This window comes from Acidimicrobiales bacterium, from assembly GCA_035533095.1.
Taxonomy (GTDB): domain Bacteria; phylum Actinomycetota; class Acidimicrobiia; order Acidimicrobiales; family Palsa-688; genus DATLUM01.
In genome coordinates, this window is record DATLUM010000054.1 from 57,672 (window position 1) to 113,057 (window position 55,386).

General features: G+C 66.8%; 63 protein-coding genes and 1 tRNA gene (2 of these 64 running past the window's edge). 29 read left to right on the top strand and 35 right to left on the bottom strand.

Going from position 1 to position 55,386, the window contains the following annotated elements; genetic code table 11:
- The 11 genes from metG to VNF71_06890 form a co-directional block, all read left to right on the top strand.
- Positions 1-1,333 carry the 3' portion of a methionine--tRNA ligase gene (gene metG, locus VNF71_06840; GenBank protein ID HVA74266.1) on the top strand. Its footprint begins 176 nt before the window's first position, so only the last 1,333 of its 1,509 coding nucleotides appear in the window; its start codon lies beyond the left edge, outside the window; its stop codon occupies positions 1,331-1,333.
- 5 nt (positions 1,334-1,338) lie between these two features.
- Positions 1,339-2,097, top strand: coding sequence for a TatD family hydrolase (locus tag VNF71_06845; protein HVA74267.1), 759 nt, complete (start codon positions 1,339-1,341; stop codon positions 2,095-2,097).
- Positions 2,094-2,942, top strand: coding sequence for a 16S rRNA (adenine(1518)-N(6)/adenine(1519)-N(6))-dimethyltransferase RsmA (gene rsmA / locus VNF71_06850; protein HVA74268.1), 849 nt, complete (start codon positions 2,094-2,096; stop codon positions 2,940-2,942). Before VNF71_06845 ends, rsmA begins: the two co-directional genes overlap by 4 nt.
- On the top strand, positions 2,935-3,675 hold the full coding sequence (locus tag VNF71_06855; GenBank protein ID HVA74269.1) for a 4-(cytidine 5'-diphospho)-2-C-methyl-D-erythritol kinase: 741 nt from the start codon (positions 2,935-2,937) through the stop codon (positions 3,673-3,675). Before rsmA ends, VNF71_06855 begins: the two co-directional genes overlap by 8 nt.
- Before the next feature lie 80 nt (positions 3,676-3,755).
- A complete protein-coding gene (locus VNF71_06860; protein ID HVA74270.1) occupies positions 3,756-5,429 on the top strand; it encodes an ABC transporter substrate-binding protein in 1,674 nt (557 codons plus the stop codon).
- A 9-nt stretch (positions 5,430-5,438) separates the two neighbouring features.
- The gene (locus VNF71_06865) at positions 5,439-6,389 is read left to right on the top strand and encodes an ABC transporter permease (GenBank protein HVA74271.1); all 951 of its coding nucleotides are present in this window, start codon (positions 5,439-5,441) and stop codon (positions 6,387-6,389) included.
- Positions 6,376-7,296 (top strand): ABC transporter permease, encoded by a 921-nt coding sequence (locus VNF71_06870; protein HVA74272.1) that lies wholly within the window; start codon positions 6,376-6,378, stop codon positions 7,294-7,296. The genes VNF71_06865 and VNF71_06870 overlap by 14 nt, the downstream gene beginning before the upstream one ends.
- Positions 7,293-8,345 carry an ABC transporter ATP-binding protein gene (locus VNF71_06875; GenBank protein ID HVA74273.1) on the top strand — a complete coding sequence of 351 codons (1,053 nt, stop codon included), beginning with the start codon at positions 7,293-7,295 and terminating at the stop codon, positions 8,343-8,345. The genes VNF71_06870 and VNF71_06875 overlap by 4 nt, the downstream gene beginning before the upstream one ends.
- A complete protein-coding gene (locus VNF71_06880; protein HVA74274.1) occupies positions 8,345-9,397 on the top strand; it encodes an oligopeptide/dipeptide ABC transporter ATP-binding protein in 1,053 nt (350 codons plus the stop codon). The genes VNF71_06875 and VNF71_06880 overlap by 1 nt, the downstream gene beginning before the upstream one ends.
- A gap of 12 nt (positions 9,398-9,409) precedes the next feature.
- Positions 9,410-9,508 carry an AURKAIP1/COX24 domain-containing protein gene (locus tag VNF71_06885; GenBank protein HVA74275.1) on the top strand — a complete coding sequence of 33 codons (99 nt, stop codon included), beginning with the start codon at positions 9,410-9,412 and terminating at the stop codon, positions 9,506-9,508.
- 44 nt (positions 9,509-9,552) lie between these two features.
- Complete coding sequence (locus VNF71_06890) at positions 9,553-9,975, top strand: PPOX class F420-dependent oxidoreductase (GenBank protein HVA74276.1); 423 nt, start codon at positions 9,553-9,555, stop codon at positions 9,973-9,975.
- 6 nt (positions 9,976-9,981) lie between these two features.
- Here the strand turns inward: VNF71_06890 and VNF71_06895 are convergent, their stop codons facing one another.
- Entirely contained in the window at positions 9,982-11,154 is a 1,173-nt protein-coding gene (locus VNF71_06895) for a Coenzyme F420 hydrogenase/dehydrogenase, beta subunit C-terminal domain (GenBank protein HVA74277.1), read from the bottom strand.
- A gap of 61 nt (positions 11,155-11,215) precedes the next feature.
- Here VNF71_06895 and VNF71_06900 point away from each other — a divergent pair, with 61 nt between their 5' ends.
- Complete coding sequence (locus VNF71_06900; protein ID HVA74278.1) at positions 11,216-12,412, top strand: MFS transporter; 1,197 nt, start codon at positions 11,216-11,218, stop codon at positions 12,410-12,412.
- Here VNF71_06900 and VNF71_06905 read toward each other — a convergent pair.
- Positions 12,329-12,877: a MarR family winged helix-turn-helix transcriptional regulator gene (locus VNF71_06905; protein HVA74279.1), complete on the bottom strand. Its 549-nt coding sequence runs from the start codon at positions 12,875-12,877 to the stop codon at positions 12,329-12,331. The genes VNF71_06900 and VNF71_06905 overlap by 84 nt on opposite strands.
- 85 nt (positions 12,878-12,962) lie before the next feature.
- Here VNF71_06905 and VNF71_06910 point away from each other — a divergent pair, with 85 nt between their 5' ends.
- Positions 12,963-13,517, top strand: a complete 555-nt coding sequence (locus tag VNF71_06910; GenBank protein HVA74280.1) for a YceI family protein — start codon at positions 12,963-12,965, stop codon at positions 13,515-13,517.
- A 48-nt stretch (positions 13,518-13,565) separates the two neighbouring features.
- On the opposite strand, the gene VNF71_06915 is transcribed toward VNF71_06910, so the two are convergent.
- The 7 genes from VNF71_06915 to VNF71_06945 all read right to left on the bottom strand — a co-directional run bounded on the left by VNF71_06915 (position 13,566) and on the right by VNF71_06945 (position 21,623).
- A complete protein-coding gene (locus VNF71_06915; protein HVA74281.1) occupies positions 13,566-14,426 on the bottom strand; it encodes a phytanoyl-CoA dioxygenase family protein in 861 nt (286 codons plus the stop codon).
- An 85-nt stretch (positions 14,427-14,511) separates the two neighbouring features.
- Complete coding sequence (locus VNF71_06920) at positions 14,512-15,231, bottom strand: hypothetical protein (protein HVA74282.1); 720 nt, start codon at positions 15,229-15,231, stop codon at positions 14,512-14,514.
- Positions 15,228-16,712 (bottom strand): choice-of-anchor P family protein, encoded by a 1,485-nt coding sequence (locus VNF71_06925; protein HVA74283.1) that lies wholly within the window; start codon positions 16,710-16,712, stop codon positions 15,228-15,230. The genes VNF71_06920 and VNF71_06925 overlap by 4 nt, the downstream gene beginning before the upstream one ends.
- Positions 16,713-16,743: 31 nt before the next feature.
- Entirely contained in the window at positions 16,744-17,454 is a 711-nt protein-coding gene (locus VNF71_06930) for an ABC transporter ATP-binding protein (GenBank protein HVA74284.1), read from the bottom strand.
- Positions 17,451-18,239 carry an ABC transporter ATP-binding protein gene (locus VNF71_06935; GenBank protein ID HVA74285.1) on the bottom strand — a complete coding sequence of 263 codons (789 nt, stop codon included), beginning with the start codon at positions 18,237-18,239 and terminating at the stop codon, positions 17,451-17,453. The genes VNF71_06930 and VNF71_06935 overlap by 4 nt, the downstream gene beginning before the upstream one ends.
- Positions 18,217-20,136, bottom strand: coding sequence for an ABC transporter permease (locus VNF71_06940; protein ID HVA74286.1), 1,920 nt, complete (start codon positions 20,134-20,136; stop codon positions 18,217-18,219). The genes VNF71_06935 and VNF71_06940 overlap by 23 nt, the downstream gene beginning before the upstream one ends.
- Before the next feature lie 8 nt (positions 20,137-20,144).
- Positions 20,145-21,623, bottom strand: coding sequence for an ABC transporter substrate-binding protein (locus tag VNF71_06945; GenBank protein HVA74287.1), 1,479 nt, complete (start codon positions 21,621-21,623; stop codon positions 20,145-20,147).
- A 189-nt stretch (positions 21,624-21,812) separates the two neighbouring features.
- On the opposite strand from VNF71_06945, the gene VNF71_06950 reads away from it, so the two are divergent.
- Positions 21,813-22,787 carry a hypothetical protein gene (locus VNF71_06950; protein ID HVA74288.1) on the top strand — a complete coding sequence of 325 codons (975 nt, stop codon included), beginning with the start codon at positions 21,813-21,815 and terminating at the stop codon, positions 22,785-22,787.
- 45 nt (positions 22,788-22,832) lie between these two features.
- On the opposite strand, the gene VNF71_06955 is transcribed toward VNF71_06950, so the two are convergent.
- From VNF71_06955 to VNF71_06985, 7 genes are all read right to left on the bottom strand, one after another.
- Positions 22,833-23,333: a hypothetical protein gene (locus VNF71_06955; GenBank protein HVA74289.1), complete on the bottom strand. Its 501-nt coding sequence runs from the start codon at positions 23,331-23,333 to the stop codon at positions 22,833-22,835.
- Positions 23,330-23,830: an ATP-binding protein gene (locus tag VNF71_06960; GenBank protein ID HVA74290.1), complete on the bottom strand. Its 501-nt coding sequence runs from the start codon at positions 23,828-23,830 to the stop codon at positions 23,330-23,332. The genes VNF71_06955 and VNF71_06960 overlap by 4 nt, the downstream gene beginning before the upstream one ends.
- A 400-nt stretch (positions 23,831-24,230) precedes the next feature.
- Positions 24,231-24,515: a hypothetical protein gene (locus tag VNF71_06965; GenBank protein HVA74291.1), complete on the bottom strand. Its 285-nt coding sequence runs from the start codon at positions 24,513-24,515 to the stop codon at positions 24,231-24,233.
- Between the two features lie 183 nt (positions 24,516-24,698).
- Positions 24,699-25,220 carry a GNAT family N-acetyltransferase gene (locus tag VNF71_06970; GenBank protein HVA74292.1) on the bottom strand — a complete coding sequence of 174 codons (522 nt, stop codon included), beginning with the start codon at positions 25,218-25,220 and terminating at the stop codon, positions 24,699-24,701.
- Complete coding sequence (locus VNF71_06975) at positions 25,195-25,320, bottom strand: hypothetical protein (GenBank protein ID HVA74293.1); 126 nt, start codon at positions 25,318-25,320, stop codon at positions 25,195-25,197. Before VNF71_06975 ends, VNF71_06970 begins: the two co-directional genes overlap by 26 nt.
- Before the next feature lie 345 nt (positions 25,321-25,665).
- Positions 25,666-25,944: a hypothetical protein gene (locus tag VNF71_06980; protein ID HVA74294.1), complete on the bottom strand. Its 279-nt coding sequence runs from the start codon at positions 25,942-25,944 to the stop codon at positions 25,666-25,668.
- A 660-nt stretch (positions 25,945-26,604) separates the two neighbouring features.
- Positions 26,605-26,802, bottom strand: a complete 198-nt coding sequence (locus VNF71_06985; GenBank protein HVA74295.1) for a hypothetical protein — start codon at positions 26,800-26,802, stop codon at positions 26,605-26,607.
- A 166-nt stretch (positions 26,803-26,968) separates the two neighbouring features.
- On the opposite strand from VNF71_06985, the gene VNF71_06990 reads away from it, so the two are divergent.
- The 4 genes from VNF71_06990 to VNF71_07005 are packed head-to-tail and all read left to right on the top strand — an operon-like array spanning position 26,969 to position 28,435.
- Entirely contained in the window at positions 26,969-27,307 is a 339-nt protein-coding gene (locus VNF71_06990) for a hypothetical protein (protein HVA74296.1), read from the top strand.
- Entirely contained in the window at positions 27,304-27,657 is a 354-nt protein-coding gene (locus VNF71_06995) for a hypothetical protein (GenBank protein HVA74297.1), read from the top strand. The genes VNF71_06990 and VNF71_06995 overlap by 4 nt, the downstream gene beginning before the upstream one ends.
- Positions 27,654-27,923 carry a hypothetical protein gene (locus tag VNF71_07000; protein ID HVA74298.1) on the top strand — a complete coding sequence of 90 codons (270 nt, stop codon included), beginning with the start codon at positions 27,654-27,656 and terminating at the stop codon, positions 27,921-27,923. The genes VNF71_06995 and VNF71_07000 overlap by 4 nt, the downstream gene beginning before the upstream one ends.
- Positions 27,920-28,435: a hypothetical protein gene (locus VNF71_07005; protein ID HVA74299.1), complete on the top strand. Its 516-nt coding sequence runs from the start codon at positions 27,920-27,922 to the stop codon at positions 28,433-28,435. Before VNF71_07000 ends, VNF71_07005 begins: the two co-directional genes overlap by 4 nt.
- 167 nt (positions 28,436-28,602) lie before the next feature.
- Here VNF71_07005 and VNF71_07010 read toward each other — a convergent pair whose 3' ends face one another.
- The 13 genes from VNF71_07010 to VNF71_07070 all read right to left on the bottom strand — a co-directional run bounded on the left by VNF71_07010 (position 28,603) and on the right by VNF71_07070 (position 36,576).
- The gene (locus tag VNF71_07010) at positions 28,603-29,394 is read right to left on the bottom strand and encodes a hypothetical protein (protein HVA74300.1); all 792 of its coding nucleotides are present in this window, start codon (positions 29,392-29,394) and stop codon (positions 28,603-28,605) included.
- A 3-nt stretch (positions 29,395-29,397) separates the two neighbouring features.
- On the bottom strand, positions 29,398-29,664 hold the full coding sequence (locus VNF71_07015; protein ID HVA74301.1) for a hypothetical protein: 267 nt from the start codon (positions 29,662-29,664) through the stop codon (positions 29,398-29,400).
- Entirely contained in the window at positions 29,661-30,320 is a 660-nt protein-coding gene (locus VNF71_07020) for a hypothetical protein (protein HVA74302.1), read from the bottom strand. Before VNF71_07020 ends, VNF71_07015 begins: the two co-directional genes overlap by 4 nt.
- The gene (locus VNF71_07025) at positions 30,317-31,246 is read right to left on the bottom strand and encodes a terminase family protein (protein ID HVA74303.1); all 930 of its coding nucleotides are present in this window, start codon (positions 31,244-31,246) and stop codon (positions 30,317-30,319) included. The genes VNF71_07020 and VNF71_07025 overlap by 4 nt, the downstream gene beginning before the upstream one ends.
- Positions 31,243-31,743 (bottom strand): hypothetical protein, encoded by a 501-nt coding sequence (locus VNF71_07030; GenBank protein ID HVA74304.1) that lies wholly within the window; start codon positions 31,741-31,743, stop codon positions 31,243-31,245. Before VNF71_07030 ends, VNF71_07025 begins: the two co-directional genes overlap by 4 nt.
- 27 nt (positions 31,744-31,770) lie before the next feature.
- Positions 31,771-32,169, bottom strand: a complete 399-nt coding sequence (locus tag VNF71_07035) for a single-stranded DNA-binding protein (GenBank protein ID HVA74305.1) — start codon at positions 32,167-32,169, stop codon at positions 31,771-31,773.
- Entirely contained in the window at positions 32,166-32,705 is a 540-nt protein-coding gene (locus VNF71_07040) for a hypothetical protein (GenBank protein ID HVA74306.1), read from the bottom strand. The genes VNF71_07035 and VNF71_07040 overlap by 4 nt, the downstream gene beginning before the upstream one ends.
- Positions 32,705-33,136, bottom strand: a complete 432-nt coding sequence (locus VNF71_07045) for a hypothetical protein (GenBank protein ID HVA74307.1) — start codon at positions 33,134-33,136, stop codon at positions 32,705-32,707. Before VNF71_07045 ends, VNF71_07040 begins: the two co-directional genes overlap by 1 nt.
- The gene (locus VNF71_07050; GenBank protein ID HVA74308.1) at positions 33,136-33,546 is read right to left on the bottom strand and encodes a hypothetical protein; all 411 of its coding nucleotides are present in this window, start codon (positions 33,544-33,546) and stop codon (positions 33,136-33,138) included. Before VNF71_07050 ends, VNF71_07045 begins: the two co-directional genes overlap by 1 nt.
- A gap of 927 nt (positions 33,547-34,473) precedes the next feature.
- Complete coding sequence (locus VNF71_07055) at positions 34,474-35,769, bottom strand: AAA family ATPase (protein ID HVA74309.1); 1,296 nt, start codon at positions 35,767-35,769, stop codon at positions 34,474-34,476.
- On the bottom strand, positions 35,766-36,215 hold the full coding sequence (locus VNF71_07060; GenBank protein ID HVA74310.1) for a hypothetical protein: 450 nt from the start codon (positions 36,213-36,215) through the stop codon (positions 35,766-35,768). The genes VNF71_07055 and VNF71_07060 overlap by 4 nt, the downstream gene beginning before the upstream one ends.
- On the bottom strand, positions 36,215-36,394 hold the full coding sequence (locus VNF71_07065) for a hypothetical protein (GenBank protein ID HVA74311.1): 180 nt from the start codon (positions 36,392-36,394) through the stop codon (positions 36,215-36,217). The genes VNF71_07060 and VNF71_07065 overlap by 1 nt, the downstream gene beginning before the upstream one ends.
- Entirely contained in the window at positions 36,391-36,576 is a 186-nt protein-coding gene (locus VNF71_07070; GenBank protein HVA74312.1) for a helix-turn-helix domain-containing protein, read from the bottom strand. The genes VNF71_07065 and VNF71_07070 overlap by 4 nt, the downstream gene beginning before the upstream one ends.
- A 742-nt stretch (positions 36,577-37,318) precedes the next feature.
- On the opposite strand from VNF71_07070, the gene VNF71_07075 reads away from it, so the two are divergent.
- Complete coding sequence (locus tag VNF71_07075) at positions 37,319-38,056, top strand: helix-turn-helix transcriptional regulator (protein HVA74313.1); 738 nt, start codon at positions 37,319-37,321, stop codon at positions 38,054-38,056.
- Between the two features lie 1,215 nt (positions 38,057-39,271).
- Here the strand turns inward: VNF71_07075 and VNF71_07080 are convergent.
- From VNF71_07080 to VNF71_07090, 3 genes are all read right to left on the bottom strand, one after another.
- Positions 39,272-39,347, bottom strand: a tRNA-Gln gene (locus tag VNF71_07080).
- A gap of 146 nt (positions 39,348-39,493) precedes the next feature.
- Entirely contained in the window at positions 39,494-40,081 is a 588-nt protein-coding gene (locus VNF71_07085; GenBank protein HVA74314.1) for a hypothetical protein, read from the bottom strand.
- A 157-nt stretch (positions 40,082-40,238) separates the two neighbouring features.
- Positions 40,239-40,907, bottom strand: a complete 669-nt coding sequence (locus VNF71_07090) for a response regulator transcription factor (protein ID HVA74315.1) — start codon at positions 40,905-40,907, stop codon at positions 40,239-40,241.
- A 128-nt stretch (positions 40,908-41,035) separates the two neighbouring features.
- Here VNF71_07090 and ric point away from each other — a divergent pair, with 128 nt between their 5' ends.
- Positions 41,036-41,764 (top strand): iron-sulfur cluster repair di-iron protein, encoded by a 729-nt coding sequence (ric, locus tag VNF71_07095; protein HVA74316.1) that lies wholly within the window; start codon positions 41,036-41,038, stop codon positions 41,762-41,764.
- Positions 41,765-41,781: 17 nt separating this feature from the next.
- On the opposite strand, the gene VNF71_07100 is transcribed toward ric, so the two are convergent.
- A complete protein-coding gene (locus VNF71_07100) occupies positions 41,782-43,263 on the bottom strand; it encodes a PAS domain S-box protein (GenBank protein ID HVA74317.1) in 1,482 nt (493 codons plus the stop codon).
- Positions 43,264-43,321: 58 nt separating this feature from the next.
- Between VNF71_07100 and VNF71_07105 the strand changes: the two genes are divergently transcribed.
- The 5 genes from VNF71_07105 (at position 43,322) to VNF71_07125 (ending at position 49,946) form a co-directional block, all read left to right on the top strand.
- Positions 43,322-45,679, top strand: a complete 2,358-nt coding sequence (locus VNF71_07105) for a phosphoketolase family protein (protein HVA74318.1) — start codon at positions 43,322-43,324, stop codon at positions 45,677-45,679.
- 27 nt (positions 45,680-45,706) lie between these two features.
- Positions 45,707-46,780: an acetate/propionate family kinase gene (locus tag VNF71_07110; protein HVA74319.1), complete on the top strand. Its 1,074-nt coding sequence runs from the start codon at positions 45,707-45,709 to the stop codon at positions 46,778-46,780.
- A 99-nt stretch (positions 46,781-46,879) separates the two neighbouring features.
- The gene (locus tag VNF71_07115; GenBank protein HVA74320.1) at positions 46,880-47,374 is read left to right on the top strand and encodes a hypothetical protein; all 495 of its coding nucleotides are present in this window, start codon (positions 46,880-46,882) and stop codon (positions 47,372-47,374) included.
- 24 nt (positions 47,375-47,398) lie between these two features.
- Positions 47,399-48,289 carry a 4-hydroxy-tetrahydrodipicolinate synthase gene (gene dapA / locus VNF71_07120; GenBank protein ID HVA74321.1) on the top strand — a complete coding sequence of 297 codons (891 nt, stop codon included), beginning with the start codon at positions 47,399-47,401 and terminating at the stop codon, positions 48,287-48,289.
- Positions 48,282-49,946 (top strand): ribonuclease J, encoded by a 1,665-nt coding sequence (locus tag VNF71_07125; GenBank protein ID HVA74322.1) that lies wholly within the window; start codon positions 48,282-48,284, stop codon positions 49,944-49,946. Before dapA ends, VNF71_07125 begins: the two co-directional genes overlap by 8 nt.
- Before the next feature lie 7 nt (positions 49,947-49,953).
- Here the strand turns inward: VNF71_07125 and VNF71_07130 are convergent, their stop codons facing one another.
- Both VNF71_07130 and VNF71_07135 read right to left on the bottom strand, forming a co-directional pair.
- Positions 49,954-50,463 (bottom strand): hypothetical protein, encoded by a 510-nt coding sequence (locus tag VNF71_07130; protein ID HVA74323.1) that lies wholly within the window; start codon positions 50,461-50,463, stop codon positions 49,954-49,956.
- A gap of 3 nt (positions 50,464-50,466) precedes the next feature.
- A complete protein-coding gene (locus VNF71_07135; GenBank protein ID HVA74324.1) occupies positions 50,467-50,940 on the bottom strand; it encodes a hemerythrin domain-containing protein in 474 nt (157 codons plus the stop codon).
- A 132-nt stretch (positions 50,941-51,072) separates the two neighbouring features.
- Here VNF71_07135 and VNF71_07140 point away from each other — a divergent pair, with 132 nt between their 5' ends.
- From VNF71_07140 to VNF71_07155, 4 genes are all read left to right on the top strand, one after another.
- The gene (locus VNF71_07140; protein HVA74325.1) at positions 51,073-51,975 is read left to right on the top strand and encodes a universal stress protein; all 903 of its coding nucleotides are present in this window, start codon (positions 51,073-51,075) and stop codon (positions 51,973-51,975) included.
- Complete coding sequence (locus VNF71_07145) at positions 51,968-52,390, top strand: pyridoxamine 5'-phosphate oxidase family protein (GenBank protein ID HVA74326.1); 423 nt, start codon at positions 51,968-51,970, stop codon at positions 52,388-52,390. Before VNF71_07140 ends, VNF71_07145 begins: the two co-directional genes overlap by 8 nt.
- A gap of 112 nt (positions 52,391-52,502) precedes the next feature.
- Complete coding sequence (locus VNF71_07150) at positions 52,503-54,404, top strand: cytochrome b N-terminal domain-containing protein (GenBank protein HVA74327.1); 1,902 nt, start codon at positions 52,503-52,505, stop codon at positions 54,402-54,404.
- Between the two features lie 159 nt (positions 54,405-54,563).
- Positions 54,564-55,386, top strand: partial view of a DNA translocase FtsK gene (locus tag VNF71_07155; protein HVA74328.1) — the 5' end (the start) only. Its footprint extends 1,607 nt past the window's final position; the window shows 823 of its 2,430 coding nt (coding positions 1-823); it begins with the start codon at positions 54,564-54,566; its stop codon lies beyond the right edge, outside the window.

The following is a 55,386-nucleotide window of genomic DNA, read 5'->3' on the forward strand; positions in this document are numbered from 1 at the left end:
CCAGGCGAACGGTCTAACCCCCCGGGAACATGCCGATCGCACCAGTGAGCGCTACCGGCAGGTGTGGGCGTCGCTCGACATCAGCAACGACGACTTCATCCGCACCACCGAGCCGCGCCATTACCGCGCGACCGAGAGTCTCATGCAGGCTGCGTACGACAACGGGTGGATCGAGTTGCGGCCGTACGCCGGCTGGTACTGCGTGTCGTGCGAGGCGTACTACACCGAGGCAGACCTCATCGACGGCAGGCGCTGCCCGATCCACCGGACCGAGGTCGAATGGCTCGAAGAGGAAAACTACTTCTTCAAACTGTCCGAGTTCGCCGGCCGCCTCCTCGACTGGTACGAGCGCGAACCCGGTGCTGTGACTCCCGAAGCGAAGCGCAACGAAGCCATCGGTCTCATCCGCGGTGGTCTGCGCGACATCTCCATCTCGAGGACCTCGATCTCCTGGGGGGTTCCCGTCCCGTGGGACAGCGCGCACGTCTTCTACGTCTGGTACGACGCGCTGATCAACTACGCCACCGCCATCGGCTACGGCAGCGACCCCCATCGGTTCGCGGATTGGTGGCCATCCGTGCACCACCTGATCGGCAAGGACATCCTCCGGTTCCATTGCGTGTACTGGCCCGCGTTGCTCATGGCAGCCGGCATCGAACCGCCGGCACGCATCGCGGTGCACGGATTTCTTCTCGTGGGTGGCGAGAAGATGTCCAAATCGGCGCTCAACCAGATCTCGCCGGCTGACCTGTTGCCAACATTCGGGGTGGACGGATTCCGCTATCACTTCCTGAGGGATCAGGCGTTCGGGCCGGACGGCGACTTCTCCTACGAAGGGATGGTCGCCCGCTACAACTCGGACCTCGCCAACAATCTCGGCAACCTTCTCGCCCGCGTCTCGACGGTGGTCGAGAAGAAATGCGGCGGAATCGGCCCCGCTCCCGACCCGTCGAGTGATCTCGCGCCCATAGCGGCCTCAGTCCTAGAGACGGTGACGGCGGGGTGGGATCGCATCGCGCCGAGCGAGGCCCTGGAGTCGACCTGGCGGCTGGTCCGGGAGACGAACGCAGCACTGGAAGCCGCAGAACCCTGGAAGGCCGAGCCGGGTCCGGAGGTCGACAGGGTGCTGGGGGACGCCCTGGAGGTGCTGCGTATCGTCGCGGTGCTTGCCAGCCCAGCGCTCACTCGTGCCTCGCAGGAGATCTGGCGGCGAATCGGGATGGAGGGAAGCGTCCTGGATCAGCGACTACCCAAGGCGGCCTCCTGGGGCGGCTACCCGGGTGGCTTGGCAGTCGAGCGTGGCGCCCCGCTGTTCCCGCGGATCAAGGACTGACCGCGGTGTGGACCGACAGCCACTGTCACGTCCCCTGGGAGGGGATGGGCCTCGAGGTCATCGAGGAGGCCCGCGATGCCGGGGTCGCGAGGTTGGTGAGCATCGGGACGGACGCGGCCACCTCCGCCGCTGCTATCGAAGTGGCCCGAGCCAATCGAGGGGTGTGGGCGACCGTCGGTCTACATCCGCACGAGGCGAGTTCGGGCGTGGACACGGTTGCCGGTCTGCTGTCGGGTGCCGATGCGTCGGTGGTGGCGGTCGGCGAGTGCGGGCTCGACTACTTCTACGAGCATTCGCCACGAGACGCGCAGAAGGAAGCGTTTGCGGCCCAGATCGCTCTGGCCAACCAAATGGGTCTCGCGCTCGTCGTGCACACACGCGACGCATGGGACGATACGTTCGACGTGCTGCGGGCGGAAGGAGTACCGGAACGTTGGGTGCTCCATTGCTTCACCGGGGGCCCGGACGAGGCGAGAAAGGGGCTGGATCTTGGGGCGATGCTCTCGTTTTCCGGGATCGTCACGTTCAAGAACGCCGGCGAGGTGCGGGAGGCTGCCGCGATCTGTCCCCTGGAGCGGATGCTGGTCGAGACCGACAGCCCGTTCCTGGCTCCGGTACCCCATAGAGGCGAGACCAACACGCCGGCGTTCGTGCCGCTCGTGGGGGCCGCCGTAGCGGACGCCCGCGGGGTTCCGGTCGAGACGGTCGAGCGAGCCACGTGGGACAACGCCGAGCAGGTCTTCCGGCTGAGCGAACTGACGTGACGCTGACGGCCCGCGAGGTCGGCGACCTTCTCGCATCACACGGCCTGCGTCCGAGCCGTGCCCTCGGGCAGAACTTCGTCGCAGACCCCAACACCGTACGCCGGATTGCCCGGCTCGCCGAGGTGGGGCCGGGAGACCGCGTCGTCGAAGTGGGCCCGGGGCTGGGCTCGTTGACCCTCGCTCTGGCTGAGACAGGCGCAACCGTGACAGCGGTAGAGGCCGACCGGCACCTGATACCGGTGCTCGAGGAGGTCCTGGAAGGCACCGGTGTCAGGGTGGTCCATGCGGACGCGATGCGGCTCGATTGGACCGCTCTTTTGGGTGACGACCCGGGGTGGGTGATGGTCGCCAACCTTCCGTACAACATCGCGACTCCTCTCGTCGCCGACGTCCTCGACTCGGTTCCGGCCGTGAGCAGGATGCTCGTGATGGTCCAGAGGGAAGTGGGCGAAAGGCTCGCCGCGAAGGTTGGCGATGAGGCGTACGGGGCGGTGTCGGTGAAGGTTTCCTACTGGGCGACCGCTTCGATAGCCGGCCGGGTTCCGGCGTCGGTATTCATCCCCCGGCCCAAGGTCGAATCGGTCCTCGTGTCGATCACGCGCCGGCCATCGCCCGCAGTCGACCCGTCGTCGGTGTCTCCGGATCTGCTGTTCGATCTCGTCAGAGCCGGGTTCGGGCAGCGTCGCAAGATGCTGCGCCGCGCCCTCGCAAATCGGGTGCCTCCGGCCGCTTTCGACATGGCCCGTATAGAACCCGAGCAGCGCGCGGAAGAGCTGTGTGTTGAAGACTGGGGTCGCCTCGCCGCTGCTGTCCGGGCCGTAGCCGAGCGAGATTCACGTGCCTGACGTGTTGCGCGCCCACGCGAAGCTCACCCTGTCACTTCGGGTTACCGGCGTGCGCGACGACCGATACCACCTGCTTGACGCGGAGATGGTTTCCCTCGATCTCGCCGACACGCTGGAGTTCTCGGCCGGAGACGGCCTCGAGATGGAACTCGACACCGGTGGATTCGCAGGCACCGTCCCGTCCGGTTCGATTCCCTTGGATGACGAGAACCTTGTCCGAAGAGCCCTGAAGGTCCTGGGCCGTAGGGCGCACGTCCGCCTGCACAAGCGGATTCCGGCCGGCGCCGGTCTCGGGGGGGGATCCGCCGATGCCGCCGCCGTTCTGCGCTGGGCCGGTGTGGTCGACCTGGACCTAGCGGCGACCCTTGGAGCGGACGTGCCCTTCTGTCTCGTAGGAGGAAGGGCCCGCGTGACCGGTGTGGGCGAAACGGTCGAACCCCTCGACGTCGACTTGATTGCCGGGCGCGCCTACACGCTGTTGACACCGCCGCTGCACGTCTCCACCGTCGAGGTGTACAGGCAGTGGGACCGCATGGGTGGCCCGACCGGCGACAACGGCAACGATCTCGAACCAGCCGCTCTCGCGGCCTATCCCGACCTGGCTGTATGGCGCAACCGCCTCGGTGACGATACCGGCGAGACTCCCATGCTTGCCGGGAGCGGCGGGACGTGGTTCGTCGAGGGCGACTTTCCCGAATCGGGTCGTGTTGTGCGGGTCTGTCGTCCGTCGTGAACTGAGATAACGCTGAGACGCTGGACACAAGTAGCTCCTGTCGTTACGCTTCGGAAACACGAGGCAGGGACGGGGGGTCAATGCCAGACGACATCAGCAGGCGCAAGTTCCTCGCGGGTGGTGGAGCAGCATTCGGAGCTGTGGTCCTCGGCGGTTCGGCCTCGAGCCTCCTCGCTGCTTGCGGCAGCAGCGGTAGCAAAAGTGGTGGACCCGGACCGGCGCCGAACCCCAACGCGGGCATCTCGAATGCCACACCCAAGATGGGTGGAACCCTGATCGTGGCCACCGAGGCCGAGGACAACGGGTTCAACCCTACGGTCGCCAGCTGGGACGTGACCGGTCTGATGTACGGGGCTGCCATCTTCGACACGCTGACCGCCGTCGATGTCAACGGCAAGGTCCAGCCGAACCTGGCCCAGTCGGTGACACCCAACGCCGGCGCCACGCAGTTCACGATCACGTTGCGCCCGGGCGTCAAGTTCCACGACGGATCAGCCCTCGATGCCAACGCAGTGGCGAACAGCCTGATCGCCAACGTCAAGTCACCCCAGAACGGCCCTGCACTTTTCAATGTGGCCGACGTGAAGCCGAGCGGCGCAATGACCGTTACGGTCACGTGCAAGGAGGCCTGGCCGGCATTTCCCTACTACCTCGCCTATTCGATCGGGACGGTCATGTCTCCGTCCATGCTGGCGGAGCCCAACAGCGGCAACCTCAAGCCGATAGGGACCGGGCCCTTCGTCTTCAAGGAGTGGGTCCCCAACGACCACCTCACCGTCGTGCGGAACCCGAACTACTGGCGGCAAGGTCGCCCGTACCTCGACCAGGTCACTTTCCGGCCGATACCGGACCACCAGTCGAGGGCGAACGCGCTGCTCGCCGGGGACATCGACATCATGCACACCGACGATCCCCAGGACGCTCAGTCGCTACCGAAGAAAAGGAGCCTGGTGTCGATCACCGACCTCGACAACAACGCGACCGAGCGCGAGGTCCACTTCTACATGATCAACACCGCCAAGCCGCCGTTCGACGATGTTCGCGTCCGGCAGGCGCTCGCTTACGCCACCGACCAGAACCGGGTGCATTCGATCATCGACGTGGTCAACCCGGTCGTCAAGAGCCCGTTCAGCACAAAATCGCCCTACTACGTCGACGTCGATTACCCGACGTACGACCCGGCCAAGGCGAAGCAGCTGATAGCGGCCTACGAGCACGACAAGGGCCCGCTTCGCACGTTCACCCTCTCGACCGTCACCGACGCGAAGGACCTCGCCCGAACCACCCTCGTGCAGGCGATGTGGAAGGAAGCCGGGATCAACTGCCAGGTCCAACAGGTCGAGCAGAGCCAGTACATCGTGCAGGCTCTCTTGGGAAACTACGACGTGCGGGAGTGGAGGCAGTTCTCCGCTGCCGACCCCGACGAGAACTACGTCTGGTGGTCGAGCCTCACCGCGTCGCCGATAGGGGCGCTCGCTCTCAACTTCGCCCGCAACAAGGACCCGCAGATCCAGGCTGCTCTCGAAAAGGGGCGGACCAGCCTCAACCAGGCCGACCGTGTGGCCGCGTACCAGGAGATCTCCCGGAGGTTCGCGGCCGACGTCCCTTACGTCTGGCTGGACCAGACCGTGTGGCTCGTCTCCGCCAAGCCGACGGTGATGAACTTCAACAACCCCACCTTGCCCGACGGGTCGCCGGCGCTGAGGATGACGGCGGGATTCATCAACGTCGGGCAGATCTGGCTGAACAAGTAGGGGGACACTATGGCGCGGCTGGCGCTACGCAAGTTCCTGATGCTGGTGCCAGTGGTCCTGGTCGTCTCCATCCTGACGTTCTTGCTGCTCAACCTGCTACCCGGCAATCCGGTGTTCATGATCCTGGGCCCCGGCGCGACCCCGAAGGGTGTGGCGCAGCTGACCAATCAGCTCCACCTGAACAAGCCCATCTACGTCCGCTACGTGGACTGGCTGTGGGCCGCTCTGCACGGCAACTTCGGCCAGTCCTACCTCAACCACGAGCCCGCATCGACTCTCATCCACCAGGCTCTTCCGGTCACGATCGAGCTGCTGGTGATATCGCAGATCATCGCTCTCGTCATCGCCATACCGCTCGGCGTCTACGCCGCACGCCGGCCGGGCGGTTGGATCGACCAGGGCTCCTCGGCGTTCTCCTTCGGCATGCTGGCTATCCCCGCCTTCCTTCTGGGAGTGCTGCTCGTCGGGGTCTTCGCGGTCCACTGGCACCTGTTCCCGGCGACCGGCTATACGCACCTCACGGCCAACCTCGGCCGCAACGTTCAGTCCCTCTTCCTCCCGGCGCTCACCCTCGCACTCGGTTCGCTGGCCGCTTACGTCCGGCTGCTGCGTTCGGACATGATCGCCACCCTGCAGCAGGACTTCGTCACCGTCGCTCGGTCCAAAGGCCTGAGCTCCCGCTACATCCTCTGGCATCACGCCTTCAGACCCTCGACATTCTCGTTGGTGACCCTCGCAGGACTGAACGTCGGATCGCTGATCGGAGGGGCCTTCATCGTCGAGATCATCTTCGGGATTCCGGGTATCGGCTCCCTCACGCTCCACTCGATATACCAACGCGACTACCTGGTGGTGCAGGCGTGCGTGTTGATAATCGCGGTTGGCTACGTCTTCGTCAACTTCGTCGTAGACCTGCTCTACCCGTTGCTCGACCCGAGGGTCCGCCGTGTCGTTGCCTGAGGTGGGGACCGGGCTGATCGCCGGCGGAACCTCGATCGACCCGGCTGCCACGGGGATCGAGGGAACAGCCACGCCGGGGTTCGGGGTCGCTGCTCACAAACGTCTGGGATGGGTGTTCTGGGTGGCGGCCGGTTGGGTGGTGCTGGTGATCCTCGCCGCCATATTCGCCGGGTTGCTGCCGCTTCAGGACCCGTCCGTGCCGTCCGCTCTGCCAGGGCTCGATCCGAGCGGATCCCATTTGCTCGGCACTGACGAGCTCGGTCGTGACCTTCTGTCGAGAGTTGTCTACGGGTCGAGGGTTTCGCTCATCGTCGGGTTCTCTTCCATTGCCCTGGGACTGGCCGTCGGGGGGATGCTCGGCCTGCTCGCCGGGTACTACCGCGGCTTTCTCGATTCGGTGATCACGGGTGCTGCCAACATCCTGCTCGCGTTCCCGGCTCTGGTACTCGGTTTGGCGATCGTGACCTTCTGGGGTCCGAGTCTCTTCCACGTCACGATCGCCATCGCCATCCTGTCCATAGCGCCGTTGACGCTCGTCGTGCGTGGCTCCACCGTGATCTACTCGGAGCGGGAGTTCGTGTCCGCCGCCCGCATGCTGGGAGCGTCCAACCGTCCCATCATCCTCCGTGAGATCTTCCCAAACGTGGTCCCTGCTGCCGTGTCGCTAGGACTCATAAGCGTTGCCGTCGCGATCGTCGCCGAGGGAGGGTTGTCGTTTCTCGGGCTGTCCGTCAGGGCGCCCACCCCGACCTGGGGCAACATGATCGCCGAGGGTCAGGCGGTGATCGGCCAGCATCCCCTGATAGCGCTCTGGCCGGGTCTCGCAATGTTCCTGACCGTGCTCGCGCTCAACATCGCCGGCGACCGGTTGCGCGGTTACTTCGACATCAAGGAGGGGGGGCTTTGACCGGCGACCCTCTTCTCGACGTGGTCGACCTGGTCACTCACTTCTACACCGAACAGGCGGTAGTCCGCGCGGTGGACGGTGTGTCCCTCCGGCTGGAGCAGGGCCGTACGCTGGGCATTGTCGGCGAATCCGGTTCGGGAAAGACCATCCTGTCCCGCTCGATCATGGGCCTGCTGCCGCGGCGCAACGTGGTCCGCCGTGGCGAAGTGCGCTTCCAGGGCAGGGACATCGCCAAGCTTGCGGAGAGAGAGCTCTCGAGGATCTGGGGGGCCGACATCGCCATGGTCTTCCAGGACCCGATGACGTCGCTCAACCCCGTGGTGCGCCTCGGGCGGCAGTTGACGGAGCACATCCAGGTTCACACGGGGGTCGGGAAGAAGGAGGCCCGCAACCGGGCAGTCGACCTTCTCCGGTCCGTCGGCATCCCCGAAGCGCGCCGGCGACTGCGGGAATACCCGCACCAGCTCTCCGGCGGTATGCGCCAGAGGGTGATGATCGCCGTGGCCCTGGCGTGCGGACCGAAGCTTTTGCTGGCCGACGAACCGACGACTGCTCTCGACGTGACTGTGCAAGCCCAGATCCTGGACCTGCTCACAGCGCAGCAAGAGGAACGCCACATGGGCATGATCCTCGTCACCCACGACCTGGGTGTGGTCGCCGGGCGGACCGACGAAATCGCGGTCATGTACGCCGGCAAGGTCGTGGAGAAGGCGCCGACACGCACCCTGTTCACCGACATGCGGATGCCGTACACCGAGGCGCTGATCCAGTCCATCCCGCGTCTCGCCAATCCCAGCCACACCCGCCTCACCGTCATTCCCGGCCGGCCGCCGGACCTCGGCCGGCCACTCGCCGGTTGCCGGTTCGCGCCGCGGTGCGCGTACGCCCAGGACCGCTGCTCGGTCGAGGAGCCACCGCTGGTGGAAGCGGCGCCCGGGCACTCGTACGCGTGCTGGTACCCCGTGGGGACTCCCGAGGGCTCCGATGCGCTCGCCCGCAACCGGCGAAACGGGCAGATCCACTCGTCTGCCGCGATCGGGGAGGCCTGATGGCAGGGAGCGGGACGGCACACCTGCGCGACTCCGACGATCCCCTCCTGCGGGTCGAGAACCTGGTGGTGGAGTTCCCGGCCGGGTCGGGCCGCCGGGTCCACGCGGTGTCGGACGTCAGCTTCGACGTACTGAGAGGCGAGACCCTGGGGCTGGTGGGGGAGTCGGGGTGCGGCAAGTCGACTACGGCCCGAGCAGTCATCCAGATGATCAAGCCCAACGCGGGGCGTGTCGTGTTCGACGGGACCGAGCTCACCGGACTGCGCGGGAAGGAGCTTCGCCAGCTCCGCCCGGAGCTGCAGATGATCTTCCAGGACCCGATCTCGTCCCTGAACCCGCGCCGGCGGGTCGTGGACATAGTCGCCGAGCCGCTCACGATCTGGAAGAGGGACACACCGAGCGAGCGCTCCGACCGGGTGCGGGAGATCTTCGACGTCGTCGGTCTCGACTACGACGCAGCCCGTGACCGCTACCCGCACCAGTACTCGGGCGGCCAGTGCCAGCGGATAAGCATCGCAAGGTCACTCGTGCTCGAGCCGAAGCTCCTCATCTGCGATGAACCCGTGTCGGCGCTCGACGTATCCGTCCAAGCTCAGATACTCAACCTGCTCGAGGATCTGAAGGAGCGTTACGGCTTGACCATGATCTTCATCGCCCACGACCTGGCTGTCGTGAAGAACATCAGCGACAGGGTGGCGGTGATGTACCTGGGGAAGGTCTGCGAAGTCGCGCGAGCCGACGATCTGTACTCGCGTGCCGCCCACCCCTACACGAACACCCTCCTCGCCTCTATACCCGAGCCGGACCCGGACTTCCGGCCGTCGACCACCTACAAGGCCCGCGGCGAGTTCCCGTCCCCGGTGTCCCCGCCGTCGGGGTGCCGGTTCCGGACCCGCTGCCCGAGGGCCGAGGCACTATGTGCCGAAGAGGAACCCGTCATCCGCGCCAACGGCCCTGACCACTATGTCGCCTGCCATTTTCCGGTCGAGGCACCCGTCACGATGACCGCCGGCGCACCGGCGGGTTGGAGCGGCCCCGCCGCTGGGGGCTAGTGTGCCTCCTTCGTGGGTTCGCTGATCAAGAAGCGCCGCAAGCGCATGCGCAAGAAGAAGCACAAGAAGATGCTGAAGGCGACCCGCTGGCAGCGGCGGGCCGGCCGCTAGGGCGAGCCGCGCCTGTGGGGGTCAACCGGCGCAGCGAGATCAGGATGAGCCCGCAGGAAGTCGAAGCGTTCCTGCAAGAGGAGCGCACCACGACGATGTGCACGATGCACCCCGACGGGTCCATCCATGCCGTGGCGATGTGGTACGCCTTCCTCGACGGGAAGATGGCGGTCGAGACCAAGGCCAAGTCCCAGAAAGTGCAGAACCTGCGGCGCGACCCGCGGCTTACCTTCCTCGTCGAAGCCGGGGACCGCTACGAGGAGCTCCGAGGGGTGGAGACAGTCGGCAAGGCGCGGATCATCGAAGACCCCGATTCGATCTGGTCGTTCGGCGTCTCCATGTGGGAGCGCTACATGGGCCCCTACAGCGAGGAGCACCGGGCCGGCGTCGAATTCATGATGAAGAACCGGGTCGTGGTCGTGATCGACCCGGTCAAGGTGGTCTCCTGGGACCACCGCAAGCTGTAAACGTCTTCAGTGACCTGAGGCGGTCGGCTTCGCCGGCGGCACACCGAGTCTCGGCGCTGCGACGGCGGTCTCCGGCCACCGGCGCCTCGAGACGGTCGAGAGTTTCCGCATGAGGGCAATCGCGCCCGGGTCATCGTCGCCGGGCCTGGTCTCGATGGCACCGTCGGCGATCATCCCGTCGATGATCTCCCGACCGGCGTCGGTGCGCACGACGGTGAGGGTCCAGTCGTTGAACGCGCCTATCCCCCCGGTGGAGATGTCCGCGTGCTCCGCCGCGAAGTCAGGGCAGAGCTTGCACCCCTCGCGCGTCCAGGCATGGCATTCCTTCAACGGAATCTCGTGGTAGCTGCCGTCGCGCATCCAGATCTGGAACACGCCCTTGATGTTCATCTTCACCATGTCGGCCTTCTTGAGGCCGTACTTCGCTTCGAAGAGCTCCTCGAAGATGGCGTCGTCGAAGGTCTTGGAGCACAAGAGCCCTATAGAGAGCGCGAGGCGCCTCGCGACCTTGCCGGCCTTGCGGGCCTTCATCACCCCTGGGACGGATGCCTGGCAGCTCATGCCCACGAGAGCCAGCCGCTCCGCCCCGTCCTCGATGGCCTGCACGTAAGCCAGCGTGTTGGCGGAGTAGGTGTATCGCGAGCCGGCCGACGCGAGTATCTCTTCCCGTGTTCGGGCGATGCCCGGCACCGCCTTCCAGGTCGAGCCGTCACCCTCCAGCATCGACACGAGGGCCGCGTCGATGCGGCCATGGTCCAAGCACCACAGCAGGATCGCCGAGACGAGCCCGCCGTCCTGCCCGTTGGAGTGCAGCTCGGGGTCGGTCGCCCGGGCCAGGAAGACGTCCTTCGACATGCCGGCCTGCTCCTCGGGCTGGCGCTCTCGGCCGAACATGAAAGTGTCGATCTCTGTTTCCCAGTTGCGGAAACGCGGGCAGGCACGGGTGCAGCTCGTGCACCCACGCTGGCCGTGGCCGCAGTCGGCGGGACCTAGCTCCTCCTCGAGGTGGAAGGGCTTGTACACGCCGTTCGTGTCGTCGTAGCCGAGCACATCGTGTGGACACGCGACGATGCACCCCGCGCATCCCGTGCAGAGTCCCGATGTAACCACTTCGGAAAAGAGCTCCGCCCATTGGGCGCGCCAGCGTTCCTTCGCAGGTGCAGATTCGGTCGCGGTCACGAATTGGCAGGCTAGTAGCCGGTTCCCGCCTACAGCACACCCGGTACGGTGTCCCCTGCCCATGAGTACGACGACGCCCGCCGGAACCCGACTTTCCGGGGCGATGGTCCTGCTGTTCGCGGTCGGGTGCGGTCTGTCGGCGGCCAATCTCTACTACGCCCAGCCGCTGCTGCACACCATCGCGACCGATCTGCACGCCGGCTCCGGTGAAGCAGGACTGATGATCACCTCGGCCCAGCTGGGGTACGCCGTGGGCCTGGCGCTCCTCGTGCCCATCGGCGACATCGCCCCTCGCCGCCGCCTCGTGCCTGCAGTCCTTCTCCTCACGGCCGCCGCTCTTGCCGTGTCGGCTGCTGCGGGGTCGATCGCGGTGCTGATCGCCCTCGCGCTCTTCGCAGGAATCGGATCGGTCGCCGCCCAGATGCTCGTACCTCTCGCGGCGGAGCTCGCGGGTGAACAACGACGCGGTCGGGTCGTGGGATCGGTCATGAGCGGGCTGCTCCTGGGGATCCTCCTGGCCCGGACGGTGTCCGGCGCGGTCGCCGGCGCATCGAGCTGGCGGGTCGTGTACGGCGTCGCTGCTCTCGCCGTGGTGCTGCTGGCAGCCGTTCTTTCACGGGCCCTGCCACGCGAACACGACCGGCCCCACCTCGCCTACCACCGCCTGCTGGCGTCGACGGTCGAGGTGTTCAAGCGCGACCAGGTGCTTCGCCGGCGGGCGTTGTTCGGCTCGCTCGCTTTCGCCGGGTTCAGCATCCTCTGGACGACGCTCGCCTTCCTGCTTTCAGGCTCGCCGTACCACTACGGCGACACCTTGATCGGGCTGTTCGGGTTGTTCGGAGCAGCCGGAGCGCTGTGCGCCTCGTTCGCCGGACGCCTCGCCGACCGCGGTTGGCACCGTAGGGCGACGATCGGATTTGCCGCTGTCACGCTCGCCGCCTGGCTGCCGCTCTGGCTCGGCGGTCGTCACCTCGCCGGCCTCGTGGCCGGCATCGTCATCCTGGATGTCGGGGTGCAGGGCACGCACGTGATCAACCAGAGCGTCATGTTCTCCTCCGGCGGCCGCGATCGCAGCCGTGCGAATGCCGTCTACATGGTGATCTACTTCGCGGGAGGAGCCGCTGGCAGCGCCGTGGCGGCGGCGCTGTACTCCACCGGGCGGTGGGCAGCGGTGTCAGCGCTGGGAGCGTCCGTCGCCTTCGTCGGGCTGGCCGCCGCCGCAGTCGACCGTGCCCGCCCCGTCCTCCAGAACGGCTGAGCAGGCGGACTCCGAACGTAGGTGCTCGAGCACCCTGCGCGAGATCCCGGCCAGGGCCTCGAGGTCGCCGGGGTCGAGCAGGTCGATGAAGTGGCGTCTCACGCTCTGAACGTGCCCGGGAGCGGCCGAACGGATCTGTTCCATCCCGGCGTCGGTCAGCACCGCGAACGCCCCGCGGGCGTCAGAGCTGCATTCCTGCCTTCGTACCAGGCCCCTGGCCTCCATGCGCGCCACCTGGTGCGAAGCCCGGCTCTTCGACCAGTCGAGCCGCGTCGCTAGATCGGACATGCGGATGCTGTGGTCGGCGGCCTCCGACAGGTGCACGAGGATCTGGTAATCGGCGTAGGAGAGCCCCGAGTCGGCGAGCAGGTCGCTTGCCAGCTGGCTGTGTAGCCGGTCGGTCATGGCGAGCCACCCGCGCCACGCACGGTCCTCGTCAGCGTCGAGCCATCGGGCGGCGGCCATGCCTACAGTCTAGGTAGTTGACAGATCAAATAGCTGTGATAGAGTGGTTGTTGACATATCAACTCAAGCACCGGAGGTATCCGACATGAGCGCAACCCTCGAGACCACCGGCCTGGCCGCCGGCACCTGGAACATCGATCCGGTCCACTCCGAGGTCGGTTTCGTTGTCCGCCACGTCATGGTGAGCAAGGTCAAGGGCGTCTTCTCCAAGTTCGAAGGCGCCATCACCGTCGACGAGGATCCGTTGAAGTCAAAGGTCGAGGCCACGATCGACGCCTCGTCGATCGACACGCGCGAGGCTCAGCGCGACGCCCACCTGCGTTCGTCCGACTTCTTCGACGTCGAGACCCATCCCGAGATCCGCTTCGTCTCGACCTCAGTGGCTCGCGCCGGCGACGACTTCAAGGTCACCGGTGACCTGACCATCCACGGCGTCACCCGCCCGGTCGATTTGGCTCTCGAGCTCAACGGCGTCGGCCCCGACCCGTGGGGTGGCCTGCGCGCCGGCTTCTCGGCCACGACCGAGATCAGCCGGGCCGACTTCGGCATCGTCTTCAACATCCCCCTTGACGGCGGCGGGGTAGTCGTCGGTGACAAGATCAAGATCTACCTGGAGATAGAGGCCGTCCTCGCCAGCTGACCCTTAAAAGAGGTTCGCGCCATTCGCCGGCAACTCTGCGAACCTTCTTTAGTTGCCGTCGTCGCCCGCCCACGGTTGCAACCACCTCGGGTCCACGGTGTCGCCTTCACGGATGAACCGGATGTCGGCCGAGAGCCGCATCGCGTCGGTTCCCGTGTCGAGCGACGCGTGCACCATGTGGGGTGAGTGCGCCGCGACGTCCCCGGCTTTGTAGTCGGCCCACAACCAACGCCGGCCGGTGGTTTCCGCCACCCAGGCGAGGTCGTGGCTCAAAGGTCGGGCGTCGCCGGGGCGGTCGGTGACGGCGCGCAGGGGTGCGAGCTCCGCCGGATCCATACGGTGGCTGCCTTCGAGGTAGACGAGACCGCCCGTGGCCAAGGGGCAGTCGCCCAGGGGGATCCACACCGTGACGAGCTGGTCGCTCCCCTCGTCGAGGTAGGTGTAGTCGGTGTGCGCCCGAGAGGCGCGCCTCGAGGCTCGGTCGAAGTGCCGCACGATCGAGCGGGGGAGGCGCCATGCCGGCCCGTCCAGGGTCGACTCTGCGAGACGCAGCAACTCCGGCTGGGAAGCGAACCGGTCGAATTCCTCGCCCCGTACGAACCCGTGCGCCGGGTGACCTTCGACCCCGTGTGGCGGCAGGCCCGAGGGGGCGCGCCCAGAGAAGACGCCGTCGGCGGCCGTAGACCCCTCGCGCAGGTAGCCGGGGTCGAAGAGCGAGAAGTAGGCCGACCGCATCGCGATAGATCTGGCCGGGTCCAAGAAGCCTGGGAGGTAGAGGTAGCCGTCCTCGAGGTACCGGGCCCTCAACTCGCCGGGGTCGTGCAGCAGGTCGGAGCTGTCGCGCAACGGCGCGAAATGATCGGTGTCGAAGGGAACCGGTGTCCCGTTGGAAGTGAGCGTCGTCGGCATGGCCTTGCCTTGATCGGGAGGTCGGCGGGCCAGACTACGCGCTTGGCCCGGTGCACTCCCGGATCCTGTCGGGGCGGCCCCCACGTCAGCGGTCGTCGAAGGGCGAGCAGATCTGGCAGGGCCGGAAACCGGGCTCGTGGGGCCCCACCGCGCGAAGGTTGTCCTTGTTGGCCACGACCGGGCAGTCCGGACGGTGGATCAGGTTGCCCCGCTCGGTGGCCACCAGCGGAATCGTGGTGGTAGCCGCAGCGGCCGCCGGCTCGGCTCCGCGGCCTGCCGGGCGCGGGGCGGCGTCTTTCTCCGTGGTCTCGTCCGCGACCTTTGAACGTGCGCGGGCACTGCGGCCCCGGGGCGGGGCTATGGCGGCCGCCGAAACCCCGAGCGGCGCCACAGTGTGCTTCCCGTTGGCTCCCGCCCCGAGCTGCGCTTCTATGCGCCCCAGGGCCTGGAGCATCTGCTGGTTCGCGGTCGTCGACGTGCGGATCTGGCGGGTCATCCAGTAACCGAAGTACAAGAAGCCCCCGATGAACACGAGTCCGAGGCCGAGTAGGCCGCCGGAGATGAGGTAGTCGTTCTGCTCGTAGGTGTGGAACGTGTGGGCCGAGCCGTACCAGCCGACGATGATGACGATGATCCCTATCGGCAGCAGGAGGCCTCCCGCCACCAACAAGACCGTCTCTATAGGGAAGGGCCGTCTCCGTCTCGACCGCAGCTTCGCCGCCGCGCCGATCAGCGAGAGGTGACGCGCAGGGACGGACTCTTGACCTGCTCCTTCTTCACGCCCGGGATCGACGGTCGCATTCATGTCCCCTCCTCTAGCGGGCAGTTGCTGGCAGGCGGCAGATCAGGTATGTGGCGCGTCATCCGCACCAATCCTGCGCCGGCGATCGCCGCCAGGATGAGTAGTGACACCAGCAGCCCGGCCTTGACCGGTTTGGACAAGGCCGCCGGCGTGATGGCCCCCAGCGTGCCTCCCGGACCGTTGGAGCGCGACGTGCCCCCCGCCGGGGTGGTCGGCGTGCCTGCGAGCGACGGAGACGACGACCCTGTGGGCAGGGTTGACATGCTCGCGGCGACCCCGGCTGCGGTGGTCGAGCCTCCGAGGTTGCCGAGCACGCCGGTGTCGGTCGGCAAGGATCCAGAGCCGAGGTCCAGCGGGAACGGTGGTGTGGCGATGGCTGTGGCCGTCGCGCGCCCGAGGGTGATCGTGAGGCTGGAGCCGGTGAGGAAACCGGGGAGCGTGCAGAGCACCCCGAGCTGCGAAAGTTGAGACGGCAGGGCGCTGCAGTCGAGGTTCACCGACGCGTCGGAGGGAAGCGCGAGGCTGATCTTCAGTCCGCCGGCCGTTATCTCCTCGGCGGGTGACTGGTTGGTCTCGACAACTGGCAGGGGCGTCATCGTGACGTTGAACGCGGAGATGAACTGGTTGACCTGGGCGGCGGTCGGAGCGGCCAGAGCGTTGGGAAGGTTGGTGCTGACGGGGCCGACGCTGATGCCGTCGGTGCCGACGCTCACCTGGTGACCTTCGATCGTGATCTCTCCGATGTGCGTATAGGCACGCCCGATCGGCGAGGTCCCGTCACTAGAGGCAGTTGCGCTCGACGTGGTCGCTCCCACCGTGATCAGGCCACCGAGGATCGACAAGCTCGAGAACGCACCCGTCGCGGTCGACTGAGCTTCTGTGTCCGTCGTCGTCGCTTGCGAGTTGCCTTGCACTCCCTTCACGTCGAACAGTCCACTCACGCTGAAATCGGATAGCGCCGACTTCGTGCTCGTGCCGTTGCCGTCGGCATGAGAGACCATCTCGGCCGCGCCGCTGGTGTTGCCCTGCGGGTAGGTCGAGTCGGTCGGGCCTGCGGGGTAGAAGGTCTCGGCGCGCATGGGGTCATTGGCCTGCGCCGCCAACGGGGCCAGCTGGTCCGGGAGTCCCAGCTCGCCCGAGAGGGAGCCGAGGTTGCCGGCCGTGCCGCCGGGCCACACGACCGAAGCCAAGCCGTGGCCGAACGGGCCAGTCTCGAAGTCCGAGCTGTCCTCGGGTACGTCGCCCTCGGCGAGTGGATGCGCCCCGGCGAGGCCGGCGGTGTTGTCGATCACGAAGTCGAGGCTGTTGGCGTCCGCCTGGGACGTCCACCCGATCAGCGAGGTGTCGGCATGCGCGGAACCGCTGGGCGCGACAGCCCATACGAGGAACGACGCTGCGGCCAGGCAGACCAGTCGCCCTCCGAGCCGCCTCGAAGCCCGTCCCGGACCCGGGCCCTGCGGCACCGGTTCGTGTCTCCCTCTCATCGGTTCACCTCGCGGGTAGTGCGGAAGTCGGTCACGACGCGGCCCCCAGGTAGGCGCCGGCGACGTCCTGCATGTCGGCCGGTTGCCCGACGTCCTGGACCCTCCCGTGCACGAGCACGGCTGCGTAGTCGGCTATCGCGAGCGCGGTCCGGGCGAACTGCTCCACCAGCAGCACCGTCATCCCGTCGGCCGCTAACTGCCCGAGGACGTCGTAGAGCTCCTTGACGACGAGGGGGGCGAGTCCCATCGAGAGCTCGTCCACCAACAGCAGGGAAGGGTCGGTCACCACAGCCCGGGAGATCGCGAGCATCTGCTGCTGGCCGCCCGACAGCGTCCCCGAGAGCTGCTTGCGCCTCTCTCCCAGAATCGGAAATCTTGTGTACGTCTTGTCCTGCACGTCCGACGCAGAGAGACCCGAGCGGCCGTAGGTCATGATCTTGAGGTTCTCCTCGACCGTCAGGTTCGGGAAGATCCCACGGCCTTCGGGGATGCTGCACACGCCAGCGCGCGCGAGGCTGTCAGCTCCGACGCCGTTGACGTGCTGGCCGGCTATGTGCACACATCCGGCGGACGCCTCGTGGCGCCCGTCTATGACCTTCAACGTGGTCGTCTTGCCGGCGCCGTTGGGGCCGAGCAGGGCGAAGAGAGTGCCGGCAGGCACGAGCAGGTCGACGCCGCGAAGGACTTCGATGCGCCCGTAGGCTGCGCGCATCCCGATGAGCTGGATCGCCGGGGGTATCAACGCAGCGCCTCGAACTCGATGGTCGGGTCGGCGGGATGGCCCTGATCGGGCTCGATGATCTCGTCTCCGGCGCCGAGGTAGGCCTCTTGCACCTTGGGGTTGTTACGGACCTCGTCGGCCGTGCCCTGCGCGATGTGGATGCCGAAGTCGAGCACATGGATCCAGTCGCACACTTCCATGATCAGGTCCATGTCATGCTCGACCAGGAGCACCGCTATACCGTCGCCGGCGAGCTCGCCGAGCCGGCGGCCGAACTCCTCCGATTCGTGGGTGTCGAGACCCGACCCGGGCTCGTCGAGCAGCAAGAGCCGCGGCTGGGCGGCCAGGGCCCGGCCGAGCTCGGTTAGGCGGGCGAGCCCGGTCGGTAGGGTGTTGGCCGGGGCGTCGGCAACCCGGTCCAGCCCGATCCTGTCCACGATCTCGTCGGTCTGCGCGTCGACGTCGAAGCGGGTACGGCTCCAACGCCGGCGGATCTCGGCCGCGACCTGGATGTTCTCGCGGACTGTCAACGAGCCGAAGATCTCCAGCCGCTGGAACGTACGGGCGATGCCCATGCGGGCGCGCCGGTGCACCGGCAGGGACGTGACGTCGCTGCCGTCGATCATGACCCGGCCCTGCGTCGGGGACTGCAGGCCCGTGATGACGTTGAAGATGGTGGTCTTGCCGGCGCCGTTCGGTCCGATCAAGCCGGTCACCTTGCCCGAGTCCGCGTCGATGCTCACGGTGTCGAGCGCGGTCACGCCGCCGAAGCGGACGCTCACGTCAAGCGTCTGCAACAGTGGCATGGCTGACCTCTGCAGGGATGGGTGGAATCGACGACGGACCGAACCTTGGGGACCGGGAGAAAATCTCCCGGAAGCGCTCGCCCGTGCTGGCGATGATCCCCTCGGGACGCAGCACCAGACCCAGCGCGCCGAAGCCCGTCATGAAATAGGTGACCGCAGTGAACCTGGTGGGCAGGTGGATGGCGATCTGTGGAGCGAGTGACAGCGACAGGGCGCCGGCGAGCGCGGCGCCGGGTGTGGAAACGCCCCAGATGTAGACGATGAGCACGATGAACAGGCTCTGGATGTACTGGAAGTTGTCGCTGGTGACCGTGTGCTGGGTCGATCCGTAGAGGGCGCCCCCGAACGTCGCCAAGGCGGTGGCCACCGAGAACAGTGCGATCTTGGTGATCCTGAGGTTGAGGCCAAGGGTCGCGCACGCCGCCTGGCTGTCCTTCGTGGCGTTGAGCAGCCTTCCGAACGGACCCCTACGGATGGCGAGGACACCGGCCGCGAGAATGGCGAATATCGCGGTCATCACGATGAGGTTCGTGCGGTTGTTCTCGAGACTGAGGCCGGGGAGGTGCAGGCGCGGGACGACCAGGTCGCTGCGACCCATGACCGAGTCCTGCAAGAAGAACAGGTAGTAGGCGAGCTGCCCGAACGCCAGCGTCGACAGGGCGAGCTCGAGGCCGCGAAGTCGCAGTGCCGGTAGGGCGACCACCGCGCCCAGAGCGGCGCCGGCGAGTGCCGCTACGAGGAGCCCGACGGGGTTCCCGCCGTGGCCGGTGTGGGCGAAGATCCACGCGCCGAACCCGAAGAACGTGTACTGGGATAGGGAGATCTGCCCGCCGTAGCCCGACAGCAGGACGATCGAGAGTGCGCCGATGCCGAGCGAGACGCCGGCGTTGACGTTGCCTAGAACCGTCCCGTGCAGGAGCGGGGCGATGACGGCTGCGAGGACCACGAGGAGTGCGCCGGTGGTGAGGCTGGCCCGCGCCGATGGCACCCTGGTCGCCTTCGCGACCGGCGCGACCCCGGCACGGAGGCGGACGGCTGGGAGCACGAGGAGGACGATGAAGAGGAACAGCGTCGGCAGCACGGGCCGCAGGTGGAGGAGCCAGCCGCTCAGGTTCACGTAACCGGTCACGTACGCGTCGGCCAACCCCAGGACCATCGCCCCGGCGAAGGTCAGCGGCAGGCTTCGCAGCCGTCCGAGCATCGCCGCCGCGAAGCTGTTGAGGACCAGCAGCGTGAGGTTTAGGACGTCGAGCGCCGACGTGGAAGCCTGCAGTATCCCGGCGAGTGCACCCAGCGCAGCACCGATCATCCATGACAGCGCATTGAGTGATGCCGGCCGGCCGCCGTTGAGCGCCATCAGGGACCGGTCGTCCACCACACCGCGCATCGCGATGCCCAGGCGGGTGTTGTAGAAGAACAGCCGCAGCCCTCCCGCCACCGCCGCTGCCAGGACGATGCTTATGAGCTCCTCATAGCTGACGCGGTTGCCGGCGATGCTGACGTGCCGGTTCGCCCCGAAGAACAGGCTGAGGTTCCTCCCAGTCGTCTGGGGCCAGACCGTGAAGGCAATGCCCATGAGCGCGACGAGGATCGCAAGGGTGACGACGAGCATCAGGCCCGTGTCGTTGATGTTCACGTGTCGTATCAGGACGCGCTGAAGGAGCACCCCGATCGCAGGGGCGATTATCAGCAGGCACAGGCCCAGCGCGAAGGGTGCCGCCCAGTGGTCGCTGACCCGAAGCTGCCAGTAGGTGAACGCCATCACCATGCCGATCGCCCCATGGGCGAAGTTGAACACGCCGCTCGTCGTGTAGGTGACGACGAGTCCCGACGCGGCTATCGCGTAGATGGCTCCGAGCGAGATGCCGGCGATGGTGAGGCCGATGAACTCGTTCATCTACGTCGTCATGCGCTGGTGAGGTAGTAGTTCGGGGTGTTGGCGCAGTCGAACCCGGTCGCCGGCATGCCCGGGGCACGAATGAACTTGCCGTTGGAGACGTCTATGACGATCCAGCAGTACGCAGGTGTCTTCTTCGCCGGGTTGTCGGTCGCCACCATCCCGCCGGCGGTGAACTGCTGGACGGCGCCGAGACCCGAGAGAAGGGCGGCTCGTGTCGGCAGGCCACCGGCGTTGATGCCCTCGACGAAGAGCATTCCCGACATCCAGCCGTACGCGGCGAACAGGTCAGGGGTGGTGTGGTAGAGGGCCTCGTACCACTTGTCGAACAGTGCAACCTGGGGCACTGCCCCCGCGTCCTCGCCTCCGTACAGGGCGACGCTCTGGGTGAGGACCGCGCCGTTCGCTGCCGGCCCCGCGCCGCTGATGAAGGCTGGATCGTAGGCGGGCGCCCCGTAATCGGCGAAGGGGATCTGGTAGCCGATGTTGTAGAGCGACTTCGCCATGTCGGCGTAGACCGAGGCAGTGGCCTGGAACACGATCCCCTGAACGCCGGCCTGCTGCATGGCGCGTGCTTCGGCGTCGAAGTTCGTCTGGGTGGGCTCGATCGCGTCCTCGTGGTAGACGAAGTTGTAACCGATCGACTGCAGCGCCTGGACCTCGGCGAGACCTTCCTGCTCGGCGGTGGAGTTGTTCTCCGTGAAATACGCCATCTTCGTGATCGCCTGCGGGTATCGCTGCTTGAAGTAGATGTAGGGCGCGATGTTCCAGCCCAGCGGCTCCGGTTGCGGCGAGAAGTTGTTCGGCAGGTTGAACCGTTGAGGGCTGAGGGCCTCCCCGATGTCGGGGATGTTGTCCTTCTGCAGAACGGCGGCACCCCCCTGGTCGTCGACCGAGAAGGATCCGACGAAGGCCAGCACCGAGTTCGCGAGCGACTGGGTGGCGGTCGCGTTCTGGCTGGCGTCGAGGTTGTCGTCGGCGGACTTGAGGACCAGCTTTCGGCCGCAAACACCTCCGATGCTGTTCTGGTATGCGGCGAACGCCTGCGTCCCGCGCTGAGCGCCGACGAACAAACCGGGGATCGGGCCGGTCAGGGTGCTGACGTTGCCGACGTCGATTTCACTGGCAGATACTCCCGGATCGTGGCTCGGCGCTCCCGCCGGGCACACCTTCCCGCCGGCCGCTGCCGCCGTCCCGGCGCCCGAAGAAGACGAGCCCCCAGCGGCCCCCGAAGCGGCTTGACCGGTAGGGGTTGACCCTCCCGTCGTCCCGGAGCTGCCGGCGGTCGTCGCAGCCGATCCTGATGAGAGAGCCCCACCCACCGCACTCGCACCGGAGTTCCCGTTGCCCGATCCGACCCCGACGCTGCCGCCACCGGACTGGAGACGGTTCGCCGCTTGCAGCTGCGCCTGGGTGAGGCGCGCCCCGCAGGCGCCTGTCAGGAGCGACAGGCAGGCGACGACGGCGAACGTTGCGTGCTTTCTCATTCCACCTCCAGGGGCACCGGAAGGGCGCGCGAAACGTCGAAATTCACAGTGGTGAGGATTTCGGCGCCGCCGAGCATCATCCCTGCGCAACACGCTCGGCGGCAATGATTGCGGTTCCACCAGTCGGGACATCCCCAGCAGGCGACTACGCTCCGCGGTCGACCACGGAAAACGAGGGGGAATTCGGACATGGCACAGGTCAACACGATCAAGGGACCGGTGGACACCTCGCAGCTCGGCCCCACGTTGATGCACGAGCACGTCTTCGTGCTCCAGCCAGACCTACTGCAGAACTACCCGGACCCTTGGGACGAGAAGGAGCGGGTCGGCGACGCCATCGAGAAACTCCGGCGCCTTGCTGCGCTCGGGATCAAGACGATCGTCGATCCCACCGTGGTCGGCCTCGGGCGCTACATCCCCCGACTCCAGCGGATCAATGACGAAGTCGACATCAACATCGTCGCCGCGACCGGGCTGTACACCTACAACGACATCCCCCACACCTTCCACTACGTCGGTCCCGGCACGATGGTCGGTGGTGACGACCCGATGGTCGACATGTTCGTCCGCGACATCCAGGAGGGGATAGCGGGGACAGGGGTGAAGGCGGCGTTCCTCAAGTGCGCCATCGATGAGCCGGGCCTCACACCAGGAGTTGAGAGGGTGATGCGCGCCGTCGCGAAAGCCCATCGCGCGACGGGTGCTCCAATCACGGTCCACACCTTCGTCGGGAATCAGAGCGGCCTCATCGCACAGAAGGTGTTCTCCGAGGAAGGAGTGGATCTTTCGCGGGTCGTGATCGGCCATAGCGGCGACTCGACCGATCTCGACTACCTGCGCGCCCTCGCCGACGCCGGGTCCTTTCTCGGCATGGATCGCTTTGGTATCGACGTGATTCTCCCCACGTCGGACCGCGTGGCGACGGTGGCGGCTCTGTGCAAGGACGGCTACGCCGACAGGATCGTCCTGGCCCACGACGCGTCGTGCTTCATCGACTGGTTCAACCCGGACATGATCAAGGCGATTGCGCCCAACTGGAACTACGAGCACATCTCCAACGACGTGATCCCGGCGCTGCGCGAGGCAGGGGTCACCGAAGATCAGATCACGACGATGATGGAGGCGAATCCGCGCAACTACTTCGAGAAGGTGAGCGCCTACTGAACCTCGCCGGCAGCGTCTCGTGCCGGGCCGTGGCTGCAGAAGGGTTCAGTCGCTCTGCCTCGGGTTGGCGGCGACCCAGTCCGGCCATGGCGTGGGGGGCGCCCCGCTGATCTGGCCGACGAACTCGCCGAAGTACCAGCGCCGCAGATCGAGTGCATCCGGCGGAGTGGCCAGCGTGAGCAGGTGCTCGCCCGCGAGGCAGTAGCTGTCCGCCGCGTCGAGGGCTTCACCCAGCCGGATGGCCGCCTTCGCCACCGAAGAGGGCATCCGGTACACGAGATCGACGCTCGTGGCTCCGTTTTCGCGCGCCTCCAGCACCTTTGCGTCCTGCTCGAGGGTGGTGCCCGCGAAGTCGCGCTGTATCTCCTCGACCAGGTCCAGAAGTTGGCGTGGCACGTGGGTCCGGGGTCCCTGTTCGCTCGCGGCCGCGATGAGCATGAACTCTCTCAGGAGGTCGTCGAGGTGTTCCTGGGCGCGCTGATGGATCTGAACGGGGAACCCGATGATCGAGACTTCGCAGAGGTCCTCCTCCGAGACGCCCCTCACGCCGTGCTCTGGAAAACTGAGAGGTTCGACAGGCCGGTGCGCGAGGCCGGGCTCGCCGAGGTCTCCTCCATGGCGTCGTCGACGTCGTCATCGATGCTGACCAGATGTCGCATACCGCGTCGTGCCGGACCAGACCGCAACGTGCACCAGACCGTCTTGCCGCCCGGCCACGTCTCCGCGCCCCACTCGTCGGCCAGGGTGGCTACCAGCCGGAGCCCGCGGCCGGTCGTTGCCTGTGCGCTGTGCGACTTGGTCATCGGGCTTCTCGGTGAGCTGTCCGAAACGCGGATCTGAAACACGTCCGACTCGTATATGAGCTCGACCACGAATGGGGTCACCGCGTGTATGACGCAATTCGTCGCAAGCTCACTCACCACCTGGCATGCCTCGAACTCCAGATCCTCCGCTTGCATGTCTATCAGGGCACGGCGAACGAAGCGGCGGGCTTCACCAACGCTGGCGAGGTCAGCCCCGAAACCGGCGCTGGCATGACTCATCACAGGGCAGCGTAGGTCGTGTCACGAAACCTCGCACGGTGCCATTGTCGGGTGGCTGGCGGGGGAGGACTCGAACCTCCAACATCCGGATCCAAAGTCCCGCCCGAGTCGTGAGGTTTAGAACGGTCTGAAGCGTTCTGGCAGGTCAGCGGGGGTGCCGGGAACTACATCGTTGTGGCTAGTTGGGTCCCGAGAGGGTGGCGCGGTGAAGTTCCGTTGACAAATCCGTTGACAAGACGCAAGCGGGGGGCAAGGTTGCACTAGGAACGTGATGGCGCATTCTTTCCAAACCCCCTGAGAGAGGTAGCCCCTCCAAAAAAGCGCGGAACCCCAGGGAGGGGGTGCCTCGTGTGCACGGGCCACGCGGCACTCCCCCTCCCCCTGCCCTCAGGCCGGGGTTTTACTGCCCGTCGCGCATCTGAGGCAAAGCTTCAGCGACCGCAGGAGCAGACCCGAGTTTCTGGTTCATTGCGATCAGCTCCTTCCAGATCAACTGGAGCAAGTATCCATTCGCCAGGTCGGCAGCCGCAGTCGCCATCGTCGCATGGCGCGTCTCGGCATCCAATCGGCCGCCCTTCCCCGCTCGCTGAAGTTGGTCAATAGCTTGCGCTCGGTACTCGTCGATAAGTTGGGCGGTCGTCTTTGGCGGTGCCGGCGCCGGCACCGCCTTCTTCCCGAATGGCATGGCTTACCTCCGTTGCGGATGCTTCCCGCCGAGTCTCGCGCGCTCACTACGCTGCGCGTCTCCCGGCCCGGATCGCTCGACGCTCCCGTTGGGTGAGCCCGGCCCATATCCCGTCCAAGTCCGCTCCTTGCTCAAGGGGACCAGCTACAGGGTGACCCGAATAGGACCCAAAGGCAATCTCCTCTAACCCGGCGCGTCCTCGTCTGATTCGGCGAGAAGTTCGGCCGAGTAGAGGAGGTACTTCCCATCCTCCGGATCGGTCGTCGCGGGAATGCCTAGCGTCTTGTTGACGCTCTGCATCTTGCCGTTCTTGCGGTGGACGCTTGATCTAACCCTTGTGGCCCCTGCGGCCGAGCAGTTGTCAAGCACCTGGCGCTTCAGGTCCGTCGCTATCCCGTTGTTTTGCTTAGGGACGGCTACACCGATCGAGTAGATGACACCGAACCCCTGGTCGTCGCGGTACGTATAGACAACGACGCCAATGATGCTTCCATCCTCTACGGCGACAAGACAGTCAAGGGTTTCGTCCGCGCCGAGATCGTCGACCGCCTCATGCAGAACGGTCTGCGCATGCATCGCGTACGACCCCGAGCGCGACTTGGCGCAGCGAAAGGCCTTGATCTCCTCGACGTCCGCAGGACTCCACCTGCGGATCTCCCAAACGGGCCGCGCCAGGCGTTCAGATGGCCCGGGACGGGTGCGTATACACCGGGCTGGTGGCGGCGAGCAGGGCCTCGATCGCGGCAAGCTGAGCGGCGCTCAGCGGCGCGCCCTTGCCCAACTTTCCGTCCTTCGACCTGCCCAAGGCCCTCACCTCCGCACTATCGGTTGTCTGCCTGTTGTCACTTTAAATGATGTGTTCCCAATACAGAAGGCCCGGAAGTCCATTTCTTTCATCGTTTCTTCTGTTCGTTTCTATCTCTATCATAGATGGCGTACCGGGGGGATTGACCTTAGCCCGGATGGCACCGATCGGCCTCGGGCGACTTCTCGCTCTTCTCTTAGGCGGCGCGCCGGTCGGCCCTGATCTGCCGCCGCTCCCGTTCGTCCAGACCGCCCCAGACACCCGCAAGCTCCGCTCCCTGTTCCGGGCTCCACGCGCGGCACTGCGAGTACGAGACGCGGATGATCGCTCAAGGCGAACCGAAACCTAAGAGCTAGGAGGCGCGTCCCCCGGCTTGTACTGCGTGTACTCAGACGATCCGCAACCAGGACAGCGGGCGTTGCTCAGAACACGCTCCTGCTGGCCCTGAAGGGCCATTGACTGCATCGAATAGCGCTCCCGCTGCTTGCCGATGGCGAAGAGCGAGGCCCGGCCCATCGCCTTCACCTGGGAGCCCCTTGGCGCCTTCTCGGTCGCCCATTCCTTTGGCAGTAGCCACCGGTTGCCGCAGTTGTTGCAGATCCTCGTGTAGTCCTTGGCTGCCATACCGGCCCTCCCCCGTCGCCCCGCTGGCCCCGTCCGGGAGCCTACGCCGCGCGCGAGCGTCGTTTTAGGGCCGAAGGACCCTACCGGCGTAACGGCGCGAAGCCGACAATAAGGAAGTGGAACAACTATCGCTTAACGATGTTCGCTTCTTGCTCGACGAGATGGCGGAGTGGCGGGTGCTCATCCCCTTCGACGCGGCGGAGCTAGTCCGATATCAACGCCTCTGCGAACTTGAGCAGGAGATGATCCACGCTCAGTCAAGGTGACCCAGGGTGAGCCGTACACGTCGACCGACTGTCGTATCGGGGACCACACGAGCTGCCAGGAGAGGCGGATCGCCCCGCACTGCGCCTGCCCTTGCCACCCCGAGGAACCAACGAAGTCTCGCTAGGCCGGTCGGTCGGTCGAGCCGATTCGGTTAGCAGCGCTAACTGGCGGCGGTCCGGGCCCACCCGTAACGTCCACTCCGCGGGGACGCGCCCGGCTACCAAATCTCACCACCTGGAAGGAACGTGATGGCGCATTCTTTCCAAACCCCCTGAGAGAGGTAGCCCCTCCAAAAGCGCGAACTCCACGGAGGGGCGTGCCTTGTGCTTCGTCCACTCGGCACGCCCCTCCCTCCACTGAGATGTCTCCCGGCCGGCGTTGGCAGACGGTCGACTAGTCGGGCGGTAGCCGGCCGGTCTCGCGCGCCCATGCCTCCACGTCCCGCCAGTCCCACACGAGCCCGGCTCTCAGCCGCGCGACCGGCTGGGGGAAGTCGTCATAGCGAGCGATCCAGTCGTGCACGAGAGAGGCGTGACGGGCCCCCAGGCGCTCCGCTATCTCGGATGCCCCTACAAGTTGGTCGGCAGGCACTTCCTTAGCCCCCACGAGTCGGGGAACGTAGCCGAGCGGTTCCCGAAGATTGGTTATTGCGGGCGACCACCCGCAGGGCTTATGGTACGTCTTGCGAGGGACCACTCGCAACGGGTCCGGGGGATTCTGGGGGCCCTTCCCGTACAACCAGAGGGAAAGGGGAAACATGACCATTCAGGAAGCACGGGTTCCGCTTAGGACCCCGGCGAACGAAACGATCACAGTCGGAGAGTTGCTCGACACCATCGCCCGGGCGACAGGACTCCACGCCCAAATCCTCGACCCGGCACTCGCAGACGTAAGGCTCTACGCCCGGACGCAGACCGGGGACTACGTGGACCACGCGTACCTCGATGTCGCCGGGGTCGACGACTCGGGCTATCTGGTGTTCGGCCTTCAGGGCGAGTGCGGCCTGGCTGTGGTCAGTGTCCCGTCTGGCTCAGAGGGCATCGTTGCGATCCTGGAGGACGCGAGGAACGCCTACGGGACGGACGAGGCGTCGTGAGCGCCGCGACAGCCGATATCGACGTCGCGGCAAAGGAGTCGATCCGCGTCGGGGAGTTGCTCGACACGATCGCTGAGGCGACCGGACTGCGGGCCGATGACCCAGGGCTGCTCAAGGTCCGCTTGCATGTAGTCGACCAGTTCGGCCGCTTCGCCGACCTTGAGTTCGACAGGATGCTGCTGTCCGAATGGGATCAGGACCGCGACCCGGACATCGTGTTCCTCGCGACCCGCGAAAGCGATTACGGGCCGATGGTCGCCATCCCGGCCGGCACCGAGGGCATCGCCGACATCCTGTGGGATGCGCACGAGGCCGCGTGGAGCGACGGCCGCGAGTGGGGCAAGCGATGAGCGCCGCCGACCGCATCACGGCCCTAGAGGCTGAGGTAGCCGAACTGAGGGCGTTCGTGCCAATGCTGGCCCGGATGGCCTTCTACGAGGCGCTGAACGGGGTGTCGATCCCGGACGCTGTCCGTGCGGTCAACGACTGCTGCGAGCAGGGTGTCATCCCGGAGAGCCGCCGGTCCGCGGACGAACCGCTCCCCGCTGCCGCTCAGGTTCTCCATGACGCCTACGACAGACGCGAACGGACCCAGCGCGCGAGGAGGGCGTCATGAGCACCACCAGCGCCGCCTTCGACGTGGACCTCGCGGACATCAAGAGGCAGGCCCTACCGGCCGTCGAGGAGCTACTCCGGTTCTCGGCGTGTCTGCCTGGGATCCTCCGCCTGCACGACTACCTGGACGCCGAGGTGATGGCCCTCTCCGGCGACCCCGAAGCAGGTGAGGCCTACGAGAGTGTCCGGGACCGGTCCGGGGTCACCGCCGTTCGGCACATGCTGATGCACATTGCCGGCTCAATCGAGGAGATGTTCGACGGGACCGGCTTCTGCACTATCGACAACGCGGGTGATCGTGCCGCTTTGATCGCCGGGCTCAACCTGCCGGCCCCGGTGCGGGCGGAACTGACCGAGGATTCGAGGGCCTTCCCGTTGCGCGCAGCAGACGACAGCGACGAGGATCCCGCCCTTGGGCCGGTTCGCAAGGCGTTCGACCTCCTGCGTGAGGCAGAGGCACAGCTCCTCCTCGCCTCCGTCCGTCTGGAGGTGCCACCCGATGACGCCTCGTAACCCGCAACCGTCGCGGCCGCTCACGGTCACTGTGCTCGACCCGAAAGCCATCGCCCGCATCGAGCGGCTGACGAAGCTCCTGCTCCCCCGGGGGTGGCCCGCGCTAACCCAACCGAACCTAACACCAAACGAGGCGCCCCGCTCTTACCGGCGGGGCGTTTCCGCGTTCAGAGCGGCTGAACGATTAGCAAAGGGTCGTTGAAGTCAACGGTCCCGCTCGCCGTCTTGTACCCCATCGTGAACGTGTGAGAACCGGCCGGGATTCCCGTCCAAAAGTTGGAGTTCCCGGCGAACACTTGAGCCCCGGACGTGGCCGAGCACGACATCAGGTAAAAGTCATACCAAGTGCCTCCGTCGAGTTGCACCCCCACGACCCCTTCGACGTTCGCCCCTCCGGTCGCGATATCTGCGTGCACCTGGACGAGCGCGGTGGTCGACGGGCCGATCACCGCTGTGATCGTGTTCGTCCCACCGAAGGCAGTGTAGGCGGTGTTCGTCGCACCGGTCACGCCGGTCGGCGCGATGCCGATGAAGCCGCCGACCTGCTGAAGAGTACCCGGAGTGCTGCCGGTCGACGGAGCGACACCTAACCCGTAGATCGCCGGTGATGTGTTCAGTTCTCCGAGGCGAGCCTCCTCGTTTCCCGCGGTGTCGTAAACATGGAGACCCTGGTAGTCGATCTCCAAGCGCAGCACGCCCGAAGCCGGATCGAAGAACTTGAGTGCCACGTTCCCCGCGGCGTCCTCGCCGAAGAACGCCAACTGGCCTCCGGGGTTCGGCGCCACCAACTGCATGCCATATTCGGCAGGGTTCGACCCTGGGATCAAACCGAAGTTCATGATCGGGAGACCGTTGCCGTTCGACAACGTCATCTGCTGCTGCGTTTCGAGTGCACGAATGCGTTGAGCGAGCCCGCGGATGATCGCGCCGAGGCTGCCGTCGCCATAAACACCTGGCATTTGTCAGAACTCCTTTTCAGTGGCGAAGCTGGCCGCTTCGCCTGCTAGACGGTCGATGACGTTGGCGACCGGTTCCATTTTCAGGTCGCTCAGCGCGAACGCGTACGAGGCGGCGACAGTGGCCAGGGCCGTGATCGTCTCGCGGGCGTCGTCGCCTCTCAGGATCTCGTCGGCAAGTGCCATGACACCGTTCATGTCGTCCGCGACAACGAGGGCGACCATCGCGGCGGCCGCCGCGTAGCCGGCGCCCTCGTGGTGGTTCGTGCTCACAATGCAACTCCTTCGCTTTCTGTTCGGCGGCCTATGTCGGCGCGCATCATGTCCACGAACGCGGCGGCCGGGCCGGCGCCGCGCTCCGCTCCCCACACGCCCAACGCCAACGCCGTAACAAGGTCGTCGTGCGCGCCGCGCCCCTCGTACTTCGGGCGGCCAGTGGCCGACATCTCGTAACTGAACGCGCGCATCTCCTTGCCCAACTCTTTCGCCAACGTCAGGTCTGGCGCGGCGTGAAGCCGGCGGGTCGACAGGGCGACTTCCAAGCATCCGACAAGGTCGGTTTTCGGCACGGCGAAGTCCTGACCGTTCCTCGTCACCGTGGCGCCGGGAGTGATCGTGACACCGTTGACCGGGAACGGGCAGCCCTGGCGGAGCAGGTCGAGGACAGGGCGGCCCACGCCGGTAGCGTCGACGAACAACACTGGCCTTTCGTCGCAGTCCAAGGTCTCGGCGAACGCCGTGATCATCTCCGCCTGCTGCGGGTATGGGATCCCGGGCCGCAACCGGTCCAAGGCGATCAGATCGTGCTCTAGGGGCCGACGTTTGCGGCCCTTGGCGTTCTCGACCGGTTCCCCACGCCACGACGCCACAGCGGCGAGAGCGGTACGGTCCCGGGCCTGGGCGAGGTCGATTCCGATCGACAAGCTCATGGTCTTGTCGCCCCGCAACCGAACGCACAGAAGTGCGGTGGTTCTGGGCGCCAACGGTGCTGACAGAGCTTCTGCTCACGTTCACGCATCCGCTCACCACGGCCCTGAGCCGCCTGCAGGCTCCGCACATGGCGCCGGAAGGCACGCATGCCGGGATCGACTGGCTGGGCCGGCCGGGGGGCAGCAGGGGCCGCTGGGTGCGCTCTGGCCGCGAACAGGGCGGCCACGTCGGCGTCTCGGAACGCTGCGCCGGCCGAATCAATGAACGAGCACATGTACTCCGCGGAGAACGCGGCCTCACCTAGCCGTTCCCGTTCCTCGTCCAGGAACTCGGGGGCGATGCGCGGGCATTCCGTCGCCGGGATGGTGACGTGCTCCCAACGGTCGGAAAGGGTCGCCTCGTACCACCAGCCGCGCCTGCCCGCGGGGGTCGACATGGCGACAAGGCGGCCACCCGAAACGGCGAGCATCGGGGAGACGGACTGATACAGGGCGTCAGGGACGTAGGCGGCCTCGTCCACGAGCAGAAGGTCGACGGTGTAACCGCGGATGCCGCCCTCGGATGCTGGGAGCGAAATGACCCGGCTGCCGTTCTCCAAGCGCAACATGTGAACGTTCTCCTGGAGCGCGTCGACCGGCTTGCCGAGCAACCGGTAGAAAGCCGTGATCTTCAGGAAAAGCTCGTTCGACTGGCGCTCCGAGGGACTGACGATCAGCACCGTGGCATTCGGCTTGAACAACGCCGCGTGCAGTGCAGCAATAGACGTGACAGTCGACTTTCCTACCTGGCGCGAACAGTTGAGATGCATCCGGGGCGCGGTCGAGCGCAGCACCCGGGCTTGCCAAGGGTCGGGGGAGAACTTGAGTTGTTTCGCGAGCCGTACCGGGTCGGCTGCGCCGGCGAGCCACGCCGTCAACTTGCTCATGATGAGGGGTCTCCTTCGGGTAGTGCGTCGATGGCGTCGAGCGCGTCAGCGATCGCGATCCGCGCGTCCGGGTAGCGTTCCGTGGCCCCAAGGATCGCGGCCACCGCCTGCGCGAACTCCGGCGTGGTAAGGACATTCACCGTTGTGAACGTCGGGCGCTCGTCCAGTTCACCGCGTAGTCGGGCGATCAGCTCCAAGCTCTGCCTGATCTCGCGCGCGACGTTGCTGCCACCGGTCAGCGCGCCCTTCTCCTCAGCGAGTGTCAGCAGACTTTCGAGACGGCCAACGAGCGATTCGACGCGGTCCACGACCGAATCGAACGCCTGACGCGCAGAGTCGGTCCCGAACCGTTCGACAGCGACCTTCGCCAACGCCGGCGAAAGATGGTTCGACTTGTGACGGCGGAGGGCGTCCTCGCTAAGCCGGTGCCTGCGTGCGATCGCGGCAGGGCTCTCACCGCCGGCCAGTTCGCTGTCGACGCGGTCACGGGCGGGCAACGTACACACGGTGCAGGTGCGGGCCACCTAGAACGGCTCCTCTTCGACCGGCGTCGGGGCGCGGCGTTCGACCCGCTGCACTTCGACAGCGGCGAACCTCAGGTCCGGTCCGATCCCGTCGGCGACGATCTTCTTGGTGCTTCGTTCGACGCCGTCCCGGTCTTTCCAGTGTTCGACCTCGCCCTTGCCGACGACCACGACCCGGTCACCCTTCTGCAACGACCGGGCGACGTGCTCCGCGAGGGTGCCGAACGCGACGACCTCGTAGAAGACCGTCTCGGCCTCGGGCTCGCCCTTCGGGACGTGCGGTCGGTGGGCAAGACCGACGCGTGCAAACGCGGTACCGGTCTTGCCGAACCGCAGTTCAGGGTGGCTACTGAGGTTGCCGATCCTCGCCACCGGTGTCGCGGTATCCGGGGCCGTCACGAGACGATCCGCCTCTTCCACATCGCGAAGGACGTGGTGCCGCCCTGGTTGCGGTAGTGACGGAACCCGACCTGTAGCGCCGTGGTGACGTCGTCAGCGACCGCTAGGGCGTCGCGGGTCCGCTTCAGGGACTTTCGAACCGCTCGGCCCTCAATCGCGGCCGGCGAAGTTAGCGCGGCGGCCTTCTTTGCCCGGCGAAGCTGCTTAACGGCCTTCTTGGCCTGCTTGTCGCGTGCCCGGGCGCGGTCAGTGGCGGTGACCTTGACAAGTCGGTCCTGCGCTGATTGCAGGTCGGCTCGAAGCGTCTTGAGAACGTCGGGGTCGGCCTCCTGCGCGTCCCTCCATCGCCGATAGGCGTCGAGCAACGGGCTGGAAGTGTCCATGCCGCTCTTTACGGCGTTGATCCTCGACGTGTCGCCGATGGTCATGCGGTCGCGGCCGATCGTGGACGCTCCGCCGGAGATGTCGACACCGCGAAGGGTGCCGGCGATGCGCTCCGCTCGCTGATCGGGATGCGAAGGATCCGGGCGGGCCATCAGATACCCCCAACCGCGGGGTCGCTGCCGAGCGGGCCGGCGGGCGACGTGGACCCGTCGAACAGTTTCGTCACACCCGGCGGGAGATCCCGGCCCGACTTTCCGGCCCGACCGTTCTCCGCGAGGACCATTCGCATCGAGCCGAGTTCGCGGCGAGCTTCGCGAAGCTCCCACCCGCCGGCGTCACCGGCCTTGACGGCCTTCTCGAGCCGGGCGACCTTGCGCTCCAAGGGCTCGATTGCGGCACGGATCGCGGCGCGAGGGCCGGTTTCGGCGAAGGCGGACTTGATAACGGAGTCTTGAGACATGGGTTCTTCCTTTGGCGTGAGGGCCGCGGTGATCCACGGCCTCGGGGTGGGTTGGCTCCGGACCTCGTCGACGGTCGGGTCGGCGAGAGACTTGGTCAGAAGAAGCGGGAAGGACTCGGGCATCACGCGCGTCCCGTCAGGTGCGGTGAGAACTGGGGCCCGAGCGCGTGGGCCGCGGCTTGGCGCAGAGGCTCCACCAGGTCCCGGCAGGCGTTCACCCGGATCTGCGCGGCGATAGCAGCCTCCGCGTCGCCGGCCACGAACGCGCCGTGCCGGTCACCTTCAGCGCGCCGCTGGGCATCCAGGATCGCCGCGTGGAGACCGGTCCAGAAGTCCCGGTCGGCCGCCTTCTGTTTCCTGGCCTCCTCGGCACGGGCATGAAGCTCCTTCTGCCCTTCGATCGAGCGCCGTTGCCGGTCCTCTTCGGCACGTTGCCGAGCCTGGACGTTCGCGGGAAGCTCGGTCGGCTGCACGCGACGCTCCTCCCGGTACTCGATCAGCGGATGGCGGCGATTAGTTCCCCACGTGGGCATTAGATGGTTCCTTTCTGTGACACCGCGGCGATCGCAGTCACGTCGCGGCGCTTCGACGCATCCGACTGCAATCGACGACGACGGCGCGCCGCACGCGACAACGGACGTTGACCCGTGGACGCCGGCTTTCGATGCGAATGTGACCGGGCCAAGATGAACTCTCCTTGTGCTTCGTGGATTGCGAAAATGGGTCCAGCCGGGGACGGGGTGCCGAGCTGAGACACACCCGCCCGCGGCCGGACCAGAACGCGCTGGGGGATCGTCGGCCGGAGATAGTGGCCTCCTCGCCCATCGGCGCGGCACACGGCTGATGAAGACCGCGGCGTTGTCCGTTGACGCACTGAAAGAAAGAGGGGTTGCTCGGCCGGCGTCGGGTGGAGTTAAGACCCGAGCACCGGCCCGCCCCCGAAAGGGCGAACGACGGCTGACAAGACCGTCGCGAGCGGCCCGGGTAACGCGGCCGGCAGTGGGAGGGCGACCGCGCACCCAGGGAAGTTGTGATGTTGCGATTGGCCCAGCGACCAAGCGACCACCAGGGCAGAAGTCGAAGGGACCTGAAGTGCCCTTTGTCCCCCCTTGCCCGAAACGCAGGTTTGGGGGTGATAACGCCGGGATAGCGCTGCCGATATCGCGGCGCGTGATCGGGTCGGCTGATCGGCGTGACCAGGCCCGCTTCAGCCGACCATCCGTGCGTTGACATCGCATTGACACGGTGCCCCTGACCTGCTCTTTTGCGGCCGTCACTTGATGTGCAGTCAAGAGGTCGGGACTGCCGGGCACCATCGGCGCGGTGGGGTAGCGCGCGCGGGGCTGGGCGACCCTCCCTCCGAGATGGCACGAGCGCCGCGCTGGAGCGGGACCCCCTGTTCTCATCGGCTCTGTCCTGGGGTGTCGATGTCGTTGGAGTCGACACCGTGCTCTGATCATTCATGGCTGGCTCCTGTTGGCGCGGGTGCCGGGAGACTCCACCGACTGCTCCGACTGCGCCGACTGGGGTTCGCTTTGTCCAGTGGGTGCAGTCAGCGCTGTTAGAGCACTCTCCCCATGGCTGCTCCGACTGGGCTGCTCCGACTGTGAGAGGTCGACCAGGATGCGGTCCACGTCGTCGGGGGTGAGGGTTGGTGCGGACCAGTAGGTGCGCCTGGGGAAGCCGTGTGCGGTGGCGCCAGCACCGATCTTCTGTCGGGCACGTTTGAGGGCGTCAATGCCGTGGCCATCAGCCTTGCCGGCGTCCTTGATCTCCTTCGACGATGCGACCTTGTGCATGGTGAGGAAGTCGGAGAGCCATGCGGCTGCCTCCTGGGTCGCGCTGCGGCTGTCGTTGGACTCTGCTGCGGTGCGGAGCACGTCGTCGATGCTGCGGGAGGTCTCGCCGCGCCAGACGAGCCGTGCCGTCCAAACCTGGCCCTCGTCTGTCTCGGCCACGACGGCGCCTTCGATGGTGAAGGTGAGGCTCGGCAGGTCGGTTCGCCCGAGGTTGTTCTTCGGCTGGCCGAGAATCCTGACCTGTTCGCTCTCGGGGTCGACGGTTACGAACAGGACCGCGCGAGCGACAGCAGCGAACGCGCGTGACGCCATGAGCATGGTGAGCGGGTCCGTCGTGGTGGACTTGTTCAGGTGGATCAGCCCGAGCAGCGCGATCTGGCATCGGTCGGCGAGCGCGACCAACGGCTCGAGTGCCTGGCGGACGTCGGCGTCTTTGTGTGTGTCGAGGTTGGCGTCGAGGCGGCTCATCAGTGGGTCGAGCAGCACCATCGCAGCGTCAGCTTCGGTGATCAGCTTGCGGAGCTCGCCGAGGTCACCGGGAAGGTTGAGCGAACCGTGAAAGCCGGCCGAGGTGGTCACGTCGACCCGGTAAATCCGGTCCAGGTCGGCACCTGCGGCCATCAACCTGGGGACGATGGTGTGCTCCCACGAGTCCTCGGTCGCGGCCACGACCACCGATCTCGGGTCGCCGAAATAGGCGCCGGTCAGCCTCCCACGGGTTATGTCGGCCGCGATCTGATAGCAGACAGTGGACTTGCCGATACCCTCGCGGCCGCCCATCAGCGCGAGCGTCCCGAGCGCGACCCTGCCGTCCCACAGCCAGCGGACCGGGCGCACCTTGATCGAAGACGCCGGCGTCAGCGTCAGGGCGCGGTGACCGTCCTCACCGAACGCGGCTGGCTCGTTTGGGATGGACCGGGAACCTGCCGGCAACTCAAGCCGTTCGATCGCGCTCACGACGCCACTCCCACCAGCCGGCGGAGATCCGGGGCGAGATCGGCGACGACTTGCTCAAGGGGTTCGCCTTCGCCCAGACGGTTGAACAGATCGCGGGCCGCCGTCATCGCGCGTCTTGCGTCCGCGGCCCGTCTAACCCGGCCGGCGAGGGTACCGTTCGTGTCCCATTGCAGCGGCCGGTCGTCGACAATGCGACGAACCTGGTCGACCGCAACGCCAGCTAGCTCGGCGGCGCGAGCAATCCGGGCTTCACGCGTGTCGAGATCCGTGCCGGGCAGATCGAGCCGTCCGCACGCCTCGAAAAGTCGGCGGAGGTCTGGACGGTAAAAGTCGTCGGCGGCGACGCGCGACGCGGCCATCTGGTAGCCGCGCTCACTGTCGACGCAGCAGCCGCTCACGCCCTCCTCGGCCGTCGCGTCCTCGGGGATGTGGAGATCGGCGCCCATCAGGCGACGGCCTCGCCGTGCTCATGTGCGACCGACGCCCACAGTGCGCAACGCCCGGCTACGCGTTCAAGCGAGACGATCAGGGCCGGATCCGCCGGGCAGCGCCCGTCCGCGCAGGCTGCGAGCACTCGTTGAAGGGCCTGCGCCCGAAGAAGCGCTTCGCGGGCGGAGTCGGTCATGCAGACTCCTGCGAGTCCATTCCGAGGGCCCGGTCCACCAGAGCCCGCGGCCACACGAGACGCCGGCCGATACGGATGGGCTCGAAGGGGCAGGTTCCGTTGCGGACGGCCTCGTAGATGCTCCAGGCCGAGACACCCAGTAGTTCGCTCAACTGCTCGGCGGTGTAGGTCGCTGAGGGCATCAGCGGGCCCCGAACTTCTCGAAGCCGCCTCCGCAACCCCGGTGGATAAGCCGGCGGTGGCGCCGCATCGCCGGGAGAGTCACCCGGTCGACGCCACGTACCCGATCACACGTGCCCACGGCCCCGCACGTGGCGCACTGAACCAGCCAGGTCCCCTCTGTCCCGGCCTCAGGTCTCATGTTGGGCGCCCCACTCAGCAGGGAGCCTCCGGTGGGCGTGGCCCTCAATCGCCGCCTCCATGATCAACACCGGCCAAGTCCGCCAGTTCGTAGATCAACTCCGCATATCGAATGGCCGCGTCGCCGCGCGGCACCCGTTTGCTGTGCTCCCACCGCCACAACGTGGACGGTGCGACCCCAACGGCCGCTGCGGCCTCCGGAATGGTTAGCCCTGCTGCGGCCCGAATGCGGGGCCCGTGGCTGCGAGCGAGGCTCCGGGCTGCTGCCACTACTATCGCATCGGAAGCGTTCATTAAGCCAACACGCTACCCGGGTCGTGCCAAGTGCAAAGGCACGAGAAAGGCTTTCTCAGGGGCGAAGAGCGTTTTATTCGGAGCTGTCTCAACTCTTGACTTAAGCCATAACCGCAAGGTGGGGATTGAGGTCTTCCGACCGGGGACGGCTCTCTTCTGCTCCCGGTCGGGGCCCCAGGCGAGAGACGTCTGCCGATTAGCTGTTGTAATAGTGAACACGCTGTGGCAAGATGTTGGCACATGGCTGATCACGTCACGTTCGAGCAAGCGGTGGGAGCGAACGTCTCCCGGCTGCGAATCGCCGCAGGGAAGACTCAGGGCCAGGTGGCCGACCACCTAGCGATGCGCGGGCTTAGCTGGCGGCGCAGCACCGTCGCTCAGGTCGAGACGGCGCGTCGGCAGATAGGGCTCGCCGAGGCTCTCGCTTTGGCGGATGTACTCGACGTCCCGCTTGTGGAACTCCTGCGAACGCAAACGCCGGTCCGGGTCGATCTCGGGCAGTGGCACCCGAAGTTCCTCGTGGCGGCGCTAGAGGGAACCACCGGCGACCTTCTCGCAATCGAGTCCTACACATCCCCCAGCCGCGAGAAGATGTACTCGCAGATTCACGTCGTCCTCGGTGCGCTGAACTCCGCGGATCAGCGACACGCCGACCGCTGGCCAGGACGGTACCGCGAGCGAGACCTCGGGGCTGCGACCCCCTTTGAGTATGCGACCGCTCGGCGCATCGAATCCCAGGTTCGGCTCGGGGTCCGTGCCCCGGACGTGGTGGCCGCCGCCGACACGCTGTGGAGGCACTCACTCACCGAAGAGCGCGACCGACGGGTAAAGCGCCGCGCGAACGCGAAGGCATCCCCGCGGACCCTTCAAGCCGTTCGCGGGCTTGTCATGCGTGAACTCGACAAAGAACTCGAAGCCGCCATCGAGGAAGCAGCCAACCGTGCGGCCGTCGAGCCGGCACCGAAACCCAAGCGAGGGGCGCAACGCCCCGGAAAGGGCAACCGATGAAGGGAAGCACTCGCAAACGTGGCAGCACGTGGACGGCGTATTGGTTCACGACCGACCCGGCGACGGGGGAGCGCAAGCAGCACACCCGGGGTGGCTTCCGGACGCAGAAGCTCGCCCAGGGCCACCTGAACGGGATCCTGGAGAAGGTCGAGACCGGGGCGTGGAAGCCCGATCAGAAGCTCACCGTCGGGCAACTGCTGACCGAGCATTGGCTGCCGGCCATCAGGACCGAGGGACACCGACCCGCGACGGTCGAGCAGTACGAGTCCGTGGTCGAGCACTGGATCGTGCCGCACATCGGGGCCAAGGTCGTGTCCACCCTCACGCCGTCCGACGCGCAGGGCTACGTCGAGCGGATCCGGACCACCAAGACCGCTTCGGGACGCAAGGGGCTGTCGGCCCGGAGTGCCCAACTGTCGGTCGGGATCCTCAAGGCCGCTACCGCGTGGGCCCTGACGGCCGGGCTTCTCGGACGGGACCCTCTGTCCGGCGTGAAGCGCCCGAAGGTGACCCGCAAGCCCGTCTCTGCCTGGTCGACCGACGAGGCCCGCAGATTCCTCGCGGCGACCAAGGACAGCCGCCACGCGTGGGCGTGGGCTCTTCTCCTGAGCCGTGGTCTGCGCCGGGGTGAGCTTTGCGGGCTGCGTTGGGACGCTGTCGACGTGGAGGGCGGCTCCATCCGGATCACCCGGACCAGGATCCTCATCGACGGCAAGGTCGCCGACTCGATCCCCAAGACGCTCTCGGGCCTCCGGTCGGTCCCGATCGACTCCTACCTCGTGGCACTCCTGAAAGCCCACAAGGCCCGCCAAGCGGCCGAGCAGCTCGCTGCCGGCGAGGCGTACGAGGATGAGGGCTGGCTGTTCGCCGACGAACTCGGCAAGCCCTACTACCCCTCCAGCCTGTCCGTATGGTTCGAGGAGGAGCGGGCCAAGGCGAAGCTCCCGAAGATCCCGCTCCACGGCACAAGGCACACGGCCGCGAGCCTCATGCTCGCCGACCGAGTACCCGTCCGGGTCGTCTCCGAGATGCTGGGCCACTCGGACCCGAACATCACCTTGAGCGTCTACGCGCACGTGATCCCGGGGATGGCGGAGACGGCCGGGGCCAGCCTGTCCGCGTCGCTCCTCGGGGTCGATGTTGACAAAGCGTTGACAAGCCCCGAATCCGGGGACCCTGCCGAGGGGGTCATAGTGCCTCTGACCAGGGCCGTTGTGGCTGGCGGGGGAGGACTCGAACCTCCAACATCCGGATCCAAAGTCCGGTGTTCTGCCAATTGAACTACCCGCCACCGCGGGCTAACAGCGTCGCACATATCGTCCTGGCGGGGCGCCTGGGGATCGGTCGGCGCGCACCCTGGGAACCTCCGCGCAAAAGCCCCCGTGCCGACCGGTGGATCGACACGGGGGCTTCTGAATCCCGCCCCTGGAGGTGGGATCAGGCGGTCACTGGGCGGTTGGCCTTGACCCTCGCAGGGGGGAACTCTTCCTGCGGGCTGACCGTGCGCAGGTGCCAGAATCCAAGCCCCGACAGGATCAGCATCACACCCGCCAGGACGAACGATGCGATCGAGGCGATGAGGGCGATCTGGCCCATCATCCAGAACGCGTAGGCCTCGAGCAGCAGGCCTCTGAGGGTCGTGCCCTGGAACACGGTCTGCACCTCGGCTTTGAGGGTGGCGTTGTTCGGGTCGGCGCGAGAAGCGTCGCTCACCTTGGAGTACACGCCGCCGTATTGCATCTCGCTCAGGTGGACGCCGATGAAGTGGTCAGCGTAGGCCTTGGCCTGCGGACCGGTTGTCAGCTGCTGCCCTGCGTACTGGTTGAGGTAGGGCCCGATCCTCGGGCTGGCCAGTGCCGAGTTTCCCTTTGCCGGGAAGCTGATCTGCTGCTGTACCAGCTGGCTGTGCACGTTCGAGTCGGCGAAGTTGTGGCCCCACATCAGGAGGCTGCCGGCGACGAGGAGGACGATCGCAACGACGAGCCCTCCTGCCGTCAAGAGTGTGTCCAAAGCCTTGCGGCGCATTTGAGTGCTCCTTGCTCTCTCTCTGCTGGTCCGCCCCCTCGGGCGGTACGAGAACAGTCTGAGGGCAAGGCCACCTTGCGCCATAGAGCACAAAGTCCTTCTCAGCAGGCGGAAAGTCCCCTCGCAGAACGCCCATCGGCAAGGGCGGACGGCCGGCTCAGGGTCGCCGGCGGCGCTCCTCGAGCCGTGCGGCGTAGGCGGCGGCCTCGGACCTGCGCGCCATGCCGAGCTTCGCGAGCAGGTGCGACACGTAGTTCTTCACGGTCTTCTCCGCGAGGAACATCACGTCGGCGATCTCGCGGTTGGTGCGACCCTCTGCGATCAAGTCGAGGATCTTGCGCTCCTGCGGAGACAGATCCTTTAGCGGGTCGTCCTCTTCGGGCGGGTTGCGGAGTCGGTCGAGGACCCTCGCGGTCACCGCGCTGTCGAGCAGGCTCTCGCCCCCGGCCACTCGCCTTATGGCGTCGATCAGATCGGTTCCCCGGATCTGTTTGAGGACGTAACCCGCGGCGCCGGCCATGATCGAGGCGAAGAGGGCCTCGTCATCCGCGAACGAGGTCAGCATGATGCAGGAAACCTCCGGGTGGGCTGAGCGGATCTCCCTGCACACCTCGACCCCCGAGATCCCCTCACCGAGCCGGACGTCCAGCACCGCCACGTCGGGCCTCGTCATCGGTATCTTCTCGAGCGCTTCCTCGCCGTTCGACGCTTCGCCGACGACGGTGACGTCGCCCTCGGTGTACAGCATGTCCTTGATACCTCGACGGACCAGCTCATGGTCGTCGAGGAGGAAGACGCGTATCTGGGGGTTGTCGTTGGCGTCCACCCGACCAGGTATAGCGCAGTGTGGGCGCCATAAAGGGACCTTAGGCCCTTACGGCGGCATTTGCGGAGACCCGACAATGAGCGGGCAGGACCCGCTGGACGGCTTGTGCGGGCCCGGGAGGAGCGAAAATGAGCGTTGGCACGGATTCAAACCTGGGGGGAACGACCCTCGCTCACCTGATCGCGGGCCGCCCGGCCCTTGCGGCCGAGTTCGAGAGGCTCGGTCTCGACTTCTGTTGCCACGGTGACCGCACCCTTGCCGAGGCGTGCGAGGCAGCGGGAGTGCCGCTGGTCAAGGCGCTGGATACCGCGATGGCCGACGGTTCGTGGCAAGACGAGGCGTCCGTGGTCAACTGGCCGCAGCTGCGATTGGTGGACCTGATCGACCACATCGAAGACGTCCATCACCGGTACCTGCACATGGAGCTGCCGTGGTTGATCGCCTTGTCCTCGAAGGTGCTCTCGGTCCATGGTGAACGCCACCCGGAGCTCGAGCGTGTCGACGAGATCGTCTCGACCCTGCGGGAGGAGATCGTTCCCCACCTCGCCAAGGAGGAGCGGGTCCTGTTCCCGGCCATACGGGAACTGGCAGCCGGGCACACCGGTTTCGCGTTCGGCTCGGTGAGCGCCCCCATCGCGGTGATGATGAACGAGCACGAATCGGTGGGCGACCTCCTGCGCCAAGTCAGGGAGGTGACGTCGGGGTACGCGGTGCCGGCGGATGGTTGCCAGAGCTACCGGCGGCTGTACGAGCGGCTGACTGCTCTGGAGTCGGACACCCACGTGCACGTTCTGAAGGAGCACTCCTTCCTGTTCCCGAGGGCGGTCGAGCTCGAAGCGGCGCTCGCCACGCGCTGACCTACCCCCCAGCGGCCCTACCCCCCAGCGGCGGGGACCTTCCACTCCAGAACGGTCCCCCGCGGGCGCCGGGTCGACACCCGGAACTCCCCGCCGAGCTCTTCCGCCCTCGAACGCAGGTTGCCCAGCCCCTGGCCGGCCGTGCGCCCCTCGGGGAGCCCGCGGCCGTCGTCCGCCAGAGTCAGCTCGACGGTTCCGTCGTCGGCGCTGACGACGATGTCCACCGAGCTCGCCTGAGCGTGGCGCGCGACGTTCGACAGCCCCTCGCGGACAACGGCGATGACGTGGGCGACCAGATCGCCCGACAAGGCCCGATCGATGTCGCCCCGGAACGCCAACCTTGGCCGGAAGCCCAGCTGTTGCGCGCTCGACTCGGCCAGCTCCGAGAGTTCCCGGCGGACAACCCCGCCGGCACCGGCCGCGAGGGCAGGATCGTTGAGCTCGAAGATCGTCTGGCGGATCTCCCGGATCACCTGGTCGATGGCGTCCACCGCCTCGTCTATGCGGTCCGCCACCACAGCTTCCGCCAGGCGCCGCAAGCCCTGCAACGACATCCCGACTGCGAAGAGGCGCTGGATCACCGTGTCGTGAAGGTCTCGTGCAATCCGCTCGTGCTCCGAGACGAGCCTCAGCACCTCGAGCTCCTCCCTCGCCTGGCCGAGTGAGAGCACTATCGAGGCGGCGGACGCGAACACCTCGAGCGCCTGGACCTCCGCCGGCTCGAACGGGTCGTCGTCGCTGGCACGGCCCATGACCAGCACCCCCTCCACGGCCTCGTTGGCGAGCATCGGGAGGTACATCCCGGGGCCCAGGCCCAGTAGCCGCCCCGCGGGGAGGACCGCGGGGTCTGCGGACATGTCCTTGACCCAGAGGGGCTCTCCTCCGGCCATGGCGCGTGCGGCCAGGCTTTCGGTCGCGGAGAGCGTCGATCCGACCAGATGTTCCGCCCCCCCGCCGTCGGCCGCCGCGACGACCAGCCCTTTGCGTGCGCTCGGGATGACCACCCACGACCCTGCCGCGCCGACCAGGTTGCGCGCCCTGCGGGCGATCAGCCCCAGCGTGTCCGACGTCGGCTCGCCCGCCAGCAGGTGCTGGCTGATCTCGTTCACGTAGCGCAGCACATCCTCGCCCCGCCGGCGCTCCGTCGCGTCCCGGATGAACGCCCCGACAAGGTTCGTGCCATCCAGCTCGATCGGAGCCAGGCTCACGTCCACCGGAAATGTCGACCCGTCCCGCCGCCGGCCGTACAGGGCGAGCCCTGTGCCCATCGATCGTGCTGAGGGGTGAGCGTGGTAACGAGAACGGTGGGACTCGTGGATCCCCCGCAGATCTCGGGGGACCAGCACCTCCACCGGTTCCCCGACGAGATCCCCCGGCGGCCAACCGAAGAGCCGCTCGATCGGCGCGCTGGCGGCCTGGATCCTGCCCTCTGCATCCACCACGATCACCGCGTCGGGGGACGCCTGGAGCAGCGCTTCGAACAGCTCAGCCCGCTGCATATTCATCATTCTGACCTTAAATGCCCCGCTCGTAGGATTGTTCAGGTCAAATGGGGGCGTGAAGGCTGCACCACCGCTGACCGAGGAGGAGGTCTCGCTGATCGACGCCTGGTGGCGTGCGGCGAACTACCTGTCCGTCGGCCAGATCTACCTGCTCGACAACCCGCTTCTCGGGGAGGAGTTGAAGCCCGAGCACATCAAACCCCGCCTGCTCGGCCACTGGGGCACCACCCCCGGCCTGAACTTCTGCTACGCCCACCTGAACCGGGTGATACGCAACCGGGACCTCGACATGATCTATGTGATGGGGCCCGGTCACGGGGGTCCGGCAGCGGTGGCCAACGCCTATCTGGAAGGCACCTACTCGGAGGTCTATCCGGCCATCGGGCGCGACGAGCGGGGGCTCAAGGCCTTGTTCCGGCAGTTCTCGTTTCCGGGAGGCATTCCCTCCCACGTCGCCCCCGAGACGCCGGGTTCCATCCACGAGGGAGGCGAGCTCGGGTACGCCCTTTCGCACGCCTTCGGCGCGGCGTTCGACAACCCCGACCTGGTCGTCGCCTGCATCATCGGCGATGGCGAAGCCGAGACGGGTCCGCTCGCCACGGGTTGGCACGGGAACAAGTTCCTCAACCCTGTCACAGACGGGGCGGTCCTGCCCATCCTGCACCTGAACGGATACAAGATCGCCAACCCGACGGTCCTCGCCCGCATCGAGCCCGACGAGCTGACCCAGCTTCTCCGCGGGTACGGGTACTCCGTGCACTGGGTGGCGGGCGACGAGCCTGCCGAGATGCACCAGTTGATGGCGGCCACCCTCGACAGGGTGATGGACGACATCGGCGCCATCCAGCACGCAGCGCGCGTCGACGGTGCGAAGGGGCGCCCCGCCTGGCCGATGATCGTGCTGCGAACGCCGAAGGGTTGGACCGGACCGAAGGAGGTCGACGGGCTGCCGACCGAAGGGAGCTGGCGCTCCCACCAGGTGCCAATCGCAGAGGTGCGGACGAATCGTGAGCACCTTCGGATGCTGCGCGACTGGCTCAGCAGCTACAGGCCGGAGGAGCTCTTCGACGGGCAGGGCCGGCTCGCCGGCCGGGTCGCCGCCCTGGCGCCGGTGGGCTATAGGCGGATGAGCGCGAACCCCCACGCAAACGGTGGTTCGCTCCTGCGGGATCTGGTGCTCCCTGACTTCAGGGACTACGCGGTGGACGTCCCGCAGCCCGGGACGAAGTTCTCCGAGGCGACGCGGGTCCTCGGTACCTATCTGCGTGGCGTCATCAGAGAGAACCCCACCGACTTCCGTCTCTTCGGTCCCGACGAGACCGTTTCCAACCGCCTCGAGGCGGTGTTCGATGCCACGGAACGCCAGTGGGAAGCTCAGCTGCTGCCCACCGACGAGCACCTTGCACCACAGGGCCGTGTGATCGAGGTTCTCTCCGAGCACCAGTGCCAGGGCTGGTTGGAGGGATACCTGCTAACCGGCCGGCACGGGTTGTTCAACTGCTACGAGGCGTTCATCCACATCGTCGACTCCATGTTCAACCAGCACGCGAAGTGGCTGAAGACGACCCGGTTGATCCCGTGGCGCCAACCGCTGGCGTCGCTCAACTACCTGCTTTCGTCCCACGTGTGGCGCCAGGACCACAATGGTTTCTCGCACCAGGACCCCGGGTTCATCGACCACGTGGTCAACAAGAAGGCCGAGATAATCCGGGTCTACCTCCCCCCGGACGCCAACTGCCTGCTTTCGGTGGCAGACCAGTGCCTGCGAAGCCGGCAGGTCGTCAACGTGATCGTCGCCGGCAAGCAGCCGGCTCTCGACTACCTGCCGATCGAGGACGCGGTCCTGCACTGCACGCGGGGTCTCGGCATCTGGGAGTGGGCGTCCAACGACGCGGGCGATCCGGAGGTGGTCCTCGCCTGCTGCGGCGACATCCCGACCCTCGAGACCCTCGCGGCTGCGTCCATCCTCCGTGAAGAGCTGCCCGATCTGCGGGTGCGCGTGGTCAACGTCGTCGATCTGATGCGGCTCGAGCCTCCCAGCGAACACCCCCATGGGTTGCCTGACACCGAATTCGACGGTCTGTTCACCGAGGACCAGCCGGTGATCTTCGCCTACCACGGCTATCCGTGGCTCATCCATCGCCTCACATATCGCCGCACCAACCACGACAACATCCATGTCCGTGGGTACAAGGAGGAGGGCACCACCACCACCCCGTTCGACATGGTGATGCTCAACGACCTCGACCGGTACCACCTGGTGATGGACGTCATCGACCGGGTGCCGCGCCTTCGACGGCGCGCAGCCGCGCTGCGGCAGAGGATGGTCGACGCCCGCGTTCGGGCTCGCGCGTACACCCGAGCTCGGGGCGAGGATGCTCCGGAGGTCTCGGGCTGGACCTGGCCCCACTGACCCGGAGCTTTCGTGCGCGTACTCGTGGTGAACGCTGGATCCTCGAGCCTCAAGCTCTCCGTCCTCGAAGACGACGACGTCGTGGAGCAGGAGGTCCTCGAGGGAGAGGCGCGATCTGCTGACGTGCAGGAGTTCGTGGAGCGAAGCGGCAGCGTGGAAGCGGTAGGTCACCGCATCGTCCACGGGGGTACGGACTTCACGGGACCCACCCTGATCACCGGATCAGTCCTCGAACGGATGACCGCCCTGACGGATCTGGCACCACTGCACCAACCGAAGTCGCTCGCAACTCTCCATGCCGTCGCCGGCGTTCTTCCCGACACCCCGGCGGTCGCCTGCTTCGACACGGCGTTCCACGCGACCATTCCACCGGCTGCACACACGTACGCCCTGCCACGCGAATGGCGCCGGCGGTGGCCGCTCCGCCGCTTCGGGTTCCACGGGCTCTCTCATGCACACGCAGCCGTCCGGGCCGCTGAGATGGCCGGCAGGAGGATCGACGACATGAGGACGGTGAGCTGCCACCTCGGCGCAGGCGCATCGGTGACAGCGATCCGTGACGGGCGCTCCGTCGACACCACCATGGGGTTCACGCCACTCGAAGGCCTGATCATGGCGACTCGTTCGGGAAGCGTGGACCCCGGTCTCATCCTTTGGCTCGAGCAGCACGAGTCCCTCTCGTCCGCGGAGCTCGCAGAGACACTCGAGTACCGCTCGGGGCTGCTGGGGATGGCCGGCTCTTCCGACATGCGCGAGGTCCTCGCTTCGGCGGCCGCCGGGGACGCCGACGCGGAGATCGCCGCAGAGGCGTACCTGCACAGGCTCCGCGGCTCCATTGCTTCGATGACCGCCGCGATGGGTGGCCTCGACGCCCTGGTGTTCACCGGAGGGGTAGGCGAACATTCCGCTGAGATACGAAGCCGCGCCACCCACGGCCTCGACTTCTTGGGGGTGGGCATCGACGGGACGGCCAACGAGAGCGCGCATCCCGACGCCGACATCAGCGTGGAGTCGGCGAAGGTTCGGACCCTCGTCATAGTCGCCCGAGAGGATCTCGAGATATCACGCGAAGTCAGGCAGGTGCTGTCCGGCGGCGGTTGAGGCCCTTGGTCCGGTCGGTAGGGACCTTTGGCCCTATCTGATGCGGGCGGCCGCGGCCATCGTTGAATGAACAGCTCCCACCCAGAAAGGGATCCGACGATGGCTGCGACCACAGACAACAAGCTGATCGGCGCCAGTGTTATCGAGCAGGAAGCGTTCGACGCCCTCGTCTCGCACGAGCGGGACGAGGCCGATGTCATAGCCGCATACGAGACCTTGGCGAAGGACACCGAGTCCGAAGTCGTCCGGTTCCTCATCCAGCTCATAGTCGATGACGAGCGGCGTCACCACAGGGTCATAGAGCAGATTGCCAACACCGTCCGCGCCCAGGCGACGTTCGAGGACGTCAACCCGCGCATCCCGTATCTCGACGTCCACCGCCACCGCGACAAGCAGCTGCTGGCAGCGACGCGGATGTTCCTCGACATCGAGCGCAAGGACCGGTCCCATCTGAAGCAACTGGCCAAGTCGGTCGAAGCGTCCGCCGGCGAGGTCGACGCCTTCGTGGTGGACCTCATGCGCATGGACACCGAGCGCCATATCACCATCCTCAAGTTCATCGAGCACCTGATTCGCCGCTCGCCAATCCGCTGAAGCCGCGCCCGGTAGGCTCTGGCCATGCCTACGACTGGCAGGTTCGGGGCCGTGGGATGCGCCATGGTCACCCCCTTCGACGACCAGGGCGGCCTCGACGTCGACGCCGCCGTGGAGCTCGCCCGCTGGCTCGTGGCCCACGGCAACGACTTCCTCGTCCTCACCGGCACCACCGGGGAGAGCCCCGTTCTCTCCGATTCGGAAAAAGAGCGGCTGTGGCGGGCGGTCACGTCCGCGGTGGCCGCTCCCGTCGTCGCCGGCACGAGCACCGCAGACACCCGCCACTCGGTCGAGCTAACCGAGATCGCCCGCCGCGCGGGAGTGTCGGGGATCCTCGCCGTGACCCCCTACTACAGCCGCCCTTCCCAAGCGGGCATCGAGGCTCACATCCGCGCGGTCTCCGAGGCCGCGGGCGACCTGCCCGTGCTCCTCTACGACATACCGGTGCGCACCGGTCGCAAGGCCGAGCAGGACACGATTGTCCGCTTGGCGCGCGACGGGGTGATTGCCGGCGTCAAAGACGCCACCGCCAACATCGCTCCCAGTGCGGCGCTCCTGACCGAGGTCCCCGAGGGCTTCGAGCTCTACAGCGGCAACGACGGGGACACCCTCCCGCTCCTTTCAATCGGCGCCGTCGGCGTGATCTCCGTCGAGTCGCACTGGGCCGGCGATCATGTCCGCGAGATGATCGCCACGTTCGGCAAGGGTGACGTCGACCGGGCCTGCGAGATCAACGCCAAGCTTGTGCCGTCGCACCGTTTCCAGTCGACCGACGACGCGCCCAACCCGGTCCCCACGAAAGCGATGATGAGGACGTTGGGGCACAAGGTCGGCTCGTGCAGGCTGCCGATGGGCGCCGAGCCAGAGGGGCTCGAGGAGCGCGCCCGCCAGGTCTTTTCCCAACTAAATGCCTGAGGACACCGTCAGGATCGTCTTCCTCGGCGGGCTCGGCGAGATCGGGCGCAACTGCGCCTGCATCGAGGTGGCTGGCCGGATCATGATCCTCGACTGCGGGTTGATGTTCCCCGACTCGGAGATGCCCGGTATCGACCTGGTGCTGCCCGACTTCACCTACCTGCGCGAGAACGCGGAGCGCGTCGAGGGCTGCATCATCACGCATGGGCACGAGGACCACTGCGGTGGCCTGTCGTTCCTGCTGCGCGAGCTGTCGTTCCCGATCTACGGCTCGGAGTTGTCGCTCGGCCTCGCCCGCAGCCGTATCGAGGAAGCAGGGTTGCTCGACCGCACGACGCTGAACCCCGTCCGCGACGGCGAAAGGCGCATCATCGGGCCGTTCGACGTCGAGTTCATCCCGGTCACCCACTCGGTGCCGCACGGTTTCGCGACCGCGTTCCACACGCCGCAGGGGGTGATCCTCCACTCGGGTGACTTCAAGATCGACCTGACACCGGTCGACGGCCGTGCCACTGATCTGGCGCGCATCGGCGCCATCGCGTCCGGCCCCGGCGTTCGGTTGCTGCTGTCCGATTCCACGAACGCGGAGGAAGAGGGCCACACCCGGAGCGAGCGTTCCGTCGGGCGGGCCCTCTCCGAACTCTTCGCCGCGCACGCAGACAAGCGGGTGATCGTCGCCTGCTTCGCCAGCCACATCCACCGGATCCAGCAGATCGCCGACGCCGCGTTGGACAACGGGCGGATCATCGCGACGCTGGGTCGTTCGATGGGGAAGAACGTCGCGCTGGCACGGTCGATGGGCCTGCTGCGCATCCCCGACGACAGCATCGTCGACATCGAGCAGATCGGCGACCGGGACCCCCGCCGGGTGTGCGTCATCTCGACAGGGTCGCAGGGGGAGCCGATGTCGGCTCTCGCGTTGATGGCCGCCGCCGACAACAAGTGGATCTCCGTCGGCGAGGGCGACCTCGTGGTGCTCTCGTCCCACGCCATCCCGGGCAACGAGACCAACGTAGGCAAGGTCATCGACGGTCTGCACCGCCTGGGCGCGGAGGTAGTGCACTCGGGTATCGCAGCGGTGCACGTGAGCGGCCATGCGATGCGCGAGGAACTGAAGACCCTGCTCTCGCTCACCCATCCCGACTGCTTCATCCCGGTGCACGGCGAGTTCCGCCACCTCACGCACCACGCCCGCCTCGCCGAGGTGATGGGTGTCCCTCCCGAGCGCGTGCTGCTGGCCGAGGACGGCGATGTCGTCGAGCTCACCCAGTCCGGAATCGACTTCGCCGGCGAGGTGCCGGCCGGCTATCTCTACGTCGACGGGATCGTCGGCGACGTCGGCACGGGCGTGCTGCGCGACCGCCGCGTGCTGGCGGAAGAGGGCGTCGTGATCGTCGTGGTGACCGTCGACGCCAAGTCCGGGGAGGTGCTCACCGGTCCCGAGATCATCACCCGGGGATGGGTGTACGCCCCCGAGGCCGAGGAGTTGTTGGGCGAGGCCCGCCAAGCTGTGCTCGAAGCGCTGGAGGAGGCGGCAGACTCGGGCGCCGTCGACTTCGACACCCTGAAACGCCGGGCCCGGTCGGCCCTCGGCCGGTTCGTCAACGAGCGCACCCGCCGGCGCCCCATGATCGTCCCTGTGGTCATGGAGGTCTAAAGAGCGGTTACCAGCTGGGGCGGGGCGTGTGCGCCAGGACGAACTCCAGCATCGCGATGTGCTTGTCGGTGTCGCGGCGCATCAAGCCGACGACCAGGTCCCACAGGGTCGTGTGCTGGACCTCCTGGAGCCCGTCGTGCAGGCGGCGGAGTTCCCTGGCATCGGCGTCCTCGTTGCGCAACATCTTCAGCGAGAGCTCGCGGATCTTGTCGGAATCCACCCGGTCGAAGTCCATGTAGGGGATGACGGGGGAGCCGGGTATGAGCTCCGCCTCGCTCTTCACCGTCTGGGCGAGGGACTTGAACAGCTCGTGGTGGCGCTTCTCGTCCTCGACCAGTAGCCCCACTACGTAGGCGAACGCCTTCGATCGCGTCTCCTGGGCGGCTTGCATGTACTCCTGGAGAGTCTCGCGCTCGCGTTCCATGTGGCTCACGAGGAGTTCGAACAACTGCCGCTCCCAGGTGCTCGCGCTTATCGGGGGCGAAATCTTCGTCTCGTCACCGGTGCCGGGGGTCATGCCTCACCACCGGATCAGCATTGCCTGATGGACTTCTTCGATCAGGGCCCAGTTCTCGTTCGGGAGGCGCTGCAGGGCAAACGGGAACAGGTCATTGTCCTCTGTCTGGGCGTGGACGGTCAGGCGGTCGAGCGCCTGGCGGAGCAGCTCAGTGTCCCGGGCGCCGGCAGCGACGGACATCCCCGCCAGGATCTCTCGGTGGTCGGCCTCCAGCAGCGCCACCTCCTCGACGGCCTCGTCGGCGGCCCGGAGCTGGCTGAAAAGGCCCCTCTCCTCTGTGCGCGCATGGCACCTGAACATGACCTCGAGGTCGGCGGCGCATTGGAACGCACTTGACAGGTCTCCTTGATCAAGGCACTTTTCGATGTCCCTGACCAGCGAGGCGATCGTCGCGTGGTCATCCATGAGCACGGCGATCACCGGCTCGGCCTCGCATCCGCAGTAGCTGCACATTGTGACTCCTCCCTGCACGTCCACCCGCTCGCAATCCTCGGCGGGACAGCCGCTTCCATGGCAGGGTCTTTCGGACCTTTCCAGGGGGTATTCCAACCCCTCCCGATGACCTTCGGCCCTACTCCCGAGCGTGTGCAGAGGCTTACGTTCGGAACCATGGAGAAGATCGAGACGGGCAAGAAGGTCCTCGTCGGGGTCGACGGATCGAAGCACAACCGGGCTGCCGTGGAGTGGGCGCTGCGAGAAGCCCGCGCGCGCGATTGCGAGTTGATCGCTGCGTACGCGTGGCACCTCCCGACTCTCGTCTACTACGCGCCGGGCTACCTGCCGATCGCTGCCGACGAGATGGCCGAGGAAGGCACCAAGCTGCTGCAGGGCGCCATCGGCGACATCCCAGGTCACGAGGACGTCAAGGTGGAGATGCGCGTCGTGCAGGGACCCGCACGAGTTGCCCTCTCACGAGTCGCGGAGGAACCGGGCGTCGGGTTGGTCGTGGCGGGAACCCACGGGCACGGCAGCGCTCCGGGAGCCCTGCTCGGTTCCGTCAGCCACGGGTTGTCCCACCGTTGCACGAAGCCGTTGGTGATCGTGCCCGACACCCCGCACGGCATCGACGTCCCGCCTTCGATCCGGCGGATAGTGGTAGGTATCGACGGCTCCTCTGCAGCAGAAGCAGCCCTTGAGTGGGCCGCAGAGGAGGCGGGCCTCCACGGCTCCCTCCTCGAGGTGGTGACGGCCTGGTCATGGACGAGCAGCCCCTCGGAAATGGTCGCGGAGATTCCTGCCGGCGAGAGCCTCGAATCAGTGGCACGGGACCTCCTGCGGCGCTCGGTCGACTCGCTTGCACCCAGCGACATCCGGCTGAACTGCGTTACCCGCGAGGGGCAGCCGGCAGCGGTCCTGCTGGACATGGCAGAAGGAGCGGACCTGCTGGTCGTGGGTTCTCGCGGACGGGGTAGGGCGGCCGAGATGGTTCTGGGCTCTACCAGTCACCAGTGCGTCCATCGGTCTTCGGTCCCCGTTGTCGTGGTTCCGTCGGAGGTGAAAGGCCGTGGCTGACCACTCCGGTTACCAGGAGATTCCACGCGACGAATGCGTCGGGCTGCTCGCGACGGCGACGGTGGGACGCATCGCCGGTACCGCCGGCGGCAGACCGTTCCTCCTCCCGGTCAACTATGCGGTAGACGGGGATCGTGTGGTGTTCAGAACGTCGGCGGGCACCAAGCTGTCAGGGACGGCGTTCGGAAGGGTCGCGTTCGAGATCGATGGTTTCGATGACGCCGACCGCAGCTGGTGGAGCGTCGTAGTGGAGGGGGTGGCGTCGGACATTTCGGATATGGTGGACGAGCAGTCGACGAAGTTGCGTTCACTTGACCTGCATCCGTTCGCTCCAGGTGAGAAGGCGTATTGGGTCGCCATCCAGCCCGAGTCGATCACGGGCCGGAGGGTACGACCGCCAGCTGACCTTCACTGAGCGCCTCGCCGAGATAGGGCCATTGGTCCCATGATCCAGAGACCATCGCCCCGGTGCGCGTGACACTAGGTTCGTCAACGATCTGAGGAACCAACACCCCAGGGGGGTAAGCATGCCATCCAGCGTTCTAGCCACGGCGATCCAGTTGAACAGCCCAGGCCACTACCTGCACTGGTCCATATTCATCGTCTCGGTGGCCAACCTGGTCCTGATCGCCGTGATGGTGGTCATCTTCGGAGCGGCGCTGTTGATCCCCTTCCCGAAGGCGAGGATCGCCGAAGGTGGCTCCGAAGCCGAGCCGCCGGCGTCAGTGCCGGCGTCAGCGCCGGCGTCACAGCCCGCCACAGATGCCGAGCCCCCGTCGGACATGTGGACGGCTCGCATCCGCCGCCTGGGACTTCGCTACCTGCCTCCGAGCAAACTGCTGCCGGACCGCCAGCCGGCTTACGTGTCGTCCTGGGTGTACGTGTTCGGGGTCGGTGCGCTGGCCGCACTTGGCTTCGCGATCGTCTCGGGGTTCGCGATCGCAATCGGTGGCACCGACTGGTGGCACACCAATCCGGTGGGTCACTTCTTCAACAGCCTCCACCTGTGGAGCGTCGAGCTCTTCATGGCCTTGCTGGTCATACACCTGTGGGGCAAGTTCTGGATGGCCGCTTGGAGAGGACGTAGGACCTTGACCTGGGTGACAGGCGTGGTCGCCTTCGTTGCCTCGGTCCTGGAGTGCTTCACGGGTTACCTCTCCCAGCAGAACTTCGACTCGCAGTGGATCGCCACCAACGGCAAGGACGCGATGAACGCCGCCGGCGTAGGTGGCTTCTTCAATCTCATGAACTTCGGCCAGATGCTTCTCTGGCACGTCGTGCTCATCCCCATCGTGCTGGTCGCCCTCGTGGGCGCTCACATCCTCCTGGTCCGGGTACGTGGCGTTTCCCACCCTCTGCCGGTAGCGCGCCAAACTCGGCGCGAGCGCCGAGCAGCGCTGGCCGCGGATCGGCAGGAGTGGCGCGGGCCGACCCGGCACTACGACATCGCCAAGGAGGGCGCAATTGCATTGGCGATCGTCTCCATCCTGGTCGTGGTGCTCGCCGGGCTGCTGTCGTCGCCCGACGACCCACCCGTGACCGTGCAGACCTGGTCGCGCGTGGCGCCGGCGGACTTCCTCGGCACGGCCGCCAGCGAGCTGGCGGGCACGAGCGAGACCGCGACCTACGGGCCGCCGTACACCAACGACTCCTCCGCCGCCCAGCGGCTCGGGTTCTCGCCACAGGCTCTCGCGGGGCAGCTCCAGCCGATCGACTCCGCCCAGACGTTCGTGATCTCGCCGTTGTCGAAGCTCGCGCCGACCGACGCGGCGCTGTCCTCCGCTCTCGCCCGCTACACGTCGGCCAGCAGCACGCAGCAGCAGGCCTGGAACGACGCGTACTCGAAGGCGCTCGACAAGGTGACCTTCCAGGGCGGCAACCCGGTGCTGCCAGCGGGTGACTACGGCCCTGTGACGACGATGCTCAACACCGAGCTGACGCTCGCCCGTTCCGGCGCTCTGGACGCCGACCTCCTGGCCCAGCGTCCGTTCTTCGGCACGAACTTCACCAAGCCTCTGCTCTTCCTCGAGGACGGTAACTACTTCGCCGGCCTGGCCCAGGCGGACCACCTCACCGGCGAGCAGTGGGGCGTCATGAACGAGACCGGCAGCTACCCCGGCCAGCCCTGGCTGTGGCTCTACACATTGTGGTACCAGGTGAGGCCCTTCAAGAACTCGGCCAACGTGGACCTCATGGCGATCTACCTGACCGGGGCCGCGACGGTGCTGCTGCTGGCCGTGCCGTGGGTGCCGGGCCTTCGCGACATCCCGCGCCTGGTTCCGGTCCACCGGCTGGTCTGGAGGGACTGGAACCGCTCCGAGGGCGGGACCGGCGCTCCGGGCGCTCCGGACGCTCCGGACGCTCCGGACGCTCCGGACACCGGCGCCGGCCCGGAGGTCGAGGGCGCACAGTCAGCGCCGACCACGTAGACCACCCGGTCCTTTTTGAGGGACATACCGGTTCTGCGGGACAGGGACGTCATATGGCGACGGCCCTGTCCCGCAAAAAGCCGATGTCCCTTAAAAAACCCGCCGGCGGGCAGGTCTTCCCGTGTGGGAACTGTGACTGCTGTTACGCTCGGGGCTGCTGTGAGTACTGTGACCCGTCGTCGCCCCAGCTCCAAGTCGGCAGCCTCGAGGCGCACGTCCGCTGCGAAGACGCCGGCAAGGAGACGGTCGCTCCGGGGCAGCCTGGCCCACCTGCTGGGCCGCCAATCCGACGACGTGTGGGGGCTGGCGCTACTGGTCCTTGCCGGACTGTGTGCCCTGGGCGTCTACAGCAGTCTCGCCGGCCCCGCCGGCCGGGTCCTCGACCACGGCACGGCGGACATCCTCGGGTGGTGCCGTTACCTTCTGCCGCCGGCGCTCGCGGCGGTCAGCTGGGCGCTTCTACGGGAGTCGCACGAGCGCAGCCGGCGACGCCGCCCCCGCGCCGATGAGGGCGACGAGCGGGCAGCCCGCCCGCCGTCCCGTGTCGCCTTCGGTGCGGCTGTCTTCCTTGTGGCGACCGCCGGTATCGCCGACGAGATCGGAGGGCCGTCCCACTGGCACGGATCCCTCGCCGGCTTGCGCCCCGCCGGCGGGCTGATCGGCGCCGGCATCGGGGTGCCCCTTCGCGCCGGCGTCGGTGTCTGGGGCGCAGCACTGGTCCTGTCGGCGCTGCTGGCCACCGCGCTGCTGATCCTCACCGGCACGCCGGCGCGCGACGCGGCTCACTGGCTGTACGTGGGGGCCCTGTCGTTCGGCCGGGCCGCACGCGCGGTCACCCGGGCCGTCGTGAACGGCGTGGCGGGGGCGCAGCGGCGGGCCGCCGCCGGCAGGCATCCTTCCACCACCGCAGCGAAGCCGCCGTACGACGTCGAAGCCGATCAGGAGGCCGGGGCCGCCGGCACGGACGCCGATCCGGACCCTT

What these genes read in the sequence shown, in the direction of transcription:
- VNF71_06860 (HVA74270.1), top strand. Translation starts at nt 3,756, where the DNA reads ATGCCAGACGACATCAGCAGGCGCAAGTTCCTCGCGGGTGGTGGAGCA.
- VNF71_06865 (HVA74271.1), top strand. Translation starts at nt 5,439, where the DNA reads ATGGCGCGGCTGGCGCTACGCAAGTTCCTGATGCTGGTGCCAGTGGTC.
- VNF71_06880 (HVA74274.1), top strand. Translation starts at nt 8,345, where the DNA reads ATGGCAGGGAGCGGGACGGCACACCTGCGCGACTCCGACGATCCCCTC.
- VNF71_06890 (HVA74276.1), top strand. Translation starts at nt 9,553, where the DNA reads ATGAGCCCGCAGGAAGTCGAAGCGTTCCTGCAAGAGGAGCGCACCACG.
- VNF71_06900 (HVA74278.1), top strand. Translation starts at nt 11,216, where the DNA reads ATGAGTACGACGACGCCCGCCGGAACCCGACTTTCCGGGGCGATGGTC.
- VNF71_06905 (HVA74279.1), bottom strand. Translation starts at nt 12,877, where the DNA reads ATGGCCGCCGCCCGATGGCTCGACGCTGACGAGGACCGTGCGTGGCGC.
- VNF71_06910 (HVA74280.1), top strand. Translation starts at nt 12,963, where the DNA reads ATGAGCGCAACCCTCGAGACCACCGGCCTGGCCGCCGGCACCTGGAAC.
- VNF71_06915 (HVA74281.1), bottom strand. Translation starts at nt 14,426, where the DNA reads ATGCCGACGACGCTCACTTCCAACGGGACACCGGTTCCCTTCGACACC.
- VNF71_06920 (HVA74282.1), bottom strand. Translation starts at nt 15,231, where the DNA reads ATGAATGCGACCGTCGATCCCGGGCGTGAAGAAGGAGCAGGTCAAGAG.
- VNF71_06925 (HVA74283.1), bottom strand. Translation starts at nt 16,712, where the DNA reads ATGAGAGGGAGACACGAACCGGTGCCGCAGGGCCCGGGTCCGGGACGG.
- VNF71_06935 (HVA74285.1), bottom strand. Translation starts at nt 18,239, where the DNA reads ATGCCACTGTTGCAGACGCTTGACGTGAGCGTCCGCTTCGGCGGCGTG.
- VNF71_06940 (HVA74286.1), bottom strand. Translation starts at nt 20,136, where the DNA reads ATGAACGAGTTCATCGGCCTCACCATCGCCGGCATCTCGCTCGGAGCC.
- VNF71_06945 (HVA74287.1), bottom strand. Translation starts at nt 21,623, where the DNA reads ATGAGAAAGCACGCAACGTTCGCCGTCGTCGCCTGCCTGTCGCTCCTG.
- VNF71_06950 (HVA74288.1), top strand. Translation starts at nt 21,813, where the DNA reads ATGGCACAGGTCAACACGATCAAGGGACCGGTGGACACCTCGCAGCTC.
- VNF71_06960 (HVA74290.1), bottom strand. Translation starts at nt 23,830, where the DNA reads ATGAGTCATGCCAGCGCCGGTTTCGGGGCTGACCTCGCCAGCGTTGGT.
- VNF71_06965 (HVA74291.1), bottom strand. Translation starts at nt 24,515, where the DNA reads ATGCCATTCGGGAAGAAGGCGGTGCCGGCGCCGGCACCGCCAAAGACG.
- VNF71_06980 (HVA74294.1), bottom strand. Translation starts at nt 25,944, where the DNA reads ATGGCAGCCAAGGACTACACGAGGATCTGCAACAACTGCGGCAACCGG.
- VNF71_06990 (HVA74296.1), top strand. Translation starts at nt 26,969, where the DNA reads ATGACCATTCAGGAAGCACGGGTTCCGCTTAGGACCCCGGCGAACGAA.
- VNF71_07000 (HVA74298.1), top strand. Translation starts at nt 27,654, where the DNA reads ATGAGCGCCGCCGACCGCATCACGGCCCTAGAGGCTGAGGTAGCCGAA.
- VNF71_07005 (HVA74299.1), top strand. Translation starts at nt 27,920, where the DNA reads ATGAGCACCACCAGCGCCGCCTTCGACGTGGACCTCGCGGACATCAAG.
- VNF71_07010 (HVA74300.1), bottom strand. Translation starts at nt 29,394, where the DNA reads ATGCCAGGTGTTTATGGCGACGGCAGCCTCGGCGCGATCATCCGCGGG.
- VNF71_07020 (HVA74302.1), bottom strand. Translation starts at nt 30,320, where the DNA reads ATGAGCTTGTCGATCGGAATCGACCTCGCCCAGGCCCGGGACCGTACC.
- VNF71_07025 (HVA74303.1), bottom strand. Translation starts at nt 31,246, where the DNA reads ATGAGCAAGTTGACGGCGTGGCTCGCCGGCGCAGCCGACCCGGTACGG.
- VNF71_07040 (HVA74306.1), bottom strand. Translation starts at nt 32,705, where the DNA reads ATGGCCCGCCCGGATCCTTCGCATCCCGATCAGCGAGCGGAGCGCATC.
- VNF71_07045 (HVA74307.1), bottom strand. Translation starts at nt 33,136, where the DNA reads ATGCCCGAGTCCTTCCCGCTTCTTCTGACCAAGTCTCTCGCCGACCCG.
- VNF71_07050 (HVA74308.1), bottom strand. Translation starts at nt 33,546, where the DNA reads ATGCCCACGTGGGGAACTAATCGCCGCCATCCGCTGATCGAGTACCGG.
- VNF71_07060 (HVA74310.1), bottom strand. Translation starts at nt 36,215, where the DNA reads ATGGGCGCCGATCTCCACATCCCCGAGGACGCGACGGCCGAGGAGGGC.
- VNF71_07065 (HVA74311.1), bottom strand. Translation starts at nt 36,394, where the DNA reads ATGACCGACTCCGCCCGCGAAGCGCTTCTTCGGGCGCAGGCCCTTCAA.
- VNF71_07070 (HVA74312.1), bottom strand. Translation starts at nt 36,576, where the DNA reads ATGCCCTCAGCGACCTACACCGCCGAGCAGTTGAGCGAACTACTGGGT.
- VNF71_07085 (HVA74314.1), bottom strand. Translation starts at nt 40,081, where the DNA reads ATGCGCCGCAAGGCTTTGGACACACTCTTGACGGCAGGAGGGCTCGTC.
- ric (HVA74316.1), top strand. Translation starts at nt 41,036, where the DNA reads ATGAGCGTTGGCACGGATTCAAACCTGGGGGGAACGACCCTCGCTCAC.
- VNF71_07100 (HVA74317.1), bottom strand. Translation starts at nt 43,263, where the DNA reads ATGCAGCGGGCTGAGCTGTTCGAAGCGCTGCTCCAGGCGTCCCCCGAC.
- VNF71_07115 (HVA74320.1), top strand. Translation starts at nt 46,880, where the DNA reads ATGGCTGCGACCACAGACAACAAGCTGATCGGCGCCAGTGTTATCGAG.
- dapA (HVA74321.1), top strand. Translation starts at nt 47,399, where the DNA reads ATGCCTACGACTGGCAGGTTCGGGGCCGTGGGATGCGCCATGGTCACC.
- VNF71_07125 (HVA74322.1), top strand. Translation starts at nt 48,282, where the DNA reads ATGCCTGAGGACACCGTCAGGATCGTCTTCCTCGGCGGGCTCGGCGAG.
- VNF71_07130 (HVA74323.1), bottom strand. Translation starts at nt 50,463, where the DNA reads ATGACCCCCGGCACCGGTGACGAGACGAAGATTTCGCCCCCGATAAGC.
- VNF71_07140 (HVA74325.1), top strand. Translation starts at nt 51,073, where the DNA reads ATGGAGAAGATCGAGACGGGCAAGAAGGTCCTCGTCGGGGTCGACGGA.
- VNF71_07150 (HVA74327.1), top strand. Translation starts at nt 52,503, where the DNA reads ATGCCATCCAGCGTTCTAGCCACGGCGATCCAGTTGAACAGCCCAGGC.